General features: G+C 68.3%; 49 protein-coding genes and 1 pseudogene (2 of these 50 only partly in view). 20 read left to right on the forward strand and 30 right to left on the reverse strand.

The window, feature by feature from the left end; translation table 11 throughout:
• The 3 genes in view from ABD210_RS22960 to ABD210_RS22970 are tightly spaced (each overlapping or abutting the next) and all read right to left on the reverse strand, a layout consistent with a single transcriptional unit that may run on beyond the window.
• Window positions 1–818, reverse strand: partial view of a carbohydrate ABC transporter permease gene (locus ABD210_RS22960; protein WP_344114030.1) — the 5' portion only. 61 nt of this gene lie to the left of the window's left edge; 818 of the gene's 879 nt are visible here — the first part of the coding sequence; its start codon is at window positions 816–818; its stop codon lies beyond the left edge, outside the window.
• Window positions 815–1783, reverse strand: a complete 969-nt coding sequence (locus ABD210_RS22965) for a carbohydrate ABC transporter permease (RefSeq protein ID WP_344114031.1) — start codon at window positions 1781–1783, stop codon at window positions 815–817. The genes ABD210_RS22960 and ABD210_RS22965 overlap by 4 nt, the downstream gene beginning before the upstream one ends.
• Window positions 1780–2655: an NAD(P)-dependent oxidoreductase gene (locus ABD210_RS22970; protein ID WP_344114033.1), complete on the reverse strand. Its 876-nt coding sequence runs from the start codon at window positions 2653–2655 to the stop codon at window positions 1780–1782. Before ABD210_RS22970 ends, ABD210_RS22965 begins: the two co-directional genes overlap by 4 nt.
• 115 nt (window positions 2656–2770) lie before the next feature.
• On the opposite strand from ABD210_RS22970, the gene ABD210_RS22975 reads away from it, so the two are divergent.
• Window positions 2771–3538, forward strand: a complete 768-nt coding sequence (locus ABD210_RS22975) for a GntR family transcriptional regulator (RefSeq protein ID WP_344114035.1) — start codon at window positions 2771–2773, stop codon at window positions 3536–3538.
• On the opposite strand, the gene ABD210_RS22980 is transcribed toward ABD210_RS22975, so the two are convergent.
• Window positions 3499–4641 carry an aminotransferase class V-fold PLP-dependent enzyme gene (locus tag ABD210_RS22980; protein ID WP_344114036.1) on the reverse strand — a complete coding sequence of 381 codons (1143 nt, stop codon included), beginning with the start codon at window positions 4639–4641 and terminating at the stop codon, window positions 3499–3501. The two genes, ABD210_RS22975 and ABD210_RS22980, sit on opposite strands and share 40 nt — an antisense overlap.
• 300 nt (window positions 4642–4941) lie before the next feature.
• On the opposite strand from ABD210_RS22980, the gene ABD210_RS22985 reads away from it, so the two are divergent.
• Window positions 4942–5694, forward strand: coding sequence for a glycerophosphodiester phosphodiesterase family protein (locus ABD210_RS22985; protein WP_344114038.1), 753 nt, complete (start codon window positions 4942–4944; stop codon window positions 5692–5694).
• A 101-nt stretch (window positions 5695–5795) separates the two neighbouring features.
• Window positions 5796–7169, forward strand: coding sequence for an MFS transporter (locus tag ABD210_RS22990; protein ID WP_344114039.1), 1374 nt, complete (start codon window positions 5796–5798; stop codon window positions 7167–7169).
• Between the two features lie 179 nt (window positions 7170–7348).
• Here the strand turns inward: ABD210_RS22990 and ABD210_RS22995 are convergent, their stop codons facing one another.
• Genes ABD210_RS22995 through ABD210_RS23010 form a run of 4 tightly spaced genes read right to left on the reverse strand, consistent with a single transcriptional unit; the run spans window position 7349 to window position 11189 of the window.
• On the reverse strand, window positions 7349–7915 hold the full coding sequence (locus ABD210_RS22995) for a hypothetical protein (RefSeq protein ID WP_344114040.1): 567 nt from the start codon (window positions 7913–7915) through the stop codon (window positions 7349–7351).
• A 13-nt stretch (window positions 7916–7928) separates the two neighbouring features.
• Window positions 7929–9158, reverse strand: a complete 1230-nt coding sequence (locus ABD210_RS23000; RefSeq protein ID WP_344114041.1) for an ABC transporter permease — start codon at window positions 9156–9158, stop codon at window positions 7929–7931.
• Window positions 9158–9850, reverse strand: a complete 693-nt coding sequence (locus ABD210_RS23005) for an ABC transporter ATP-binding protein (RefSeq protein WP_344114042.1) — start codon at window positions 9848–9850, stop codon at window positions 9158–9160. The genes ABD210_RS23000 and ABD210_RS23005 overlap by 1 nt, the downstream gene beginning before the upstream one ends.
• Window positions 9840–11189, reverse strand: a complete 1350-nt coding sequence (locus ABD210_RS23010; protein WP_344114043.1) for an efflux RND transporter periplasmic adaptor subunit — start codon at window positions 11187–11189, stop codon at window positions 9840–9842. Before ABD210_RS23010 ends, ABD210_RS23005 begins: the two co-directional genes overlap by 11 nt.
• Before the next feature lie 236 nt (window positions 11190–11425).
• Between ABD210_RS23010 and ABD210_RS23015 the strand changes: the two genes are divergently transcribed.
• Window positions 11426–11812 (forward strand): RNA polymerase-binding protein RbpA, encoded by a 387-nt coding sequence (locus tag ABD210_RS23015; protein ID WP_344114044.1) that lies wholly within the window; start codon window positions 11426–11428, stop codon window positions 11810–11812.
• A 91-nt stretch (window positions 11813–11903) separates the two neighbouring features.
• Here ABD210_RS23015 and ABD210_RS23020 read toward each other — a convergent pair whose 3' ends face one another.
• The 8 genes from ABD210_RS23020 to kdd all read right to left on the reverse strand — a co-directional run bounded on the left by ABD210_RS23020 (window position 11904) and on the right by kdd (window position 21719).
• Window positions 11904–12419, reverse strand: a complete 516-nt coding sequence (locus tag ABD210_RS23020; protein WP_344114045.1) for an FxsA family protein — start codon at window positions 12417–12419, stop codon at window positions 11904–11906.
• A gap of 5 nt (window positions 12420–12424) precedes the next feature.
• Complete coding sequence (locus tag ABD210_RS23025) at window positions 12425–13195, reverse strand: polyprenol monophosphomannose synthase (RefSeq protein ID WP_425552710.1); 771 nt, start codon at window positions 13193–13195, stop codon at window positions 12425–12427.
• Window positions 13196–13220: 25 nt separating this feature from the next.
• Window positions 13221–14786 carry an apolipoprotein N-acyltransferase gene (lnt, locus tag ABD210_RS23030; RefSeq protein ID WP_344114046.1) on the reverse strand — a complete coding sequence of 522 codons (1566 nt, stop codon included), beginning with the start codon at window positions 14784–14786 and terminating at the stop codon, window positions 13221–13223.
• A gap of 1539 nt (window positions 14787–16325) precedes the next feature.
• Window positions 16326–16715 carry a 3-aminobutyryl-CoA ammonia lyase gene (kal, locus tag ABD210_RS23035; RefSeq protein ID WP_344114047.1) on the reverse strand — a complete coding sequence of 130 codons (390 nt, stop codon included), beginning with the start codon at window positions 16713–16715 and terminating at the stop codon, window positions 16326–16328.
• Window positions 16712–17470: a lysine 5,6-aminomutase subunit beta gene (gene kamE / locus ABD210_RS23040; protein ID WP_344114049.1), complete on the reverse strand. Its 759-nt coding sequence runs from the start codon at window positions 17468–17470 to the stop codon at window positions 16712–16714. Before kamE ends, kal begins: the two co-directional genes overlap by 4 nt.
• A complete protein-coding gene (gene kamD / locus ABD210_RS23045; RefSeq protein WP_344114050.1) occupies window positions 17467–19095 on the reverse strand; it encodes a lysine 5,6-aminomutase subunit alpha in 1629 nt (542 codons plus the stop codon). The genes kamE and kamD overlap by 4 nt, the downstream gene beginning before the upstream one ends.
• Window positions 19092–20693, reverse strand: coding sequence for an amidohydrolase (locus ABD210_RS23050; protein WP_344114051.1), 1602 nt, complete (start codon window positions 20691–20693; stop codon window positions 19092–19094). Before ABD210_RS23050 ends, kamD begins: the two co-directional genes overlap by 4 nt.
• A 3-nt stretch (window positions 20694–20696) precedes the next feature.
• On the reverse strand, window positions 20697–21719 hold the full coding sequence (gene kdd, locus ABD210_RS23055; protein ID WP_344114052.1) for an L-erythro-3,5-diaminohexanoate dehydrogenase: 1023 nt from the start codon (window positions 21717–21719) through the stop codon (window positions 20697–20699).
• A gap of 216 nt (window positions 21720–21935) precedes the next feature.
• Here kdd and ABD210_RS23060 point away from each other — a divergent pair, with 216 nt between their 5' ends.
• Window positions 21936–23402 (forward strand): KamA family radical SAM protein, encoded by a 1467-nt coding sequence (locus ABD210_RS23060; RefSeq protein WP_344114053.1) that lies wholly within the window; start codon window positions 21936–21938, stop codon window positions 23400–23402.
• A 65-nt stretch (window positions 23403–23467) separates the two neighbouring features.
• On the opposite strand, the gene ABD210_RS23065 is transcribed toward ABD210_RS23060, so the two are convergent.
• Window positions 23468–23623 (reverse strand): hypothetical protein, encoded by a 156-nt coding sequence (locus tag ABD210_RS23065; RefSeq protein ID WP_344114055.1) that lies wholly within the window; start codon window positions 23621–23623, stop codon window positions 23468–23470.
• A gap of 62 nt (window positions 23624–23685) precedes the next feature.
• Between ABD210_RS23065 and ABD210_RS23070 the strand changes: the two genes are divergently transcribed.
• Entirely contained in the window at window positions 23686–24018 is a 333-nt protein-coding gene (locus tag ABD210_RS23070) for a DUF4288 domain-containing protein (RefSeq protein ID WP_344114056.1), read from the forward strand.
• A gap of 107 nt (window positions 24019–24125) precedes the next feature.
• Here the strand turns inward: ABD210_RS23070 and ABD210_RS23075 are convergent, their stop codons facing one another.
• On the reverse strand, window positions 24126–24566 hold the full coding sequence (locus ABD210_RS23075) for an Lrp/AsnC family transcriptional regulator (RefSeq protein ID WP_344114058.1): 441 nt from the start codon (window positions 24564–24566) through the stop codon (window positions 24126–24128).
• A gap of 827 nt (window positions 24567–25393) precedes the next feature.
• On the opposite strand from ABD210_RS23075, the gene ABD210_RS23080 reads away from it, so the two are divergent.
• Genes ABD210_RS23080 through ABD210_RS23090 form a run of 3 tightly spaced genes read left to right on the forward strand, consistent with a single transcriptional unit; the run spans window position 25394 to window position 28004 of the window.
• Complete coding sequence (locus ABD210_RS23080; protein ID WP_425552719.1) at window positions 25394–26314, forward strand: 5'-3' exonuclease; 921 nt, start codon at window positions 25394–25396, stop codon at window positions 26312–26314.
• Complete coding sequence (locus ABD210_RS23085; protein ID WP_344114061.1) at window positions 26311–26805, forward strand: ankyrin repeat domain-containing protein; 495 nt, start codon at window positions 26311–26313, stop codon at window positions 26803–26805. The genes ABD210_RS23080 and ABD210_RS23085 overlap by 4 nt, the downstream gene beginning before the upstream one ends.
• On the forward strand, window positions 26802–28004 hold the full coding sequence (locus ABD210_RS23090) for a M20 metallopeptidase family protein (protein WP_344114062.1): 1203 nt from the start codon (window positions 26802–26804) through the stop codon (window positions 28002–28004). The genes ABD210_RS23085 and ABD210_RS23090 overlap by 4 nt, the downstream gene beginning before the upstream one ends.
• 154 nt (window positions 28005–28158) lie before the next feature.
• On the opposite strand, the gene ABD210_RS23095 is transcribed toward ABD210_RS23090, so the two are convergent.
• From ABD210_RS23095 to ABD210_RS23110, 4 genes are read right to left on the reverse strand one after another with little or no spacing between them, the layout of a single operon-like run.
• On the reverse strand, window positions 28159–30243 hold the full coding sequence (locus tag ABD210_RS23095) for an ABC transporter ATP-binding protein (protein ID WP_425552711.1): 2085 nt from the start codon (window positions 30241–30243) through the stop codon (window positions 28159–28161).
• Entirely contained in the window at window positions 30240–31973 is a 1734-nt protein-coding gene (locus ABD210_RS23100; protein ID WP_344114063.1) for an ABC transporter ATP-binding protein, read from the reverse strand. Before ABD210_RS23100 ends, ABD210_RS23095 begins: the two co-directional genes overlap by 4 nt.
• Window positions 31973–32575, reverse strand: a complete 603-nt coding sequence (locus ABD210_RS23105) for a TetR/AcrR family transcriptional regulator (protein ID WP_344114065.1) — start codon at window positions 32573–32575, stop codon at window positions 31973–31975. Before ABD210_RS23105 ends, ABD210_RS23100 begins: the two co-directional genes overlap by 1 nt.
• 42 nt (window positions 32576–32617) lie before the next feature.
• On the reverse strand, window positions 32618–33373 hold the full coding sequence (locus ABD210_RS23110; RefSeq protein ID WP_344114067.1) for a TetR/AcrR family transcriptional regulator: 756 nt from the start codon (window positions 33371–33373) through the stop codon (window positions 32618–32620).
• Between the two features lie 185 nt (window positions 33374–33558).
• On the opposite strand from ABD210_RS23110, the gene ABD210_RS23115 reads away from it, so the two are divergent.
• From ABD210_RS23115 to ABD210_RS23155, 9 genes are all read left to right on the forward strand, one after another.
• Entirely contained in the window at window positions 33559–35436 is a 1878-nt protein-coding gene (locus tag ABD210_RS23115) for an ABC transporter ATP-binding protein (protein ID WP_344114145.1), read from the forward strand.
• A gap of 62 nt (window positions 35437–35498) precedes the next feature.
• Window positions 35499–38375 carry a DEAD/DEAH box helicase gene (locus tag ABD210_RS23120; protein WP_344114068.1) on the forward strand — a complete coding sequence of 959 codons (2877 nt, stop codon included), beginning with the start codon at window positions 35499–35501 and terminating at the stop codon, window positions 38373–38375.
• Window positions 38372–39628 (forward strand): SWIM zinc finger family protein, encoded by a 1257-nt coding sequence (locus ABD210_RS23125; protein WP_344114069.1) that lies wholly within the window; start codon window positions 38372–38374, stop codon window positions 39626–39628. The genes ABD210_RS23120 and ABD210_RS23125 overlap by 4 nt, the downstream gene beginning before the upstream one ends.
• A 605-nt stretch (window positions 39629–40233) precedes the next feature.
• Window positions 40234–41982, forward strand: a complete 1749-nt coding sequence (locus ABD210_RS23130) for an ABC transporter substrate-binding protein (RefSeq protein ID WP_344114070.1) — start codon at window positions 40234–40236, stop codon at window positions 41980–41982.
• Between the two features lie 8 nt (window positions 41983–41990).
• Window positions 41991–42944: an ABC transporter permease gene (locus ABD210_RS23135; protein ID WP_344114072.1), complete on the forward strand. Its 954-nt coding sequence runs from the start codon at window positions 41991–41993 to the stop codon at window positions 42942–42944.
• Window positions 42944–43828 (forward strand): ABC transporter permease, encoded by an 885-nt coding sequence (locus ABD210_RS23140; RefSeq protein ID WP_344114073.1) that lies wholly within the window; start codon window positions 42944–42946, stop codon window positions 43826–43828. Before ABD210_RS23135 ends, ABD210_RS23140 begins: the two co-directional genes overlap by 1 nt.
• Entirely contained in the window at window positions 43825–44850 is a 1026-nt protein-coding gene (locus ABD210_RS23145) for an ABC transporter ATP-binding protein (protein ID WP_344114074.1), read from the forward strand. Before ABD210_RS23140 ends, ABD210_RS23145 begins: the two co-directional genes overlap by 4 nt.
• Window positions 44850–45845 carry an ABC transporter ATP-binding protein gene (locus tag ABD210_RS23150; protein WP_344114075.1) on the forward strand — a complete coding sequence of 332 codons (996 nt, stop codon included), beginning with the start codon at window positions 44850–44852 and terminating at the stop codon, window positions 45843–45845. The genes ABD210_RS23145 and ABD210_RS23150 overlap by 1 nt, the downstream gene beginning before the upstream one ends.
• The gene (locus ABD210_RS23155) at window positions 45842–47614 is read left to right on the forward strand and encodes a gamma-glutamyltransferase family protein (RefSeq protein ID WP_344114076.1); all 1773 of its coding nucleotides are present in this window, start codon (window positions 45842–45844) and stop codon (window positions 47612–47614) included. Before ABD210_RS23150 ends, ABD210_RS23155 begins: the two co-directional genes overlap by 4 nt.
• A 3-nt stretch (window positions 47615–47617) precedes the next feature.
• Here the strand turns inward: ABD210_RS23155 and ABD210_RS23160 are convergent, their stop codons facing one another.
• From ABD210_RS23160 to ABD210_RS23180, 5 genes are all read right to left on the reverse strand, one after another.
• Window positions 47618–48283: a GntR family transcriptional regulator gene (locus tag ABD210_RS23160; protein WP_344114077.1), complete on the reverse strand. Its 666-nt coding sequence runs from the start codon at window positions 48281–48283 to the stop codon at window positions 47618–47620.
• Window positions 48284–48455: 172 nt separating this feature from the next.
• Window positions 48456–50246 carry a M1 family metallopeptidase gene (locus ABD210_RS23165; RefSeq protein ID WP_344114079.1) on the reverse strand — a complete coding sequence of 597 codons (1791 nt, stop codon included), beginning with the start codon at window positions 50244–50246 and terminating at the stop codon, window positions 48456–48458.
• Window positions 50247–50491: 245 nt separating this feature from the next.
• Entirely contained in the window at window positions 50492–51244 is a 753-nt protein-coding gene (locus ABD210_RS23170) for an SDR family oxidoreductase (RefSeq protein WP_344114080.1), read from the reverse strand.
• Window positions 51245–51352: 108 nt separating this feature from the next.
• On the reverse strand, window positions 51353–52333 hold the full coding sequence (locus ABD210_RS23175) for an aminoglycoside phosphotransferase family protein (protein ID WP_344114081.1): 981 nt from the start codon (window positions 52331–52333) through the stop codon (window positions 51353–51355).
• Complete coding sequence (locus ABD210_RS23180; RefSeq protein WP_344114151.1) at window positions 52330–52455, reverse strand: hypothetical protein; 126 nt, start codon at window positions 52453–52455, stop codon at window positions 52330–52332. Before ABD210_RS23180 ends, ABD210_RS23175 begins: the two co-directional genes overlap by 4 nt.
• Before the next feature lie 9 nt (window positions 52456–52464).
• Here ABD210_RS23180 and ABD210_RS23185 point away from each other — a divergent pair.
• Window positions 52465–52647, forward strand: a pseudogene (locus ABD210_RS23185) (recombinase family protein); the annotation flags it as partial.
• Between the two features lie 98 nt (window positions 52648–52745).
• On the opposite strand, the gene ABD210_RS23190 reads toward ABD210_RS23185, so the two are convergent.
• Window positions 52746–54284 (reverse strand): SDR family oxidoreductase, encoded by a 1539-nt coding sequence (locus ABD210_RS23190; RefSeq protein WP_344114082.1) that lies wholly within the window; start codon window positions 54282–54284, stop codon window positions 52746–52748.
• Between the two features lie 101 nt (window positions 54285–54385).
• Here ABD210_RS23190 and ABD210_RS23195 point away from each other — a divergent pair, with 101 nt between their 5' ends.
• A complete protein-coding gene (locus ABD210_RS23195) occupies window positions 54386–55234 on the forward strand; it encodes an ArsR/SmtB family transcription factor (RefSeq protein ID WP_344114085.1) in 849 nt (282 codons plus the stop codon).
• A 36-nt stretch (window positions 55235–55270) separates the two neighbouring features.
• On the opposite strand, the gene ABD210_RS23200 is transcribed toward ABD210_RS23195, so the two are convergent.
• Window positions 55271–57394 carry a RecQ family ATP-dependent DNA helicase gene (locus ABD210_RS23200; RefSeq protein ID WP_344114087.1) on the reverse strand — a complete coding sequence of 708 codons (2124 nt, stop codon included), beginning with the start codon at window positions 57392–57394 and terminating at the stop codon, window positions 55271–55273.
• A gap of 68 nt (window positions 57395–57462) precedes the next feature.
• Window positions 57463–57671 carry the 3' end of a redox-sensitive transcriptional activator SoxR gene (gene soxR, locus ABD210_RS23205; RefSeq protein WP_344114088.1) on the reverse strand. 289 nt of this gene lie beyond the right edge of the window, so only the last 209 of its 498 coding nucleotides appear in the window; its start codon lies off the right edge, out of view; it ends in the stop codon at window positions 57463–57465.

Raw genomic sequence — 57671 nt, forward strand, 5'->3', positions numbered from 1 at the left:
CCCACGATCGGCGCGAGGGCGAGGGTGGACATGGCGAACAGCGAGCCGTAGGCCGACTCCCCGGTCACGTCCAGGAACGAGTTCAGGCCAAGTGAGACGGTCCACAGCTCCGGCCGGTTCAGATAAAGCAGCGGTCCGAGGAAGTCGTTCCAGCTGGCGATGAAGGTGAACAACGCGGTGGTGCCGATGGCCGGCAGCGCCAGCGGCATGATGATCCGGCTGAACGTCCGCCAGTGACCGCAGCCGTCGATCCGGGCCGCGTCGTCGAGCTCTCGCGGCAGCGTCCGGATGAACTGCACCATCAAGAAGATGAAGAAGGCCTCGACGCCCAGCCACTTCGGCACCACCAGCGGCAAATAGGTGTTCATCCAGGCCAGCTGGTTGAACAGGATGTACTGCGGGACCAGGGTGACGTGGTACGGCAGCAGCATCGTTGCCAGCAGCAACCCGAACAGCACCCGCTTGAACGGGAACTCCAGCCGCGCGAACGCGTAGGCGGTCAGCGAGCAGGAGAACAGGTTGCCCGCGATCGAAAGCGCGGTGATCGCTATCGAGTTGAGGAAGTAGCGGGAGAAGTTCAGCTGCCCCGCACTCCAGCCGTGCTTGTAGTTGTCCAGCGTGTAGTTCTTCGAGAACAGGCCGAGACTGTTCATCACCTCGGCCGACGGCCGAAACGAAGCCGCCACCATCCACACGACCGGATAGAGCATCACGATCAGTACTGCGATCAGCACGGCGTGCCGGAGCAGTCCGATGACGAAGGGGTTGCGGGTCCGGCGCCGGCCGAACAGCGGGCGGGTGATCGACACGGTCGTCATCGTTCGTCTCCGTAGTAGACCCAGCGCCGGGCAGTCAGGAAGAGGAAGCCGGTGAAGGCGGCCAGGACGATCACGAGCGCCCAGGCCATCGCCGACGCGTAGCCCATCCGTAGCTCGGCGAAGCCCTGCTGATACAGGTAGAGCGTGTAGAACAAGGTCGAGTCGGCGGGTCCACCCGAGCCGCGGCTGACCACGAAGGCACCGGTGAACGCCTGGAACGCGTGGATCGTGTCGAGCAGCAGGTTGAAGAAGATCAGTGGTGTCATCAACGGCAGCGTGACGCTGAAGAACCTCCTGATCGGCCCGGCTCCGTCGACCGCTGCCGCTTCGTGAAGCTCCGCAGGGACCTGCCGGAGTCCGGCCAGGAAGATGATCATGGTCGCGCCGAACGCCCAGAGGTTCAGCGTGACGATCGTCCACAGCGCGGTGCCTGGACTCCCGACCCAGCTGCCGTGGGAGATCCCGAACAAGCTGAGCACCTGATTCACCAGGCCGGTGCTGCCGAAGATCTGCCGCCAGAGCACCGCGATCGCGACGCTCGCCCCCATCAGCGAGGGCAGGTAGAACAGCGCCCGATAGCCGGAGAGGAACTTGATTCCCTTGTTCAGCAGCAGCGCCAGCACCATCGAGACGATCAACAGCAACGGCACGGACACCGCGACGTACACGAGGGTGACCTTGACGGACGAGATGTACCGCGGGTCCGCGGTGAACATCCGCTTGAAGTTGTCCAGGCCGATCCACCGCGGCGCGCTGAGCAGGTCATAGTTGGTGAACGCGAGATAGGCGGAGTACAGCATCGGGCCGATGGTCAGCAGCACCATCCCGGCCAGCCACGGGCTCAGGAACAGATAGGCCGTCAGGCCCTCGCGGCCGGTGCGGGAACTCTTCCCCGCAAGGCCCGTCCGGCCGGTCCGGGAGATCTTTTCCGCCAGCCCCACTCGCCGGGTGCGGGAGCTCTTCATGAGCCTGCTCCCTTGTGCGCGTGGTCCTCGACCTTGCCGGCCAGATGCTGCGCGAGCAGACCCGCGACCGGTAACGGGAGAGCGCGATCTCGTGCCGCTGCGACGATGTCCCAGAGGTCCTTGCTCCACGGGCGGTCCCGGACCGGTGTGCCGGCGCTGTCATAGGCGGCCGCGACGTCGTCGAAGAATCCCCAGTTCCGGGTGATCCACGACTCGCCCGTGCTCGTCGACACCGCGTCGAGCACCATCCGCTCAGGCACGTCGTACGCCCCGGCCAACTCCAGCGCTTCCTGTACTCCGGCCAGCGCGGCGAACATCATCAACTGGTTCGCGAGCTTCACCGCCGCGCCGGCGCCGGCCGGTCCGGCATGGATCACCTCGCCGGCGACGGAGTCGAGCACAGGCCTGACCCGTTCCAGCACGTCCGCCCGACCACCGGCCATCACGGTCAGAGAACCAGTGAGCGCTCTCTCCGCTCCCCCGCTGACGGGTACGTCGAGCAACCCGAGCCCGGCTCGTTCCGCCTGCTGGGCAAGGCGTTTCGCCGTGCCCGGCAGGATCGTGCTGTGGATCAGGACGACTGATCCCGCCGCCAGGAGCGGGACCAGTTCACCGAGAATCTCGCTGACTGCGTCGTCGTCGGGCACCGCCAGCGCGATGACACCGCAGTCCGCCAGCTGAGCCGGACCATCGACGACTCGGATCCCTTCGAGCTCCGACGCCCGGGCGGGATCCCGGTCGTGAACCGCGATCGACCAGCCGTCGCGCTGCAGAGCCCGCACCATCGGCTTGCCGAGATTGCCCAGCCCGACGAAGCCCAGGCGGGTCGTTTCTGACGTGATTTCTTGGGCCACGGAACGCCTCCAGTTCACCCGGCCGCTGTCTATGAACTATTGTCTACAATAGATAGTCGACGCTGACAAGATCGGCGGCGACAATTGGTCGGGTCGGGTCGGGCTAGCTGGGAGTCGGGTGGGTCGGGTGGGTATGAGCGAGCCGCAGGGTGCACTGGAGTCGCTGAGTCTGGTTCAGCTGGCGGCCAACGCGATCCGCCGGATGATTCTGGCGGGCGAGCTGGCCGAGGGTGAGCGGCTAATCGAGGAACGCCTCACCGAGCAGCTCGGCATCAGCCGTCCGCCGCTGCGCGAGGCACTCCGGGTGCTCGAACAGGAAGGGCTGATCGTGACCCGGCCGCGCCGCGGCTCGATGGTCGCCACCCTGACCGATCAGGACGTGTTCGAGATCCTCACCCTGCGCTCGGCGCTGGAGCGGCTGGCCATCGAGCTCGGCGTCCCGGTCCGGTACCCGGACCGCCTGGAGGTCGCGCAGGAGGCGATCGTGGAGATGGAACGCTGCGCGGCGGCCAAGGATCGGGGCAGCCTGGTCCAGGCCGGCTACCGGTTCCACTCGTCCCTTGTCGCGCTCGCCGGGCACAGGCGGCTCGAGGAGGCCTACGCCTCGGTGCAGCAGCAACTCCTGCTCTGCATGGCGCGCAACCTGTATGCGCGCGAGCACTACCACGAGGACCTGAACGAGCACGTGGCTCGGCACCGCTTCCTGCTCGAGCTGGTCGAGGCCGGCGATCCCGCCGCCGTCCTTGCCGAGCTGGCGGTCCACGGAGAGCGCTCTTTCAGCGATCCCCAGAGCACCGATCCCCAGAGCACCGATCGTCAGCGCACCGATCGTCAGCGCACCGATCGTCAGGGCAACGACCTTCAGAGCAACGTCGGGAGGCGCTCCGCGAGGAGTTCGTAGTCCTTGGGGCTGTTGTAGGCGTGGGCCGACAGACGGATGAAGACCCGGGTGTCGAATCCCGTCAGGGTGATCTCGGCCTTGAGCTCGCGGGAGGCGCGGACCTTGAACGCCTCCCCGTCAGCCGGCTTCCGGTCGCCCTTGAACGGGAGTTCCACCAGCCGCATCGTGGCGGCCGGACTGGACACGTCCGGAATGCCTGAGCCGAGCGCCTTCGCGATCACCCTGGCGCCTTCGTCGATCATGCTGGCCAGCTGCATCCGCCGACGCGGCCAGTCGAGCTCCGCCAGCACTCGCAACGACTCCGGCGCCGCGATCCAGGGCGCGTAGTCGTACGTGCCCTGCATGTCGAACCGCTCAGGCAACCGCTCGTCGTACTCGGACCAGGACACGATCAGCGGCAGAGTCCGGGAACGCCACTTCTCGGCGACCACGAGGCCGGCGGTCGCCCGCGGCGCGGCAGGCCATTTGTGGAAGTTGCCGGTCCAGAAATCGGCGCCATCCCCCGCAGGCGCATCGATCAGCGCGGGCGCGTGGGCCCCGTCGACGATGGTCGGGATGTCGTACGCCTTGCACGCCTCGACCAGGCGCCGGATCGGGAACACCATCGCTGTCGCCGAGCTGATGTGATCGACGATGAGCGCCGCGGTCCGCTCATCCAGGGCGGCGCCGATCGCCGCGACCACCGTGTCGTCGTCGGACTCCAGTGGTACGTCGACGACCACGACCTCGGCCTGGTTCTGCCGGGCGAAGCGCTCGGCGGCGAACCGCACGGCGCCGTACGCGTGGTTGGTCAGCACGATGCGGCTGCCGGGGCGAATCGGAATGGTTGCCAGTGCGGCAGTGACACCAGCGCTCGCGTTCGGGACCAAGGCGAAGCCGGCGGGATCGGTCTGGAGGTACGCGGCCAGCTCTAGTCGGCTGGCGGCGAGTCTGTCGGCGACCGAGCGGAACCACAGCATCGGGTTCGTCTCGGTCTCCGCGCGCAGCCGGGCCAGGAGTTCCTGGGTCCGTCGCGGCACAGCGCCGTACGAGCCGTGGTTCAGGTGCAGGACACCGGGATCGAGTGACCAGAGATCGGGGCGGGGCGGGTTGAGGTCAGTCACCGCGCCAACGGTACCGACCCGTCGGCCCGCGCCGGCCACACGGTCCACGGCTCGGGCAGGTGCGAGCGCGTTCGGCTGGTCCGGGTCCTGGGCGGGCACGCGGTCCCCGGCTCGGGAGGTCGGGGACCGCATAGTGCCCCACCGCTCGCGGTACACGTCGGGCGCAGGGGGCACGTCGGACTCGGGCACCCTGCGTTGCCCGGATAAGTGCCGTCGAAGCGCGCGGGTTGCGGTGACCGTAACTCTGACAACGAGAGGCCTACAAGGGGTCGGCACCGCCGCTCGACCATACTTCCGGATGTGTATCCCTACCTCGATCACGAGGGGCCGATCGCGATGGCCCACCGCGGCGGCGCGCTGCACCCGGCCAATCTCGGCTACGAGAACTCGATGCACGCGTTCGAGCACGCGGTCGGCCTCGGGTACCGGTATCTGGAGACCGATCTGCACGCGACCTCCGACGGCGTCGTGATCGCCTTCCACGACCATCGGCTGGACCGGGTCACCGACCGGGCCGGGGTGATCTCGCAACTCCCCTGGTCCGAGGTGAAGAAGGCCCGGATCAACGGACATGAGCCGATCCCGTTGCTGTCCGAGGTGCTGGAGCGCTTCCCCGCGATCCGGCTGAACCTCGACATCAAGGCCGACAACGGCGTACTGCCGACGGCCGAGGTGCTGCGGAAGATGGACGCGATCGACCAGGTCTGCGTGTCGTCGTTCTCCCAGGCCCGGGTCTGGCGGATCCGGCGCGAGCTCGGCGAACGGCTGGCGACCGGCTTCGGCCAGCAGGAGATCGCCCGGCTGAGATTCGCGCCGTTCCGGCTGAACTCGCCGGGCGCGTGCCTGCAGATCCCCGAGGTCTTCGGCAGGATCAGAGTGCTCACACCCGGCCTGCTCCGACGCGCGCATGCCCTCGGCAAGCAGGTCCACGTCTGGACCATCGACGACCCAGCCGCGATGCACCGCCTCCTCGACGCCGGCGTCGACGGCCTGATCACCGACCGCACAGACCTCCTCCGCGACGTCCTGATCGAGCGCGGCCAGTGGAAGTAGACGTCGCCGCCTCGATCATCGGGTGACGTTCACGAACCAGTCAGCCGAAGTGTTATCGAAGAACGCACCGCGTCATCCCGACACCTGCCAAACTCCTCCGCATGGGATTTCTGTCGGCCCCGGCCGCCGTCGACAAGCGGGAGTACTGGGGTTTCAGCCTCTACGACTGGGCCAACTCCGGCTACGTCACCACCGTCGGCACCGTTCTCTTCGCGCCCTACCTGACCTCGGTCGCCGAGACCGCCGCCTGCGGACGAGTCGGTACGACGGACAACCCGTGCCACACCAATCTCCAGGTGCTCGGGCTGGGCATCTCCCCCGGTTCGCTCGCCTTCTACGTCGTCACCGTGGCGACCCTGATCTCCGCGCTGTTCCTGCCGGTGGTCGGCGCGATCGCGGACCGGTCGCCGCGCAAGAAGCTGCTGATGTGCGGGTTCGCCTGGGCCGGCGCGCTGGCGGCCTGCTGCATGGTGTTCGTCGGGGACGGCCGCTGGCAGCTCGGAGCCCTGCTGCTGTTCATCGGCAACCTGTGCCTCGGCTCCTCGCTCGTGGTCTACGACTCGATCCTGATCGACATCGCGGGACCCGACGACCGCGACGACGTCTCCTCCCGCGCCTGGGCCTTCGGTTACCTCGGCGGCTTCATCCTGCTGACCCTGAACCTCGGCGTCGTCACCGCGCACGACGCGCTCGGGATGAGCCAGGGCACGGCCGTGCGGCTCAGCCTGCTCAGCGCCGGACTGTGGTGGGGCCTGTTCACGTTCATCCCGTACGCGAGGCTGAAGAACCGGCCGCCGGTGAGCGTCGTCCCGGTCGGCGGCGGCAACCTGATCAAGCAGAGCTTCGGGCAGCTGTTCTCGACGCTGCGGCACGTGCGGACCTACCCGATGACGCTGTTGTTCCTGGTCGCCTACCTGTTCTTCAACGACGGCATCCAGACCGTCATCTCGGTCTCCTCGACGTACGGCGAGAAGCAGCTCGGGTTCGAGACCCAGGTGCTGATCATGACGATCCTGCTGGTCCAGTTCATCGCGTTCTTCGGCGCGCTGGCGTTCGGCCGGTTCGCCCGTCGGTACGGCACCCAGCGCACGATCATGGGCGGTCTGGTGGTCTGGATGGTGATCGTGGTGGCCGGCTTCCTGCTGCCCGCCCGCCAGATCGTGCCGTTCCTGGCGATGGGCGCCGCGATCGGCATCGTGCTCGGCGGCACCCAGGCGCTGTCCCGGTCAGCCTTCAGCCAGCTGATCCCGCGGGGTCGCGAGGCGGAGTACTTCAGCCTCTACCAGGCCGGCGAGCGCGGCACGTCCTGGCTCGGCACCCTCGTCTTCGGGCTGGTGCACCAGCTCACCGGCTCCTACCGTCCGGCCATCGTTGCTCTCGGCATCTTCTTCGTGGTCGGCCTGGTGCTGCTCTCCCGCGTCGACATGCGCCGCGGCATCACCGAGGCCGGCAACGCCCAGCCCGCCCTGGTCTAGCCGCCGGACGACGATCGCCGCCGCCTGTCCGTCGCGCGCCTGGGAGGGCAGGTGCGCTCGTGACAGGGGACGGCGATCAGCTTGCCGGTCGGACGGTGTGCCGCTGGTTCAGCTGGACGGTGCGCCCTGGTTCAGTTGGAGGGCGTGCCGCTGGTTCAGTTGGAGGGCGTGCCGCTGGTTCAGTTGGAGGGCGTGCCGCCCGGGCGGCCACCTCCGCCGGGCGCGACCCCGCCCTGGCGAACCGTGCTGGCGGTGAGGGTGCCGTTGGACGTCTGACCGTTGACAACCACCTGTTCGCCTGCCTTGAGGTCGGAGGCGGACCCCTTGCTGGTGATGTCGATGGTGGTGTCCCCGGTGAGCTTGATCGTGACGTCGCCGCTCTGGGTCTTCACGACCAGCTGCGAGCTGCTCGCCGAGACCACCGTGCCGATCGCGGCGCTACCGGGTGCGCCGCCCTGGCCGCCGCCTCCTTGCCCCTGACCGCGGAACCCGCCGGCATACCCGCCACCTGCTGCTCCGGCTCCGGCGCCACGGCCGGCCTGCGGCGTCGTCGTAGTACTGCTCGAGGCAAAGGCGGCATGCAGGCCGGCACCACCGGCGAGACCGACGGCCAGTACCACGACACCGGCCAGTACTGCGGTGGCGGCCGGCAGGTTGAGCGTCTTCTTGGGTGTCAGTGCGGCATTGACCTCCTCGTCGCTGCCGATCTGCGCGAAGTCATCGGGATTCTGGTTGGGCGTGCTCATGAGTGAGCCTCTCTCATTCGTGACGTAGTGCATCGATGGGACGGAGACCGGCAGCCCGGTGGGCCGGCATGCTGCCGAAGAACAGGCCGACGGCCGCGGAGACGCCGAAGGCGAGCACGATCGACGAAGGCACCAGCGCGGGCTGGACGCCCGCCAACTGGAACCGGCTGACGATCAGTGCGGCGAGGATCCCGACCGTGCCGCCGAGCAGGCTCAGCAGCGTCGCCTCGATCAGGAACTGCCCGAGGATCGCGCGCCGCTTGGCCCCGAGCGCCTTGCGGATGCCGATCTCCCGGGTCCGCTCGGTGACGGTGACGAGCATGATGTTGGTGACACCGATCCCGCCGACGATCAGGCTGATCGCGGCCACGGTGGCCAGCAGCGCGGTGAAGGTCGCCGCGGTGTCCTGGCTGGTCTGCAGGATCTGCGCGGAGTTGGTGATCCGGAACGGCGAGGTCGTTGTCGCCGGCACCTGATGCCGTGCCGTCAGCAACTGGGTCACCTCGGCCTGGGCGGTGTCGACGGTGTTCTTGTCAGCCGCCTGGACCACGATCTGGCTCAGCGCGCCGTAGCCGGCCTGCGTCGCCCGGAGCGTGCTGATCGGCACGATCGCCAACGCGTTCGGATCGGTGAACCCGGTGCTGTCCTTGCTGGCCAGCACCCCGACCACGGTGAAGTCCACCGCGCCGAGCTTGATCGTCTGGCCGACGGCGCTGTTGGGCCGGCCGAACAGTTCGGTGGCTGCCGTCTGCCCGAGCAGGATCACCCGTTGCGAGGTGTCCACGTCCTGCTGGGTGAACGAACTGCCGGTGCCGACCGGGGTGTTCGTGGCCGGCATGTACTCCGGCGTGGTACCGATCACCTGGCTGATGGTGTAGCTGACGTCGCCGTTGGTCGCAGTACCGGTGCTTGTCATCACCGGGGCGACGGCGGCCACGTCAGGGGCGAGGCGGTCGTCGGCAAGGGCGGTCGCGTCCGCCATGGTCAGGCTGTACTGCTGCGAGGACGGACCCGCCTGGCCGCGCTGGAAACCACCGCCACCGCCGGTCGTCGAGACGGTGAGCAGGTTCGTGCCCATCGCCTCGAGGCGCTGCTGCACCGCCTTCCCCGAGCCGTTGCCGACAGCAACCAGAACGATCACGGCACCGACGCCGATGGCGACGCCGAGGACGGTGAGCAGCGAGCGCATCTTGTTCGCACCGAGGCCGCGCAGGGCTGCGCCGAACAGGTCGCGAGGCGACATCAGCGAGTCACCTCGTCGGCCACGATCCGCCCGTCGGCGACCATGATCAGCCGCCGGGCCCGCGCGGCCACCTCGGTCTCGTGGGTGATCACCACGACAGTGCGACCTTCGGCGTTCAGCTCGTCGAACATGCCGAGCACCTCGTCGGTCGAGTGCGCGTCCAGGTTTCCCGTCGGCTCGTCGGCGAGCAGGATCCGCGGTCCGGTCGCGAGCGCCCGGGCGATCGCGACGCGTTGCTGCTGGCCGCCGGACAGCTGGTTCGGCCGGTGGTCCTCGCGGTCGGCCAGGCCGACCAGTTCGAGCGCCCGGCGAGCCCGCTGACGACGCTCGGAGCGGCGCAGATGCGCGTAGGTGAGCGGAAGTTCGACGTTGGCGATCGCCGAGGTCCGCGGGATCAGGTTGAACGACTGGAAGATGAACCCGATCTTGCGGCCGCGGACCAGCGCCTGCTGATCCTCGGACAGCCGGGCCACCTCCGTGCCGTCCAGCCAGTACTGCCCCTTGGTCGGCACGTCGAGGCAGCCGAGGATGTTCATCAGGGTCGACTTGCCGGACCCCGACGAGCCCATCACCGCGACGTAGTCGCCGGCCTCCACGAGCAGCGACACGCCCCTCAGTGCATGCACCGTGGTCTCACCGGCGCCGTAGGTCTTGGTGACATTGCGGATGTCGATGACGGCGTCAGTTGCCACGGTTGGCGCCCCCGCCCGCGCCGCCGGGGAACTGTCCGCCGCCGCCGGCGCCACCGCCTGGGAACTGCCCCGTCCGGCCCTGGCCGCCTTGTCCGGCGCCTCCCGCGCCGCCGGTGCCGCCCGCAGCGCCGATGGCGCCCTGGATGAGCTCGACGCGGTCACCTTCGTTCAAGCCCGAGGTGACCTGGGTGAAACTGTTGCCCTGGACGCCGACCTGGACCGTCTTGGTGCCGGCGCCGTCGGCCATCGTCACCGTGTGGGTCGTGCCGCTGGTGACGATCGCGGTGCTCGGCACGTACAGGACGTTGGTCGCCTTGGCGGTCTGGACCGAGACGTTCGCGGTCTGACCGATCCGTGCTGCCGCCGGCAGCTTCGAGAGGCTGAAGGTGGCCGAGTACGAGACCACCCCGTTGGTGGTGGTCGGGGTCGGGGAGACAGCGATCAGCCTCGCCGTGATGTTGGTGCCGGGCTCGGCGTTCAGCGTGACCGTGGCGGACTGATTGGCCTTGATCTTGATCGCGTCGGCCTCGGGGAAGGCGGCGACCACCTGCAGGGACTTCAGGTCCGAGATGTCTATGAAGCCGCCGCTGGTGGCGGTGCTCGTGCTGCCCGAGGTAGCGGTGCTGCCTTGACCTGTACTGGAGCCTGAGCCCGTGCTGCCTGAACTGCTACCGGAGCTTGACCCTCCGGCGACCGAGCCGACGGTGCCGTTGATCGCCGTGACCGTGCCCGCGATCGGCGCCTTCAAAGTGGTCGCGCCCAGGTCGGCCTGGGCGGCCTCGAGGTTCTGGTCGGCCTGTTCCTTGTCGGCCGTCGCCTTCGCGAGACCCGCCTTGGCGTTGCTGAGAACCACCTCGGGGCTCTGGCTCTGCCCCTGGGACTGCCCGGTGGCCGGAGTCGGCGTCGGCGTGGCCGCCGCCGCGTCGGCGGCGTCCTGGGCATCCGAGAGCGTCTGCTCCGCGGCGTTGACGGAGTCGGCCGCCGCGGTCTGGTTCTGCTCAGCGATCCGTACTGCGCGCTCGGCCGCGGACGGGTCGATCTTCGCGATCGCCGCGCCCTTGGCCACCACCTGCCCCACCTTCACCAGGATCGAGGTGACCGTGCCGGACGTAGCGAACTGCGGGGACGCTGTCTGCGGGCTGGCCAGCGTTCCGCTCGAGCTCACGCTCGCCGTCACGTCGCCGCGGGCCACGGCCACCGCCGGGCGCGCCGTCGCAGCGGCTGGTGAGTCGCTCTTGAAGAAGAGCAGGTAGGCGGAGACCGCGATGGCCAGGACGACGGCCACCAGGGCCACATTGAGCATGCTGAGGCCACGGAGTTTGTGGCGTGGGAGGACCATGGACGCAGACGCTAGGGACAGTTGCTGAGGAATGAGTCGGTGATTCCTGGCAACGCGCTGTGAATCTCAGCCTTCGAATTGCCTGTGGGCTGCGACACACAGTGATTTGTGAACAGCTGATGACAGGGCGTGACGACGGTGCTGTCAGGTGCGTACCTGGGGCTCAGGCATGCCAAAATGGGAATGATCCGGGCCGGCCGACCGTTGGCTCGGATGACGAATCTCGGAGGTTTGACATGTCTAATCGCGTTCTGCGTGGTTCGGGGCTGGGTGGGGTCAGCTTCGAGGATGACCGTGGCGTGGAGTTCGCGCCACGCCAGATGATCACTTACGACTGCCCGCGCGGCCATGTGGTCGAGGTCACGATGGCGCACGACGCCGAGGTGCCCGCGATCTGGGAGTGCCCGCACTGCGGCAGCGAGGCCGCCCGTTCGACCGGTGAGAAGCCGGAGCCGAAGCAGGAGAAGCCCGCCCGGACGCACTGGGACATGCTGCGCGAGCGTCGCAGCATCTCGGAGCTGGAGGAGCTGCTCGCCGAGCGGGTCCAGCTGCTCCGGGCCGGCGAGATCGGTCCGGCGCACCTGCACCGCGCCCGGTCGACCGGCAGCAAGCGCAGCGCCTGATCAACCCCTGGAGGGGCCGTCACCGTACCCGCGGTGACGGCCCCTCCTCATGTTCTCGGGGTACTTCGCGCCCGGCCCCAGGGCGGGTGGGCTAGCTGTCCTTCGGGCGGTCGGGGTCGATGACCTCGCCCTCGACCACGTCGTCAGGCGGCTGCTGACCCGGCTGCTTGGGGTACGGGCGGCCGAAGGGTGGTTGGCCGACGCCGGGGATGAATCCGGTCAGCGGGTTCCCACCGAGTTGGGCGACGATCCGGCGGCTCAGGAACCCGGCCAGCAACTTGCGGGCCAGCGGCCGGGTGAACGGCAGCACGAAGAAGAAGCCAAAGATGTCGGTCACGAACCCCGGCGTCAGCAGCAGGGTGCCACCGACGAGGACCAGGGCCGCATCGGAGAGCTCCCGGCCGGGCATCCGCCCGGTCTGCAAAGCCGTCTGCAGCGCATTCCAGGCGCGCCGGCCCTCCCGCTTGATCAACCAGGCCCCGAGCGCGCTCTCGACCAGCAACAGCGCGACCGTAGGCCAGCCGCCGATCACCTGACCGACCTGGATGATCACGAAGATCTCGATGATCGGAACCAACAACAACGCAGCAGCGATGAACCACGGCATGGTCTTCAGCCTCTCCTACCCCTGAGCAGGCCGCGCAGCTGGGCGGCCCGGTGGGCCACTCCCCAGCGCCCGACCCTGGCCATCGCCTCGAGCACGATCGCCTGCGACATCTTCGACTGACCACGCTCGCGCTCGACGAAGGTGATCGGCACCTCGACGACGCGGAACCCGGACTTGATCGCGCGCCAGGCCAGATCGACCTGGAAGCAGTACCCGGCCGAGGCGACCTGGTCGAGGCCGATGCCCTCGAGGGTCTCCCGCCGGAAGGCCCGATAGCCGCCGGTCGCGTCCTGCAACGGGACGCCCAGCGCGAGCCGGGTGTAGATGTTGCCGCCGCGGCTGAGGATCTCGCGCGTCCTCGGCCAGTTCTGGACTTCGCCGCCCTTGACGTAGCGCGATCCCAGCACCAGGTCGGCGTCGCGGAGCGCCTCCAGCAGCCGGTGGAGCTGCTCGGGCTGGTGTGATCCGTCCGCGTCATGCTCGACCAGTACGCCGTACCCGTTGGTCAGGCCCCAGCGGAAACCGGCGATGTAGGCGGTGCCGAGACCTTCCTTGCCGAGGCGGTGCAGCACGTGGACGTGGTCGTCGTGCGCGGCCAACTTGTCGGCCAGCTCGCCGGTGCCGTCGGGCGAGTTGTCGTCGGCGACCAGCACGTGCGCCTCGGGCACAGACGCGCGGACCCGGGCCACGATGGGCTCGACGTTCTCGGCCTCGTCGTACGTCGGGATGATGACCAGGATCCGGCCCAGATCGGCGAATCCCTCCGGCATACTCACGCTGCTGCCTCTCCTAGCTCCGGTGCTACACCGGCACGGTTTCGCGGCTGGGCGTCGCGGCCGGCGGGGTGCCGGGATCGGGGTCCTTGCGGTTGCGTCGCGCCAGTAACGCCAGCACTGCTCCGATGATGCCCAGGCCGGTCAAGATCCACTGCGGCCAGCCACCCAACATGGTGGCCAGCGTCTTACCGTCGCGGACCGGGACCGAGGCGACATACACGTCCGGCACGAACTGGCTCGACTTGTGCTCGACCGTGCCGTCCGGCCGGATCACGCCCGAGATGCCGCTGGTCGAGGCGATCAGCACGGTCCGGCCGGTCTCGATCGCGCGCATCCGGGTGATCGCGAACTGCTGCTCGGGCTGACCGGTGTCGCCGTACGTCGCGTTGTTGGTCTGCACCACCAGGACCTGGGCGCCACCCTTCATCACGTCGGCCACCACGCCGTCGTAGGCGACCTCGAAGCAGATCACGTCGCCGTACGTGACTCCCCCGATCGGCAGGACGCCCGGCACCTTGCCCGGTGCGGTCTGCCGGCCGACCATCTCCAGGCGCTTGATGTAGGGCAGCAACTGGTCGCGGAAGGGGATGTACTCGCCGAACGGCACCGGGTGCCGCTTGGCATAGATCTGGCCCGGACCGGTCACGGGATCCCAGACGATGCCGGTGGTCTGGCGCTCGTTCGGGCCCGGACCTTCCAGCACCGCACCGACCAGGATCGGTACGTCGACCGCCTTGACGGCCTGCTCGATGTCCTGCCGGGTCTCGAGGTCCAGGAACGGATCGATGTCGGTCGAGTTCTCCGGCCAGATCACCACGTCGGGCTTGATCTGCGTGCCGGCCTCGACCTGCTTCTGCAGATCGAGGGTCGCGGACAGGTGGTTGCGGGTCACCGTCCGGGCCCGGCCGAGGAACTCCAGCCCCTTGCCCGGCACGTTGCCCTGCACCATCGCCGCGGTCACGGTCTTGCCGTTGCCGGCGGTCGACAGCGGGATCAGGGCGCTCAGTCCGACCACCGCGATCCCGGCGACCAGGGCGACCGCCCGGACGCTGAGTGCGCTCCTGCGCCGCAGTACCGCATAGACCAGTACGCCGAGCAGCGCGACGGCGAAGCTGAGGCCCGGGATTCCCACGAGCGAGGCGAGCTTGCCCAGCGGGGAATCGGCGAAGGCCCAGGCCAGCCGGCCCCACGGGAAGCCCCCGAACGGGACGGAGGCGGTCGCATACTCGGTCGCCACCCACAGGCACGGCACCCAGAGGATCCAGAGGCGGTGCTTCAGGGTCTGGCTCGCGAAGGCACCGAAGACGCCGTAGAAGAGGCCCTCCAGGACCGCCAGTGCGATCGCGGCGTCGCCACCGATGACGCTCAGCCAGGGCACCAGCACCGCGTAGTACGTGATGCCGAAGCCGGCGCCGATCAGGAGGCCGCCCTTCATCGAGACACCGTTCAGCGCGGCCAGGAAGAGTGGGATCGCGACGACCGCGAGCCAAGGATGGTCATGGGGCTCGAAGGCCAGCCCGAGCACGGCGCCGGCGGCGACCGCGACGACCAGCCTGGGCAGCAGCCGCCCCAACGCCTTCAGCCGCTCCACTCCAAGTACCCCCTACTAGCCTCACCGGCCCGGCGGTCGCCGGTCGCACGACGGTACAACGTTCAGGGGACCTAGATGTATCCGGTCAGTAGCCGGAAGCTGGCCGGACCGCATCGCGACCCCAACCGTCCTCAGGAAATGACCAGCGGCCCGGCGGGGCCGACCCGGGCCGGCAGCGGGCCGGCAGCGGGCCGACCGGCTTTGGGCCGTCCCGCTGCCGGGTTGTTCGCCGGATAGCGGCTTGCAAGGCGCCAGTCGGCGAGAACCCTGCCAGCCGACCCCGCCGACCCGACCCGACCCGGGCCGACCGGCTTTGGGCCGTCCCGCTACCGGGTTGCTCGACGGATAGCGGCTTGCAAGGCGCCAGTCGGCGAGAACCCTGCCAGCCGACCCCGCCGACCCGACCCGACCCGGGCTGACCGGCTCTGGGCCGTCCCGCTACCGGGTTGCTCGACCGATAGCGGCTTGCAAGGCGCCAGTCGGCGAGAACCCTGCCAGCCGACCCCGCCGACCCGACCCGACCCGGGCCGACCGGCTCTGGGCCGTCCCGCCGCCGGGTTGCTCGACCGATAGCGGCTTGCAAGGCGCCAGTCGGCGAGAACCCTGCCAGCCGACCCCGCCGGCCCGACCCGACCCGACCCGGGCCGACCGGCTTTGGGCCGTCCCGCTGCCGGGTTGTTCGCCGGATAGCGGCTTGCGCGAGTGCGAGGATTTGCCGTCGAGTGTGCGGAATGTGTCGTCGACTGTGAGCACCTTGCTGCCGGTAAGCGGTTTCCAACGACACGGTGGTTCCACTCGATGAGCCGAGCAGCGACGGCCGGGACTGGTTCCACCCAAGCAGCGATGGCGGGACTGGTTCCACTCGAGCAGCCGAGGAGCGGCGGGCGGGAATGGCCCAGCTCGTCGGGGCGGCGGGTCAGCGCGGCGCCGGAGGTGAGGTCAGCTGAGGGCGGAGGTGAGGGTCAGCTGAGGGCCGAGGTGAGGTCAACTGAGGCCGAGGTGAGATCAGCTGAGGGCCGAGGTGAGGGTCAGCTGAGGGCCGAGCACGGGCGCTGGAAGCAGCCGCGCGAGGGGCGGGGCGGTGCGGGGCGGTCCGGCGCGCGTGTGACGAGCCGCCGTCGGGTGTGAGCGGGGATGGGCGAGGAAAGAGGCTCGGCGCTCCTTCGGACCAACCGGCGACCCGCTGGATGCGAGCCGCCCGGCTGTTGTCTACTGGGCGCCGAGCCTCTTCCACCTCTGCCCCGCGGGGGGCGAACCACCGGCGATCTCAGCCCCCGTCGACTCAAGCCTGGCACTGGCCTGGTCAGCGTCGCGGGATCATCCGGTGGCCGAACTTCTTTGATCCGTTGGACAAACGGGATATGACGACTCCCAAAACGATGCTCGCTCAGGGCGATGGTGTCAACCTCTCCGACGGCTCCTTCAAGCCGTTGTAACACTTTCGCCTGCTGCATTTGGGAAAACGACGGTCAGTGACCCGAGTCACGTTACAGAGCCGTCTCAGCACTCCACGTAACCGTTACCCAGGGCAACTAATCGTCACGGAGCTGGTATGACGACCGTTCCGGTGGCGCGGGTGATCTGGAGCGGTTCGGCCAGTACCTCGGCGGCCGACCCGGACTTGTCCGGGCGTCCGCGACAGACGACGGTGGCCGCGAACTCGATCTCGCGGCTCCGGTTGCCGACCCGGGAGATCGTTGCCTTCACCTCCACAACGTCACCGGCGCGCAACGGCTGCAGGAACTGCACATCGGAGTACGAGGCGAACAGGCCCTCGTCGCCGTCGGCCTGGATGCACACCTCGGTTGCTACGTCACCGAACAGCCCGAGCACATAGGCACCGTCGACCAGGTTGCCGGCGTAGTGCGCGTGGCTGTACGGGATGTACCTGCGGTGGGTCACGGTCAGACCGATAGTTGCCTTTGTCATGCAGTTCTCCGGGATGGTGCGTGCTTGCGACGGGTGACGAGGGCATCGACGAGATAGCTGGCCACCTCGCCGGGGGTGGTACCGCGGCCGAACACCCGGTCGACGCCGAGCTCGTCGGCCATCTGCTCGGTGAAACGGGGGCCACCGGCAACTAATACGGGTCGGGTCTGTTCGGAGTACGCCTCGCGGAAGGCGGCCGACATCTCCTTGGTGTTCAGTAGGTGCGCCTCGCGCTGGGTGACCACCTGCGAGACCAGGATCGCGTCCGCCTTCTCGGCCTTGGCCCGCCGGACCAGTTCCGGTACGGCGACCTGGGCGCCGAGGTTGACCACCTTCAGCTCCCGGTAGTACTCCAGGCCCTTCTCCCCCGCGAACCCCTTGATGTTCATGATCGCGTCGATCCCCACGGTGTGCGCGTCGGTGCCGATGCAGGCACCGACCACGGTCAGCCGGCGACGCAACCCCTTGCGGATGGCGAGATTCGCGTCCTTGGGCGACAGCAGCGGGTAGTCCCGCTCGATCACCTCGACCTTGCTCGTGTCGACCAGGTGGTTCACCGGCCCGTACACCACGAAGAAGGTGAAATCCGGTCCCACCGGCTTGGCGTGCACGACCAGCGCCGGGTCCATCCCCATCTTGTTCGCGAGCTGGATCGCCGCGCCCTCGGCCCGCTTGTCGTGCGGAACCGGCAGCGTGAACGACATCTGCACCATCCCGTCGCCAGTGGTGTCCCCATACGGCCTGACGATGCTCACCGCCGCCTCCCCTTCCTTGCGTCCGAAGAGGCGCGGGGCAGGGCCCCCGGTTCTTCGGACGCAACTTCTTCGAGCAGTTCGATGGCGGGGTTGTAGTACTCCGAGGAGCGGCGGGCGACGCCGTCGAGGCCGCGGCCGGCGTCCTGAGGACGCTTCATCAGACCGAAGGTGCCGTCGCCGATGGCGTTCAGCAGGCCGTCGTCGACGATCTTCTCCAGCAGTTCGACCGACTCCCCGAGCACCTGCCGGGCACGGGTAGCGATGAAGCCGTCCGGTGCCGGGTGAAAGTCCTCGTGAAGGTTGCCTGCGGCCCCTAGTACGTAGCGGACGTTCTGCAGCGCGAGGTCGCGGTCGGAGATCCACGGCGTGACGACTGCCTCGGTCATCATGCCGACCAGCAGGATGCCCTGGCCCGTCATCGCCCCGACCAGGTTGAAGAAGCCGTCGAGCAAGTAGCCGCGGAACACATCCCCGGTCATGTGCCGGGTCGGTGGCATCCACTTCAGCGGCGCATCCGGGAACAGTTGCCGCGCCAGCATCGCGTGCGCAAGCTCGAGCCGGAAAGAATCCGGGATCTCCGGCGTGATCTCGAAGGCGTGCCCGAGGCCGAGCTGCCAGTCCTCCAGCCCCGCCTCCTTGGCGAAGTACTCGTTCAGCAACTGCGAGACCGTCACCGTGTGCGCGGCCTCGACGGCGTCAGCGGTGGTGAGGTAGTTGTCCTCGCCGGTGTTGATGATGATCCCGGCGCGCGCGTGGATCTGCCGGCTGAACCGCTGGTCCACGAAGGTCCGGATCGGGTTGATGTCGCGGAAGAGGATCCCGTACATCGAATCGTTCAGCATCATGTCGAGCCGCTCGAGCCCGGCCAGCGTCGCGATCTCCGGCATGCACAGGCCCGACGCGTAGTTGGTCAGCCGGACATACCGCCCGAGTTCCTTCGACGACTCGTCCAGGGCCGCCCGCATCAGGCGGAAGTTCTCCTGCGTGGCATACGTCCCCGCGAATCCCTCACGAGTCGCGCCCTCGGGCACGTAGTCCAGCAGCGACTGCCCGGTCGACCGGATCACGGCGATGATGTCGGCACCTTCGCGAGCGGCCGCCTGGGCCTGCGGGATGTCCTCGTAGATGTCGCCGGTGGCAACGATCAGGTAGATCCACGGCCGTTGCTCGGGATCACCGTGCCGCTTGATCAACCGATCCCGTTCCCGCCGCCGCCCGTCCACCCGCTTGAGCCCGGCCGCCGCAGCCCTCCGAGCCGCCGCCCGAGCCCGTACTGCGTCGCGCCCCTCCGGCAGGCGGAACCTCACCGATCCCGACGCCGCCTTCTGCGCCAGCACGGACAGGTCCTCCGCCTCGCCCCTGACGAGCGCGTCCCACACGGGCAGAGCGAGGCCGTGCTCCAGGCCGATATCGGCGCGCACCGTGTCCGCCAGCCGATTGACCCACGGGATGCCCTCGGAATCGGCACCCGCGAGCCCGGCCAGGCGCAGTACGGCGCGTTCGACGGAAACCGTCGTGTGTTGCTTGGCGATGTTCACGATCGGCCGGCCGGCCTTGCGCGCGAGGCTGCGGGCCTTACGCACGGTGACCGGATCGAGGTCGAGCTTCTTCACTGCGCGGGTCATCGAGTCCATCCCTCTAGGTCTGCAGCGTCGTACGCGAGGCGGCCGCCGACTACGGTCCGCAAGCAAGTCGGGACAGGCGCTTGGTGGCTCAGGTCGGGCAGCACCGGAACGCCCGCGCGCGGATCGGTCGACCAGGCCGCGACCCGCTGGTCGGGCGTCTGCACGACCAGGTCGGCGTCGCTCTGCCAGACCGCGTACGTCGCTGCCGTCCCGGGCGCGAGTACTCCGGCGTCGTCGATCCCGGCCGCTCGCCAGCCACCGCGCGTGTGCGCCGCGAAGGCAGCCCGCACGGTGATCCGCTGCGACGGCTCGTGGTGGAAGGCGGCCGCGCGGACGGCTTCCCAACCACCGAGCTCGGTGACCGGCGAGTCGGAGCCGAAGGCGAGCACGACCCCCGCCCGAGCGAGCGACCCAAACGGGTTCATGCCGTGCCAGCGGTCCCCCACCCGCTCGGCGTACATGCCGTCCGGGCCGCCCCAGAGAGCGTCGAACGTCGGCTGGACGCTCCCGACGACCCCGCACCGGGCCAACGTCGCGATCGCCTCGTCGTCGACCATCTCGACGTGTTCGAGGCGGTGCCGTGCCGCGACGAGGGCCTGGACTCCGACCTTCTCGGCGGCGAGCTCGAAGCCGCGGGCGACGTTGTCGAGTGCCGCGTCGCCGATGCAGTGGAATCCCGCCTGCACGTTGTGTTCGGTGCACGCGATCACGTGCTCTGCGATCTCGTCGGCCGTGAGGTAGGCGTGACCGCGGTGATCCGGCCGGTCGGCGTACGGGGATCTCAGGGCGGCGGTGCGCGAGCCGAGGGCGCCATCGGCGTTGAGGTCGCCGGCCAGGCCTGCGAGTCCGTACTTGGTGACGTTGTCGAAGACGCCGCGCTCACCCCAGTAGAAGGTCGCGGCGAGGCCTGCCTCCTCGGCGGCCTGACGGACGAGCGGGAGCTCCCAAAGTGGGCCGATGTGCGGCGCGGCCATCTCGTGGAAGGCGCCGATGCCGCGCTGTGCCATGGCCTTCACCGCTGCGCGTGCGTCCGCCAGGCGCTGCTCCGGACCAACCAGCTCGCTCAACGCGTCCCGTACTGCGTGGTGGGCGTCCCGCTCGACCCGACCACTCTCGTCAAAGCCATCGTGACCTTGTACGGCGGCGGCCAGGGCGGTGGAAATGACGCCGGAGTGACCGTCGACCCGGGATAGATAGACGCGACGGCCTTCGGCGGCTCGATCCAGTTCTGCGCTAGTCGGCGGCCTGCCCTCGGGCCACTTGGTCTCGTCCCACCCGGAGCCGTCGATGACCGCATCCGGTCCGAGCGTGCTGGCGAAGGCCGCGAGGCGGTCGAGGCATTCGGTCAGGCTCGCAGTGCCGGCCAGGTCGAGGCCGGTCAGGAGTGCGCCGGTCTGCGCTGTGTGCACGTGGGCATCGACGAACGCCGGCGTGACGAGCTTGCCCCGCAGGTCGATCACCTCGTCCGCGCCGTTCGCGTACGACGCCGCGCTGGTGTCGTCGCCGAGCCAGGTGACCACGCCGTCGTCGAAGGCGATCGCGGTCGCGTGGGGATCGGCGGGTGAGTAGACAGAACCGTTCGTCAGAAGTGTGCGCACAGGCTAATCCTGCCCCTCAGCCTTCAGCCTGCCCTCGAAGAGCTCCCGGACACCCTGCTCCGACCGCAGCAGCTCGGTCGCGTAGTCGGCGTGACCGGGCACATAGCCGTTGCCCACCAGCATCGTCACGTCCGCGGCCAGGCCCTCTGCACCCAGCGCTGCCGCAGAGAACGACGTGGCCATCGAGAAGAAAATCACCGTGCCGCCGGCGGCGGTTGACAGTACTGCGCCGTGCTCGCACCCGGGCACATCTACGCAGACCACGGTGATGTCGGCCGGTCCCCCGGCCTGCTCGACAGCAGCCGCGAGTGCCACCGGATCGCGAGCATCGGCGAGGGCCACGACCTCAGCCAGTCCAGCGCTTTCGAGCCGATCCTTCTCGGCCTGAACCGGCACGATGCCGATGGTCCTCGCAGCACCGGCCCGACGGGCAGCGGCCAGGGACAGCGAGCCGGACTTACCTGCGCCGCCAATTACTGACACGACAGGCTTTATGCCTTTGTCGACATACTGGGCGACCACTCGGGCGGTCAGAGCAGGCGCACCACAGACGTCCATGACGGCCAGCGACAGCTCGGGCGCCAGGTCGTCCGGGAGCTTGGCGACGATCGACCGCGCGAACAGAATCGCGTGCCCCGCGGCCGGAACCTGCTCGCTCCGCCCATCCCACTTCCGCAGTTCGTCCGTGATCCTCAGTGGCGTCAGCGTTAGCGACACGAGCGTCGCGACGCGATCACCCTTCTGTACGCCGAGCGGCGAGTCCGGCCCGACCTCGTCGACCACGCCGACGAGCATCCCACCCGAGCCCGTCACCGGGTTCTGCATCTTGCCCCGTTCGGCCAGGATTCCCAGCACCGACCGCTTCACCGCTTCGCCATCCCCGCCGTGGGCTTCGGCCAGTTGGCGGAAGGAGGCCGCGTCGAGGTTGAGCCGCTCGACCGAGATCCGGACCTCGTCGGGCCACAGCTCAGGGCTCGCGTCGAGACGCCGGGCGGCCTGCGGCAACACGCCGGCGGGCTCGAGCACGCGGTGGAGTCCGACGGGTGAGCCAGCACTGCGTGGCGCTGATCCGGGGCTGCTCGGCACGGGGCCTCCTACGGTCGCGGCTCGGGGGTGAGCCGGGCAATATACTAGTAAATGACGATTTGAGAGGAAATCTTGCGGCATACTGTTGCATCTGAGGGAAGTTCTATCGCTATCCTCACATGAGACCACCACCCGTGGAGCCCCTGGAGGACTCGCGTGACCGATTTGATCAGCCCGGAGCTGACCGCCGAAGCATTGGCAGGCCAGCCGTACGCGTATCACCGGGCCGAGCTCGTCGAACCCGACTGGACCCGGCTGCCTGGGTGGAAGGACGTCACCGCCGAGGAGTGGCGGTCAGTGCAATGGCAGCGCTCGCACTGCGTGAAGAACGTCAAGCAGTTGCGCGACGTGATGGGAGCCCTGCTCGAGGACCGCGTCTACGCCGACCTCGAGCGCGACCAGGCCGAGCGCGCGACCATGTCGATGCTCCTGCCGCCGCAGATGCTGAACACGATCGTGCCGAACGCCGACTACGCAGGGACTTTCTCAGAGGCCTTCTACGCCGACCCGGTCCGGCGCTACATGCTGCCGATGTTCACCGACCGCCGCAGCGACTGGCCGTCCCATCCGCACGCGACCCGGGACTCCCTGCACGAGCACGAGATGTGGGCCACGGAGGGGCTGACCCACCGATACCCGACCAAGGTTCTGGCCGAGATCCTGCCGACCTGCCCGCAGTACTGCGGTCACTGCACCCGGATGGACCTGGTCGGCAACTCCACGCCGGTGATCGACAAGCTGAAGTTCACGATCAAGCCGCAGCAGCGTCTGGACGACATGCTCGACTACCTCCGCCGTACGCCGGGCGTCCGCGACGTGGTGGTCTCCGGCGGTGACGTGGCCAACATGCCTTGGCCGCGGTTGGAGACCTTCCTCACCAGCCTGCTGGAGATCGAGAACATCCGCGACATCCGGCTGGCCACGAAGGCCCTGATGGGGATGCCGCAGCACTGGCTGTCGGACGACGTACGAGCTGGTGTGGAGCGGGTCGCTTCGATTGCCCGTCGGCGCGGCGTGATGGTTGCCATGCACACCCACGTGAACGCTGCGCAGTCGGTGACCCCGCTGGTGGCCGAGGCGACGAAGGCGATGTTCGAGGCCGGCCTGCGGGACGTGCGCAACCAGGGCGTCCTGATGCGCGGCGTGAACGACTCGGTCCCGCAACTACTCGACCTGTGCTTCGCGCTGCTCGACGGAGCCACCATCACGCCGTACTACTTCTACATGTGCGACATGATCCCGTTCTCCGAGCATTGGCGGGTCTCGGTTCGCGAGGCTCAGCAGCTGCAGCACGGGATTCTCGGCTACCTGCCCGGCTTCGCCACCCCCCGCATCGTTTGCGACGTGCCGTACGTCGGGAAGCGCTGGGTCCACCAGCTGTCCGACTACGACGAGGTGCGCGGCATCTCGTACTGGAAGAAGAACTACCGGACCGGAATCGAGCAGCAGGACCCGGAGGCGCTCAACCGGACCTACGAGTACTACGACCCGATCGACACGTTGCCGGCCGACGGCCAGGGCTGGTGGAAGCAGCATGCGGGCGACTCGATCGCCAAGGCCGCCGCCCAAGCAGCCGCCTCCCGCGACGCGGCTGAGTCCCAGAAACTCCTGCAGATCAGCTGACACCAGGTCTCCCGCTAGTGTCATTGCACAGGGGTCAGGGCACTAGCGGGGATGCGCTGGGGTGTTCAGCCGTCCGGCCTCGATGAAGCGCTGGGTTCGGTCGGCCTGTCCAGCAAGACGTTGCGGAGCAAGGGCGGCGACTCCGGTGTCGTTGCGATGGCCAGCACGCGCTGGATGAAGACGTCGTCGATTCCCACCGTGGGAAAGGCGAACAGCGCCAAGCGGAGGAGGACGCTAGCGTCGTGGTGGCAGCACGTGCTGCCGAGGGATCCAGGGGGCTGCGATGGGCTGGTACAGCGTCAGGTGTGTCTTCCAGCATCTGGAGGGCCGGGCCGACGACTCACCGTATGAGGAGCGGATCCTGCTCTGGGAGGCGCCGAGCTTCGACGCCGCCATCGAGCTCGCCGAGGAGGAGGCGGCCGAGTATGCCGCGGACATCGACGCCGTCTACCTCGGCCTCGCGCAGTCCTTCTTCCTGGGCGCTGACATGACGGCTGTCGGCTCCGGAACAGAGGTCTACTCATTGATCCGAGGCAGCGACCTCGCTCCCGACGCTTACCTCGACGCCTTCTTCGACACGGGTGCCGAGTACCAGCGCGAGGTCGGCCAGACCTGAGCCCAAGCCTGTCCGCATGGCCGGCTGGTCTAAGCCACGGGTGATTTGTCTTGGCCGACGTGCTCGAATCGGCGCCGCAGGTGACAGGTCCTACCCGGATCGTGGGGTCAGAACGCCGGGGGACGCCGTTCGTACGGGGTGCTGAGGACGATCGTGGTCGTGGTGGAGACGTTGGCGCGGGCGCGGATCACGGCCAGCAGGTTCTCCAGCGCAGCCGGCGTCGCGACCCGCACGATGAGGACGTAGCTGGAGTCACCGGCCACCGAGTAGCAGGACTCGATCTCGCGAACCTCGCGGAGCCGCTCCGGCGAGTCGTCCGGCTGGGACGGGTCGATCGGACGGATCGAGATCAGCGCAGTCAGCGGCAGATCCAGCGCCGCGTGGTCGATAGTTGCCGCGTAACCCTGAATGATCCCGCGCTGCTCCAACCGCTTCACCCGCTGGTGCACCGCCGAGGTCGACAGCCCGGTCGCCTTCCCCAGGTCGGTAAAACTCATCCGCCCATCAGACGCCAGCAACGCGACGATCTTGCGGTCCAGTTCCTCCATTCCGCAGACCCTACTGCCACAACACGCCCCGCGACAGCATCCTGCACCGCCCCTGAGACGGCCCCCGAAGCTGCCGCGAGCTCCCCGGTCTCCGGGGTCTGCGCCGGGGGTTACCCACCGAGATCGTGGGTTGGCCCCCGATATTCCGATGGGTCAACCCACAAGCTCGGTGGGTAACCCCTGATGTGGAGCCGGACAACGCGGACCGCCAGCACTCGCCAAGCCCGGTCCTAGCTCCAGGTCCAGCCGGGCTTGAGCGTGTGCAGGCTCGGCAACCGGAGCATGGTGAGTGCCGGCGGTCCGCCGGCACCGGCAACTCGCCGCGGATCCGCGATCGCGAGCGGCGACGGTCGAGCCGCAGGCAGTGCGGCGGACCGCCAACACTCACTAACCCCGGCCCGAACTCCTCGGCTAGCCGGACTTGAGCGTGTGCCGGCTCGCCAACCCGAGCATGGTGAGTGCCGGCGGTCCGCCGCGACCGGCAACTCGCCGCCGATCCGCGATCGCGAGCGGCGACGGTCGAGCCGCAGGCAGTGCGGCGGACCGCCAACACTCACTAACCCCGGCCCGAACTCCTCGCCTAGCCGGACTTGAGCGTGTGCCGGCTCGCCAACCCGAGCATGGTGAGTGCCGGCGGTCCGCCGCAGCTCGCCGCGGATCCGCGATCGCGAGCGGCGACGGAGGAGCCGCGCCCGGGTGGGTCGGGGCGAGGCCGCGGGACGCGCCCGGGTGGGTCGGGGCGGGGCCGCGGGTCGGGGGCGTACCACTCCTGCTCTGTCGGTGACCTGTGAAAGCATCGGCTCATGGCTGAGACTCCGCAGCGGCTGATGCTGCTGGATACCGCGTCGCTGTACTTCCGTGCGTTCTTCGGCGTGCCTGACACGATGAAGGCGGCCGACGGTACGCCGACCAACGCGATCCGCGGGCTGCTCGACTTCATCGCGCGGCTGGCGGAGAACCACCGGCCGACGCACCTGGTCGCCTGCTGGGACGACAACTGGCGGCCGTCCTGGCGGGTTGCGCTGATCCCGTCGTACAAGGCGCAGCGGGTCGAGTTCGTCACCGCCGCCGGCGACCAGGTCGAGGATGTGCCGGATCGGCTTGAGGTCCAGGTGCCGTACATCCGGGCGACCCTGGAGGCGCTCGGCATCGCGATCGTGGGGGCGGCTGATCACGAAGCGGACGACGTGATCGGCACGCTGACGCATCGCGCCGCGATGCCGGTCGACGTCGTCACCGGGGATCGCGATCTGTTCCAGCTGATCGACGACTCGCGCGGTATCCGGATCATCTACACGGCCGCGAAGGGCGTCGGGCGGGCGGACGTGCTCGACGAGAAGGCGCTGCTCGCCAAGTACGAGATCCCAGCCAGCCGGTACGCCGACTTCGCCACGCTGCGCGGGGATGCGTCGGACGGGCTGCCCGGGGTGAAGGGCATCGGCGAGAAGACCGCGGCCTCGCTGATCCTCGCGTACGGCGACCTCGACGCGATCAGGAAGGCGGCGGCCGATCCGGGTACGCCGATGTCGGCGTCGGTGAAGCGGAAGATCCTCGACGCGAGCGACTACCTCGATGTGGCGCCGAAGGTGGTCGCGGTGGCCACGGATGCGCCGGTCGGGTCGTTCGACGCGACACTGCCGACCGAGGTGAAGGACCCGGAGCGGTGGCTCGACCTCGTCGAACTACTCGAGCTGGGCGGTAGCGCGCAGCGGGTGATGACCGCGCTGAACCTGGGGCCCAAGACATGAGCGACGAAGGCGGGAGCGAACAGAACATGAGCGACCACGGCAAAGGCAACCAGGACGCAGGCGACCAAGGCACGGGCGACCAGGGCACCGGCGACCAGGGCAAGAGCGACGACGAGAAGCTGACAGAGATCGCGCACTTCGTGTTCGATCTTGCCCGCAACGGCGATGCCGAGCGACTGGCCGCCTACCTGGACGGCGGCACACCGGTCGACATGACCGATGCCGCAGGCAACACTTTGGTGATGCTTGCCGCATACAACGGTCAGCCGAGCACCGTGCAACTGCTGGCCGATCGCGGCGCCGATGTGAACCGGCTGAACGACCGGGGTCAGTCGCCGATCGCCGGCGCGGTGTTCAAAGCTGAGCCGGAGATCGTCCGGATCCTGCTCTCCGCCGGGGCCGACCCGCGCGCCGGTGCGCCGAACGCGATCGACACCGCGCGGATGTTCCAGCAAACCGAACTGATCACCCTCCTGGAGGGGAACGCGTGACGACGACTCTGGAACTGGCGCAGCGCTATGCGGCCGAGATCATCTCGCTCCGGAGAGCGCTCCACCAGGTTCCCGAGTACGATCTCGACCTCCCCAAGACCCAGGCGCTGATCCTCGAGGCCCTCGAAGACCTGGACCTCGAGATCACGCTGGGCAAAGAACTCTCCTCGATCACCGCCGTACTGCGGGGCCGTGGTGGCCCTGGTCCGGTCGTGTTACTGCGCGGCGACATGGACGCGCTACCTGTGACCGAGCGGGTCGACGTACCGTTCAAGTCGACCCATCCGGGGCTGATGCATGCCTGCGGCCACGACCTGCACGTCGCGGGACTCGTCGGCGCGGTGAAGATCCTCCACGAACTGCGGGACCAGCTCACCGGCGACGTGGTGTTCATGTTCCAGCCGGGTGAGGAGACCACCGGTGGGGCGCCGATCATGATCCACGAAGGCCTCCTGGAGGTCGCCGGGCGCCGCGTCGACTCGGCGTACTGCCTGCACGTTCAGTCCGCGGGTGATCCGCTGGGGATGTGGAACAGCAAGCCAGGTCCGGTGATGGCGGCGGCGGATCAGCTCAGCGTCCGGGTGGTCGGTGCCGGCGCGCACGGCTCAGAGCCGTTCCATGGCAAGGATCCGATCCCGGTCGCGTGCGAGATGGTGATCGCGCTGCAGACGATGGTGACGCGGCAGTTCGACGTGTTCGACCCGGTGGTGCTGACGGTGGGACGGATCGCCGGCGGCACCAAGGAGAACATCATTCCCGACGACGCGTTCTTCGACGCGACCGTGCGGACGTTCTCCCCCGAGACCGGCGCCAAGGTGCGGGAGGCGAGCGTCCGGCTGGTCGAGAACCTCGCGGCCGCCCATGGGCTCACCGCGGAGGTGGATTACCGGGTCGGCTATCCCGTGACGGTCAACGACGAGGCCGAGTTCGTCTTCGCCCGGCAGGCCATCGTCGACCTGTTCGGCGCCGAGCGGTTCCGCGAACGCGCGCACGCCGAGTGCGGCGCCGAGGACATGTCGTTCGTGCTCAACGAAGTCCCCGGCGCCTACGTCAACCTCAGCGCCTGTGGTGCCGACGACTGGCACCACGCCGCGGACAACCACTCCCCGCTCGCCGACTTCGACGACTCGGTCCTCGCCGACGGAGCCGCGCTCCTCGCCGAACTAGCAGTACGCCGCCTCTCCCGCGGCATCAGCTGACTCCGTCGTCCCGGCGGTATGCCGCCTTGCGCGTGCCGCTGGCGCTCCGCCCGGACCTGGTGTCACCACAGAAGTAGCCCGCGGCTTGGCGTACGCAGTACGGGGAAAGCAGAGGGGTGCCACCGGAGATGGGTGGCACCCCTCTGCCCGTGCGTCACGCCGGAGCGGTAACGCCTTCCTCCTCGTCGACGCCCGTCAGAGCGCCACTGAACTGGGCGTTGTAGAGGCGTGCGTAGGCGCCGTCCACGGCCAGCAGTTCGTTGTGCGTGCCCTGTTCGACGATCGAACCGTTCTCCATCACGAGGATCAGGTCCGCGTCGCGGATCGTGGACAGCCGGTGGGCGATCACGAAACTCGTTCGGTCGGACCGGAGCGCGGCCATCGCCCGCTGCACGAGCACCTCCGTGCGGGTGTCGACCGAGCTGGTCGCCTCGTCCAGGATCAGCAACTGCGGATCGGCCAGGAATGCCCGGGCGATGGTGAGCAGCTGCTTCTCACCTGCACTGACGTTGTTGCCCTCCTCGTCGATCACCGTGTCGTAGCCGTTCGGCAGGCTGTGCACGAAGCGATCCACGTACGTCGCCTTGGCCGCCTCGAGCATGTCCTCCTCGGTGGCGTCGAGGTTTCCGTACCGGATGTTGTCCCGGATGGTTCCACCGAACAGCCAGGTGTCCTGCAGCACCATGCCGATCCGCGACCGCAGATCGTGCCGGCTCAGCTCGGTGATGTCGACGCCGTCCAGCGTGATCCGGCCGCCGTTCAGCTCGTAGAACCGCATGATCAGGTTGACCAGGGTCGTCTTGCCGGCCCCGGTCGGTCCCACGATCGCGACCGTCTGCCCTGGTTCGGCAACCAGGCTCAGGTCCGTGATCAGCGGCTTGCCGGGGTCGTACGAGAACGAAACGTGCTCGAACTCCACCCGCCCGTGCGAATCCACCACCTTCGCCGGCCTGGCATCGTCCGGTACCTGCTCGGTGGCGTCCAGTACTTCGAACACTCGCTCGGCCGAGGCGACCCCGGACTGCAGCAGGTTCGCCATCGACGCCACCTGGGTCAGCGGCTGGGTGAACTGCCGCGAGTACTGGATGAAGGCCTGCACGTCACCCAGCGACATCGTGCCGGAGGCCACCCGCAGGCCGCCGATCACCGCGATCACCACATAGTTGAGGTTCCCGATGAACATCATCGACGGCATGATCAGACCGGAGATGAACTGCGCGCCGAACGAGGCCTGGTAGAGCTCCTCGTTCTTCTGCGCGAAGCTCTCCTCGATCTCCTTCTGCCGGCCGAACACCTTGACCAGCTCGTGCCCGGTGAAGGCCTCCTCGATCTGGCCGTTCAGCGCGCCGGTGTGCCGCCACTGAGCGACGAACCGGGCCTGCGAACGCTTCGCGATCGCCGCGGTCAGCACCATCGAGATCGGGATGGTGACCAGTGCGATCAAGGCGAGCAACGGTGACACCACGAACATCATGGTGACGACACCGACCACCGTCAGCAGCGAGGTGAGCAGCTGGCTCAGCGTCTGCTGCAGGCTGGTGGAGATGTTGTCGATGTCGTTGGTGACCCGGCTCAGCAGCTCACCGCGCGGCGCGCCGTCGAAGTAGCTCAACGGCAGCCGGTTCAGCTTGTCCTCGACCTCGGACCGCAGCTCGTAGACCGTCCGCTGCACCACACCGTTCAGGATGTAGCCCTGCATCCAGGAGAGCAGGAACGCGCCCAGGTAGAGCCCCAGCACCAGCATCAGAACGTTGCGCAGGGCATCGAAGTCGATGCCGACGCCCGGGATCAGGTCGATCCCCTGCAGCAGGTCCGCGAGCCGGCCGTTGCCGGCGGCCCGGGTCTGCTCGATCACCTGCTCCTTGCTCACCCCGGACGGCAGTGTCTTGCCGATCGCGCCGGCGAAGATGATGTCGGTGGCCCGGCCGAGGATCTTCGGACCGAGCACGGACAGCCCGACGCTCGCGATCGCGAGCAGGATCACCCCGCCGACGTGCACCCGGTGCGGGCGCAGCCGCCTCAGCAGCCGCTTCGCCGACGGGCCGAAGTTCATCGACTTGTCCCCCGGGATGCCGCCCGGCGGACCGAACGCACGTCCGGTGGTCGGGCGCTCGGTGGACTTGATGGTGGCCGGCTGGCCCTCCGCCCCGGCCTCCTCGATCGGCGTCCGGTCGATCGGCGTCCGGTCGACCGGCCTGCCGTCGACCGGCCTGCTCTGGACCGGTTTCTGGTCGCTCATGCCGCCTCCTCCGCGGACCGCTGGGACTCGACGATCTCGACGTACGTCGGGCAACTCCGCAGCAGCTCGTCATGGCTGCCGTTGCCGACGATGGCACCGTCCTCGATCACGATGATCTGGTCCGCGTCGATGATGGTGGACACCCGCTGGGCGACGATCACCACGCAGGCGTCGGCCGTGACCGGCTTCAGCGCCGCCCGCAGCCTGGCATCGGTGGACAGGTCGAGCGCCGAGAACGAGTCGTCGAACAGGTAGATCTCGGGCTTGCGAACCAGCGCCCGGGCAATCGCGAGCCGCTGCCGCTGACCGCCGGAGACATTCGTGCCGCCCTGCGCGATCGGCGAGTTCAGCCCCGCGGGCATCGCCTCGACGAAGTCGCGGCCCTGCGCGATCCGCAGCGCCTCCCACAGCTCATCGTCGGTCGCATCCGGATTGCCGTAGCGAAGGTTGCTCGCCACGGTCCCGGAGAACAGGTACGGCCGCTGCGGAACCAGGCCGATCCGCTTCCAGAGCGCCTCCGGCTCCATCTCCCGGACGTCGACACCGTCCACGGCGACCTTCCCACCCGTGGTGTCGAACAGCCGCGGGACCAGCGACAGCAGGGTGGTCTTGCCCGCGCCCGTGCTACCGATGATCGCGGTGGTCTTGCCAGGGGACGCGGTGAAGGTGATGTCCCGCAGTACCGGCTCGGCCGCCCCGGGGTACTGGAACTCGGCGTGGTCGAAGACGAGCTCGCCCCGGCCGACGAACTCCCTGATCGGGGTGACCGGCGGACGGACCGAGGACTCGGTGTCGAGTACCTCGCTGATCCGGTCCGCGCAGACCGAGGCCCGCGGCACCATGATCATCACGAAAGTCGCCATCATCACCGAGAACAGGATCTGGATCAGGTAGCTGATGAACGCGGTCAGCGCGCCGACCTGCATCGCGCCGTCCTGCACTCGGGAGGCGCCGAACCAGAGCACGGCGACACTGGACGCGTTCAGGATCAGCATGACGACCGGGAACACCAGCGCCATCAGCCGACCGGCCCGTACCGCGGTGCCGGTGAGGTTCTCGTTGGACTCCGCGAACCGCTCCACTTCATGCGGTTCGCGGACGAACGCACGAACCACCCGGATGCCGGTGATCTGCTCGCGCAGTACCCGGTTCACCGAGTCGACGTTGACCTGCATCTTGCGGAACTGCGGCACCATCTGCCTGGCGATCAGGCCGATGGAAACCGCCAGCAACGGTACGGCGACCGCGACCAGCCAGGACAGGCCGACATCCTCGCGGACCGCCATGATGATGCCGCCGACCATCGTGATCGGGGCGGCCACCAGCATCGTGCAGGTGGTGACCACCAGCATCTGCACCTGGGTGACGTCGTTCGTGCTGCGCGAGATCAGCGTCGGCGCGCCGAACTTGCCGACCTCACGGGCGGAGAACTCGCCGACCCGGTGGAACACCGCGGCCCGGACGTCGCGCCCGAACAACGCCGCCGTCTTGGCCCCGAAGTACACGGCCGCGATCGTGCACACGATCTGTACGAGGCTGATGCCGAGCATCCACCCCCCGGTCCCCATGATGTAGCCGGTGTCGCCCTTGGCCACACCGTTGTCGATGATGTCGGCGTTCAGGCTGGGCAGGTAGAGAGAGGCGATCGTCCCGATCAGTTGCAGGACGACCACCATGGACAGGTTGCCGGCGTACGGACGCAGGTGCGTACGCAACAGGCGAAGAAGCATCAGAGATCCCCAGTTTTCTTCATGCGGACACCGTCGAGGGCGAAGTCGACGATCTCCTCGGCGGTCAACGGCTGACCGTCCGAAATCATTGGGTGGGTCGCGGAGAAAGTGACCAAGCGGAGCAGCCGGGCTGCTTCGGTGGGCGGATAACGCAGGTCCTCCGCATCGGGGGCGAGGACGGCGACGAAGGCGCGGTTGGCCAGGTCGGCGTTGGATTTGCGGCGGGCCTCCTCGGCGAGCGACCGCGCCAGCTCCGGCGGCCGCTGCATCCGCAGCGCCAGCAGCAGTCCGAAGACGTCCCGCAACCTGGCCTGCATGATCTCCACGGCCTGGATGGCACGCTCCCGCAACGGGAGTCCCCGATCGACCATGTCGAGCTCGCGGACCAACGGGACCGGATCGAACGCGGTCACCACGGCCGCTTCGATCAGCGCGTCCTTGCTGCCGAAGGCCCGGAAGATCGTGCCCTCAGCGACGCCGGCCGCCTCGGCGATCTGCCGGGTGCTCACGTCCTGGCCGAACTCCCGGAGCAACGGCAGGGTCGCCTCGACCAGGGCGGCGCGGCGCTCGTCGGGCGGTAGTGGGGTTGCACGTGGGCTCACCCGATCGAGAGTAACTGAGTGAGTACTCACTCACAAATGAATTCAGCGCGAGCGCAGCAGCGCCGCGATTCCGTCGAGCAGGCGGGCCAGGCCGAACTCGAAACTGTGCTCCGAGTCGTACGGCGCGCCGAACTCGTGCCCGAAGGTGGTCCCGACCCGCGAAGCGAGCGGGAACTTCTTCGTGTCGCCGATCTTGTCGAGCAGCGGTTCGTGGGCGAGCCACCATTCTTTGTCCGTGATACCAGAGCGCAGGATCACCTGCCGGGCTTCCACCGCACTCCGCACCGCGGCCTGCACGAATCCGTTCACGAGGGCGACCGCGGCGTCCATCTCCACGTCAGTGAGGCCGATACCCTCGACCGCGGACAGCTCCCACTCGTACTTGGCCATCACGTGCGGTCCTAGCGGTGGCCGGCTCACACCGACCTGGAGCAGCCAGGGGTGATCGAGGTAGAGGCGTCGATTCTCCCTGGCGACCTCGTCGAGTCTGGTCCGCCAGTCCCCTCGCACCTCTCGGCGCGGCAGCTCGCCGTACACGGTGTCGAGCATGACGTCGATCAGCTCGCCCTTGCCGGGGAAATAGCGGTACAGCGTCATCGCGCCGACGCCGAGCTCGTCGGCGACCCGACGGATCGACATCGCGGACAGCCCTTCCGCGTCGGCGATCCTGACAGCGGCCTCGACGATCTGCCCCACGGTCAGCGCAGGCTTCGGCCCCCGGGTGGGCGTGGGCTGCAGTCCCCAGAGCAGCTCCAGGCTCTTCCTTGGGTCGCCACTGCCGCTGTACTCCTGGTTCATGTGCGCGATTCTCCCGGACTGGCTACACTCCTCGAGCTACCCCGTACAGCGTACTCAGTAAGCTTGACCCTTGACCTACAGCAAAGTTGAGGTTCTACGTTCGACGGAAACTGTCGGTGCCCTGCGGGACCATCGGCACACCAATCTCGCAGACGAGTGGCCGGAGTAGCGCCGTGAGCATGGAAATGACCGCGTGGACGTCGATGTACCACGCGATGCAACGACCGGACGAGAAGCGACCCTTCTCCCGCGCGACGCTGAAACGGATCCTGGCGTTCGCGCGCCCACATCGGCGGAAGCTGACGCTGTTCCTGATCCTGAGCATCGGCGCGGCGGTGCTGGCCGTTGCCACGCCGGTGCTCGCCGGCCGCGTCGTGGATGCGATCGTCGGCCACAAGGACTTCAGCACCGTACTGCGCCTCGCGATCCTGATCGCGGTGATCGCCATCGGCGAAGCGGGAATCGGCTTGCTCACCCGCTGGTTGTCGGCCAGCATCGGCGAGGGCCTGATCCTGGATCTGCGCACGGCCGTGTTCGACCACATCCAGCGGATGCCGATCGCGTTCTTCACCCGGACCCGGACGGGAGCGCTGGTGTCCCGGCTGAACAACGACGTGATCGGTGCGCAGCGCGCCTTCAGCGACACCTTGTCCGGCGTGGTCAGCAACCTGGTGATGCTGGTCCTGACCCTGGTCGTGATGCTGGGGGTTTCGTGGCAGATCACCCTGCTCGCACTCGTCATCCTGCCGATCTTCGTCATCCCGGCCCGGCGGATCGGCAACCGGCTGGCCGCGCTGGGCCTGGAGGCGGCGAACTACAACGCCACCATGAGCACGCAGATGACGGAGCGGTTCTCCGCACCGGGCGCGACGCTGGTGAAGCTGTTCGGCCGCCCGTCGCGTGAGTCGCTCGAGTTCGCGGTCCGGGCTCGGCGTGTCCGGGATATCGGCGTACGGACGGCGATGGTGCAGTGGGTGTTCGTCACCTCCCTCACCCTCGTGTCTGCGCTCGCGCTGGCCGTCGTCTACGGCCTCGGTGGCTTCTACGCGCTGCGAGGTGAGCTCGACGCGGGTTCCGTCGTCGCGATGGCTTTGCTGCTGACCCGCCTCTACTCCCCCTTGACCGCGCTCGCGAGCGCTCGGCTCGAGGTGATGACCGCGCTGGTCAGCTTCGAGCGGGTCTTCGAGGTTCTCGACCTCGAACCGCTGATCAAGGACAAGCCGGATGCGGGTACGGTGCCCGCCGGTCCGGTCGCGGTCGAGTTCACGGACGTGAGCTTCGCGTATCCGTCGGCCGACAAGGTGTCGCTGGCGTCTTTGGAAGAGGTCGCCAAGCTCGACAGCCGCGGCGGGGTGCAGGTGCTGCACGACATCTCGTTCCGGGCGGAACCGGGGCAGATGGTCGCGCTGGTCGGTTCGTCCGGCGCCGGCAAGTCGACCATCGCGCAACTCATCCCCCGCCTGTACGACGTGGACGCGGGCGCGGTGCGGCTCGCCGGCGTGGACGTCCGGGACCTCACCGCCGAATCTTTGCGGGACACGCTCGGCATGGTCACGCAGGATGGGCACCTGTTCCACGACAGCATCCGGGAGAACCTCCTGCTGGCCGCTCCGGATGCGACCGAGGACGAGCTCTGGCATGCGCTGACCCGCGCTCGGCTGGGCGACCTGATTCGTTCGCTGCCCGATCAGCTGGAGACTGTGGTCGGTGAGCGTGGCTATCGCTTGTCCGGTGGTGAGCGGCAGCGCCTGACCATCGCTCGGTTGCTGCTCGCTCAGCCGCGAGTGGTGATCCTCGACGAGGCGACTGCGGCGCTCGACTCCACCTCGGAGGCAGCTGTCCAGGCTGCGCTCCGGGAGGCGCTCGAAGGACGGACAGCCGTAGTCATCGCGCACCGCCTGTCCACGATCCGGGCGGCAGACCAGATCCTGGTCGTCGAGGACGGTCGCATCATCGAACGCGGAACCCACACTGAACTCCTCGCCGTAGGCGGTCGCTACGAGGAGCTCCACCGCACCCAGTTCGACCAGCCCGCCGAGGAGGTCCCACTGGGCGCGCACTGACACCTGGCGGCACGGTTTAGGGCAGGGCTGGTTCGACGAGCTGGGGGTTTGGGTTGACAGGGATGTCGCAGACGGGGGCGTTGGCTGGGTTGGCGGCGGTGTTCCGGCCGGCTGATCCACCTCGCGAAGGACGGATCGCATTCTGGGATCCGGCCGGAAACGATCTCCCGCTCGGGATCGGTGAGCAGGCGTGGCTGGAGCTAGTCGTCAACGGGCCGAAGGGTGTCGGCACCCGCTCGACTCCCGTGATCGAACTGCCGGTCGCCGAGGCGGTGCCGCTGCTCGGCCGAGCACGAACATCAGGCGAGGCTCATCCCTCCGCCGCCTTCTGGGGCGCAGCGGCGTTGATCGCGTTGCAACTGGTCGCCCGCGGTCGGCTCTTGCCGGGCGTGTCCCCCGGCGGCTTCGACGCCTGGCGAGTCGGGCCACTCGACGCCGCCGATATCGACCGGGTCCTCCACCTCGCCGAGTCCATGCCACCACAGGCCCGCGCGATCCCGCTCGAGTCCGCCGGCGCGGCTCGGAAGGCCGGCGCCGCCGAGGCGCCTGGCACTGGCGACGCAGCTGGTGATGCCGAGGCGGCCGGCACTGGCGATGCCGGGGCGGCTGGTTTGCGGGTGCCTGTGGCCGAGGAGCTGGTGCGGGCGTTTCTGGATGCGGTGGCGGATGGGATGCCTCGATCGCCGGCTGCCGCCAAGGCGCATGGGACTCCGCTGTTCGCGGGGCAGGCGCCGCAGCAGGCTGGGCGGTTGCGGTCCTGGGCTGACGAGGTCTCGGCCGGGCTCGACACCGGCGTGCGGATCTCGTTGCGGATCGAGTTGCCGGAGTCGCTGGGGTTCCGTGCGGTCGTGCAGCTGCACAGTTTGAAGGATCCGACGCTGGTTCGGGATGCGGCCGAGGTGTGGGCAGAGGACGTCGCGGGGTTCGGACCGCGGGCGCGGATCGACGCAACTTTGGCGATCCGGCGGGCCGCCCGAGTCTGGGCGCCGTTGAACCGCCTCCTCGACTCCGTCGTACCGGATCGGATGGAGCTGGCGGACGAAGAGGTCGGCGACCTGCTGGCGGGTGGAGCGCAACGATTGTCCGCAGCGGGCGTCGACCTGCATTGGCCGCGCAGCTTGGGCCGCGCGCTGACGGCGCGCGCCGCGATCACCTCAGCTGACGGGCCTCCGTCGGACATGCCGAAGTTCTTCAGCGGCGGCGCGACCCTGGACTTCAGCTGGCAAGTTGCGCTCGGCAACGATCCGCTCACCGACGAGGAGATGGACCGGCTCGCCGAGGCGACCCGGCCGGTGGTTCGGCTGCGCGACCAATGGATGCTGGTCGATCCCGAGCTCGCCCGCAAGGCACGCGAGCGAATCCTCAAACCCGTCACCCCCATCGACGCGTTGAGCGCTGCCCTCACCGGCAGCACGGAGATCGACGGTCGGCAGATCACCGTCACTCCGACTCGCTGGCTCGATGACCTCCGGGAGAAGATCGCGGATCCGGATCGCGTCGACGGCGTGGTGGAGGCACCAGCGGCTTTGCAGGCGACCCTGCGCGACTACCAACTACGCGGCCTGCGATGGCTGGTCCGGATGACCTCGCTCGGGCTCGGCGGCTGTCTGGCCGACGACATGGGCCTCGGCAAGACCATCATGCTGATCTCGCTCCACCTGCACCGACAGGAATCCGCCGATACCCGCGGGCCGACGCTCGTGGTGTGCCCGGCCTCGCTGCTGGGGAACTGGGAGCGCGAGGTGCAGCGGTTCGCTCCGGGTACGCCGGTACGCCGATTCCACGGGTCCGGCCGATCCCTCGACGGCGCCGACGAGGGGTTCGTGCTCACGACGTACGGGACATTGCGTCGGGATGCGGCCAGGCTGGCTGCGCATCGTTGGGCGCTCCTGGTCGCCGATGAGGCCCAGCACGTCAAGAATCCGTCCTCCGGGACGGCGAAGGCGCTCCGTACGGTGCCTGCCTCGGCGCGGGTCGCGCTGACCGGAACGCCGGTGGAGAACAACCTTTCGGAGCTCTGGGCGATTCTCGACTGGACGACGCCGGGGTTGCTCGGCCGGCTCGGGACGTTCCGGAGCCGGTGGGCGACGCCGATCGAGGCCGACAAGGACGAGGCGGTCGCCGAGCGGTTGGCCAAGCTGGTCCGGCCGTTCCTGCTGCGCCGCCGCAAGGCCGATCCCGGGATCGCGCCGGAGCTACCGCCCAAGACCGAGACCGATCAGCCGGTGTCCCTGACCCGCGAGCAGGCGGTGCTCTACGAGGCGACGGTCCGCGAGTTGCTCGACGCAGTGCAGGCGAGTGACCAGATGGCCCGGCGCGGCTTGATCGTGAAGCTGCTGACGGGGTTGAAGCAGATCTGCAACCACCCGGTGCAGTACCTGAAGGAACCGGAAGGTGCCCGGCTGGCTGGGCGATCGGGCAAGCTCGAACTGCTGGATGAGTTGCTCGCCACGATCATTGCCGAAGACGGCGCGGTGCTGGTGTTCACGCAGTACGTCGCGATGGCGAGGCTGCTGGAGAGACACCTCGCCGATCGCGGCATCCCGAGCCAGTTGCTGCACGGCGGTACTCCGGTCCGGCGGCGCGAGGAGCTGGTCGAGCGGTTCCAGGCCGGCGAGGTGCCGGTGTTCCTGCTCTCGTTGAAGGCGGCGGGCACGGGACTGAACCTCACCCGGGCGGATCACGTCGTGCACTACGACCGCTGGTGGAATCCCGCGGTCGAGGATCAGGCCACGGACCGCGCGTACCGGATCGGGCAGACGCGGCCGGTCCAGGTCCACCGGTTGATTGCCGAGGGCACCATCGAGGACCGGATCGCGGCGATGCTGAGCAGCAAACGCGAACTGGCCGATGCCGTCCTGACCGCCGGAGAAGCTGCATTGACCGAGCTGTCCGATGCCGAGCTGGCCGATTTGGTCGAACTGCGAGGTGCGCGGTGAGCGGCGAGGCGGCGCGGGGCTTCCCGGCGTTCGCGGCGGCGGGGCGCCGCAGTACGACGGGGCGGTCGTGGTGGGGACGGTCGTGGGTGCAGGCGTTGGAGGACACCTCGCTCGACTCCGACCAGTTGCGGAAGGGGCGGCGGTACGCGAACTCGGGGCAGGTCGGCACGATCACCATCAGCCCGGGGCGAATCGCGGCGACAGTTCATGCCCCGGAGGACACCTATGAATCGGTGGTGCTCGTCGATCGGCTGAGCGAGGACGAGTGGCGCCGGTTCCTCGACCAGGTGGGCGCGCGAGCCGGGCACATCGCGGCGCTGCTGGACGGCGAGATGCCGCACGAGCTGGTGGACGCGGCCGCCGATGCCGGGGTGCCGTTGCTCCCTGGGATCGGTGATCTGGATCCATCGTGTACCTGCGATGGCTGGGAACTGCCCTGCCAGCACGCGGCCGCGCTCTGCTACCAGGTCGGCTGGTTGCTCGACGACGATCCGTTCGTACTGCTACTGATGCGCGGACGGTCCAGCGAGGACCTACTGGACGAGCTACAGCAACGAATGACGAGCTCGGCTGTCGAGCCGGAAGCTCAGGGCGACCCCCGACCAGGGGTCCTGGCTGCGGAGGTCTTCGGCGCTGTTGATCCTGGGGCGGCCCGTCTCGGGGTGACGGGTTCGGAATTGCCGGAGTTGCCGGAGTTGCCGGGCAAGGTTCAGGTGGAGGATCTGGCCGTCAACGAAGCGCAACCGTTGGCGGATCTTGCACCTGCGACGCTGCCGCTGCTCGCGCTCGATGCAGCACGGCGGGCGCGGGCTCAGCTCAGTGCGTTGTTGAGCAACTCGCCTGATCCGTGGGTGCTGGATGAGTGGCAGGACGCGGTTCGGCTCGCGGCCGACTATCCGTCGCTCGCTGAACGGCTCGGCGCTGCTTTCGACCGTCCTGCAGAGCTTTCCGTGGGAGTGCAGGCTTGGTCGTACGGCGGCGCGCCCGGGCTGGAGGTGCTCGAACATCTCTGGGATCCGGATCCGTCCGAGTTGGCCCGGGCACGGACCGAACTCCTCTCGGCCTGGGACGACCCCGAGTTGGAGGCGAGCTTCGCGGTCGAGGCGAACCGGCTGACGACGGCCGAACGGCAACTGCGGCTGGACCGGGTCGGGCGCTGGCATCCTTACGATCTAGAAGCCGGCGCGTGGGTCCCAGCCGGACCCGCTGATCGAGACCCGGCCGCGGCGTTCGCAGTACAGGACAACTGGTAGGCCGCTGGTAGCGGTGGAGATCGGCTGCGGGGCACTCTGCCGGCGGTTCAGGGGGCCGCCGCAGTTTGATCAGGGGTGGGAGCCGAGTCGATCACCGCACTCCCAGATTTCGTGACACTCCGTGTCCGAGGGCGCTTTCCGTATACAACTCGCCTCCGTCGCACTTCCTCGCTACCTGCCATCCAGCAGGTAGCGAGGAGCTCGGGCCGTCGTCATGTCGTCCCCCACACCGCCTCGGGCGCCGCGATCAGGCAACCAACCAAACCATGCCTGACCGAGCGGCCGGGACTGCCCGGATCTAACCCGCGCATCGCGGCTCTCGGGGTGGCGAAAGCCCACTGGGGAAGGCGCAACCAGCCCATCCTCGTCCGATTTGCGGACGATCGTTCCACTTTCCGGGACGCCAGGTCGTCGCCGATCACGGCGCCCGCAAGGGCAGCAACCCGACGATCAGCGGCCTCGAAGTCGGCACCCACACCCGACAGCCGCAGGCCCCTCCAGGCGTGCTGTCACGAAAAGGTTCAGACAAACTCGCCGAATCACTTGCGCACGTGCCTTGTATACATGAAACAGTCTGGGGAACCGCTCATTCAGGAGACCGAAAAATGCCCCGTCGAACTCCCCTGTCGCTGAACCGCTCCAGCTGGACCTCCCGCCTGCGCACCGGCAAACGCGCCCATGAAGGACGCACCGGCACGTTCCGCCTCGCCCCCCGGGGCACTGCCTCACTCGGCGCCGCGGTCGCGGTGGTCGTGCTGGCACTGGTCAGCGCGGCCTGTTCGCCGGTCGAGTCGACCGGGAATCAGGCGGGCGGCGAGCAGTCGACCGCGAACCAGGACGTCTTCGGCGATGCCGCGGATCCGGCACAGGTGAAGGCGGGCGGCACCCTCACGGTCGCGTTGTCGGCCGACCCCGACAAGCTCGACCCGACGCTCTCGCGCAGCCTGTACTCGCGGTACATCTTCCACACCATGTGCGAGAAGCTCTACGACCTCAGCTCCGACGCCAAGATCGTCCCGCAGCTCGCCACCGCGCTGCCGACCATCTCCTCGGACGGGCTGAGCCTGACGATCCCACTGCGCGAGGGCGTGAAGTTCGCCGATGGCGGGACCATGGACTCGGCCGCGGTGAAGCTCTCGATAGAGCGCGGTCTCACCCTCGCCGGCTCGGGCCGCAAGAGCGAGCTCGGACCGATCAGCTCGGTCGAGACACCTGACCCGAAGACCGTGGTGATCAAGCTGTCCAAGCCGTTCGCCCCGCTGACCGCCGCACTGGCCGACCGCGCAGGCATGGTGCTCAGCCCGGCCGCGGTGAACAAGCTCGGCGCGAACTTCTCCACCGCGCCGGTCTGCGTCGGCCCGTTCAAGTTCGCCAGCCGGGTCGCGCAGAACTCGATCAAGGTGGTCAAGGATCCCCTGTACTACGACGCCGCCAAGGTGCACCTGGATGCCATCGAGTACAGGATCATCACCGACTCCAGCATCCGCTCGGCCAACCTCCGGTCCGGCGACGCGCAGGTCGCCGACTCCCTGGCGACCCAGGACGCACCCACCCTGCAGAAGGACAGCAGCATGACCGTGCTGCAGTCGGAGTCGCTCGGCTACCAGGGCCTGATGATCAACATCGGCAACGCGAACGGCATCGACAAGCCGTCCAAGCAGCTCGACACCCCGCTCGCCAAGGACCCCCGGGTCCGGCAGGCGCTGGCGCTGTCGATCGACCGCGAGGCGCTGGTCAAGTCGATCTTCAACGGGCTGAACACGGTGGCCTGCTCGCCGGTCTCGCCGAAGAGCCAGTTCACCTCGGACGCCGCGCAGGTGTGTCCCGCGCACGACCCGGCCAAGGCGAAGGAACTCCTCAGCCAGGCAGGCGTCAGCACGCCGTACAAGGTCAACATGATCACGTCGAACAACCCGGACAGCCTCCGGCTGGCGCAGGCGCTGCAGGCGATGGTCAAGGAGGGTGGCTTCGATCTGGTGATCAAGCCGGTCGAGTACACCTCTTTGCTGGACCAGCAGGACCGTGGTGACTTCGAACTGTTGCAGCTCGGCTGGTCCGGCCGGGTCGACCCGGACGCGAACATCAACAGCTTCGTCGGCACGGGCGGCAGCCAGAATGTGGCCGGCTACAGCAATCCTGAGATGGACAAGCTGCTCAGCGACGCCCGGCAGGCTCAGGACAAGGCCCAGCGGGTCCAGCTCTACGGCCAGGTGGTGACCAAGCTGGAGCAGGACTACCCGCTGATCTACATGTACCGGCAGCGCAACCTGACCGGTGTCTCGAAGAAGGTCCTCGGCGTTCAGACCTACCCGGACGGCGTGATCCGGACCGCTTTCGCCGGCTTCGCCAAGTAGGGCTGCTGATGAGGCGTTACCTCTTCAACAGGCTCTGGCAGTCGCTCGTCACGTTGCTGCTGGCAACCATTGTGGTCTTCCTCGGGGTCCGCGCACTTCCGGGTGATCCGGCGCTCGCGTTGGCCGGAGAGGACCGCGACCCCGAGTCGCTGCGAGCGATCCGGCAGCAGTACGGACTGGACGACTCGATGCTCGTGCAGTTCTGGAAGTTCGTCAGCCATGCGGCCCACGGCGATCTCGGCACATCGATCAGATCCGGCGAGAGCGTGAACACGATGCTCCGCAACGCTCTGCCGGTGACGATCGAGCTGTCCATGCTCGCGATCCTGGTGGCCAGCGTGATCGGCGTCGGCGCCGGTGTGGTGGCAGCCGTGCGGCGTGGTCGGCCGGCGGAGTGGGCGGCCAACGCGCTCGCGCTGCTGGGGTTGTCGGTGCCGAACTTCTGGCTCGGGCTGATGGCGATCCTCTACCTGTCGGTGGCTCTGCGGCTGTTCCCGGCGTCCGGTTTCGTACCGTTCTTCACCGACCCGATCGCCAATCTCCATCATCTGGTGTTGCCCGCCTGCATCCTCGGCACCGGGTTGTCGGCGGTGATCATGCGCCAGACCCGGTCGTCGATGCTGGACGCGTTGTCGGCCGACTACATCCGCACGGCCGAGGCGAAGGGCCTGCCACCGCGGTCGGTGGTCGGTCGGCATGCCCTCCGGAACAGCCTGATCGTGGTCGTGACGATCGTCGGCCTCCAATTGGGCGCGCTGATCTCCGGTGCGGTGGTGACAGAGCGGATCTTCGCCCTGCCTGGCTTCGGGAAACTCACCGTGGACGCCGTGTTCCAGCGGGACTACCCGGTGATCCAGGCGGTCGTGCTGGTCACCGCCACGGCGTACATCGTGATCAATCTGCTGGTCGACCTGTTGTACTCCGTCATCGATCCGCGAATCCGGGTCAGGGGTGAGGCGTGATGGCTGTCGCCGATGTCACCGTCACGGCCGGACTGCCGCTGACCTCTCGGCGCAGGAAGGTGGTTCGCCGCCTGCTGCGCAACCCGCTCGCCATCACGGGACTCGTCGTCCTGGTGATCGCAGTACTGGCGGCGGTCTTCGCGCCGTGGTTGGCGCCGCATGAGCCGACGCAGACCCAGCTGAACAGTGCGTTCCAGCCACCGGGGACGGTCGGATATGTGCTCGGCACGGACGATCTCGGCCGTGACGTGTTGTCCAGGATCATGTTCGGCCTCCGTGCTTCGTTGCATGTCGGGTTGCTGGCCGTCGCGACCTCACTCGTGATCGGTGTGCCGCTCGGACTGATGGCCGGCTACTTCCGGGCGATCGACGCGTTGATCTCACGGCTCACCGACCTGGTGCTCGCGTTCCCGTTCCTGATCCTCGCGGTCGGGCTGGCAGCCATTCGTGGCGCGAGCCTCGGCAATGCGGCGATCGCGATCGGCATCGCGCAGATCCCGGGGGTGATCCGGATCGTCCGATCGGAGACGCTGCGGCTGAAGTCGCTCGACTTCGTCGCGGCCGCGATCGTCGAAGGTGCGAGCGACGTCTGGGTGCTCGGGCGGCACATCCTGCCGAACGCGGCCTCGGTGATCATCGTGCAGGCGACGGTCGCGATCCCGGCGGCGATCCTCGGTGAGGCGGTCCTGTCGTTCCTCGGCCTCGGCATCCAGCCACCCGCTCCGAGCCTCGGCACGATGCTGTCCGATGCACAGCAGTTCGCCTCGCGCGCGCCCTGGGCGGCGGTGATGCCCGGCGTCGCGATCATGCTGCTCGCACTGGCGTTCAACGTCGTCGGCGACAGCCTGCGCGATGCCCTCGACCCGAAGGCGAGCCGCCGATGACGAGCACACCGATCAAGGACCAAGCAGTGGTAGAACCGGCGACGACCACCCCGATCTTGAAGGTCACGGGGCTGTCGGTCTCGTTCCGGACCGAGGATGGTCGACTCTCAGCCGTCGACCAGGTGGATCTCCAGGTCGCCGACGGCGAGGTGCTTGCCGTGGTCGGCGAGTCCGGCTGCGGCAAGAGCGTGACGGCGATGAGCCTGGCCGGACTGTTGCCCCGCAGCGCGACCGTCGAGGGATCGGTCCAGCTGGATGGCGTCGAGTTGATCGGCGCGGACAAGCGCACGCTGCGCTCGATCCGCGGCCGCGAGATCGCGTACATCTTCCAGGAGCCGATGACGTCGCTGAACCCGGTCTTCACCGTCGGCTATCAGATCGGCGAAGTACTTCGGGTCCACAACGGCTTGTCCCGTTCCGCTGCCCGCAAACGATCCGTGGAACTGCTCAAGCTGGTCGGTATCCCTTCCGCGGAACGCCGGGTCGACGATTACCCGCACCAACTGTCCGGCGGGATGCGTCAGCGGGTGATGATCGCGATGGCCGTCGCCTGCGACCCGAAGGTGCTCATCGCGGACGAGCCGACCACCGCACTCGACGTGACGATCCAGGCCGGCATTCTCGACGTACTGCGGAGTCTGCGCGAGCGGCTCGGCACCAGCATCGTGCTGATCACGCACGACCTCGGCGTGGTCGCGGATATCGCCGACCGGGTAGCAGTGATGTACGCCGGACGTGTCGTGGAGACGGCTGGTGTCGACGAACTGTTCGCCCGACCGCAACACCCTTACACAGCGGGCCTACTGGGTGCTTCTCCCGCAGCCGGTAGACATGCAGGCACCCACAGGCTCAACGAGATCCCGGGCCTGGTTCCGGTCCTGGCCACGCAGCCTGACGCCTGTACGTTCGCCGACCGCTGCCCACGCGCCCTGGACACCTGTACTACGAAGCAACCGCAGCTGACCCCCGGAAGCCACCGAGTGGCGTGCTGGAACCCAGTCAGTGAGCAGGTGGAGGTCTGATGTACGCACTGGAGCTGGACGACCTCGTCATGCACTTCGGCCCGGTCCGCGCGGTCGACGGCGTATCCCTTCAGATCCGCAAGGGCACAGTTGTCGCACTGGTTGGTGAGAGCGGCTCCGGCAAGTCCACGGTCGGCCGGTGCATCGTCCGCCTGCTCGAACCGACGGGCGGCACCGTCCGCCTGGCCGACTCCGACATCACCCACCTGAGCCGGCGGCAGCTGCGCCCGCACCGCCGTGACGTGTCGATCGTCTTCCAGGACCCCGCGGGTTCGCTGGACCCCCGACTGTCCGTCGGGGACATCGTCGGCGAGCCACTGCGGCTCATGCGCAGAGGCAACAACTCCACTGCCGTGGCCGAGTCGCTCCGCCGGGTAGGCCTGCGCCCCGAGGTCGCCCAGCGTTCACCGCACGAGCTGTCCGGTGGCCAGCGGCAAAGAGTCAGCATCGCGCGCGCTCTGATCTCGGAGCCGAGCCTGCTCGTGGCCGACGAGCCGACCAGCGCGCTTGACGTATCCGTGCAGGCTTCCGTGCTCAACCTGCTGGCCGACCTGCAGCGCGATCTCGGCTTCGCCTGCTTGTTCATCACGCACGACTTGTCCGCAGTGGAGTACCTGGCTGACGAGGTGGCGGTGATGTACCTGGGTCAGCTGGTGGAACAAGGCCCGCGCGAGCGCATCTTCGGCGTACCGGCTCATCCCTACACGCAGGCGTTGCTGTCGGCGGCACCCGTGCCCGATCCCGTAGCGCAGCGCAGCCGGCAGCCGGTGTTGCTCGGTGACGACCTGCCGTCGGCCATAGACCCGCCGTCCGGATGTCGGTTCCACACGCGCTGTCCGGTCGCTGTGGACAAATGCCGGACGGTCGTGCCGGAGTCCCGCCTCATCGGCGAGGGTGGACACCGAGTCGCCTGTCACCTGGTGAACGACGACGGCACCGGCCCCGACGTACGAGAACAACCCGTCGCAGACCTCAGTACAGGAGTTGCTCAATGACCTTCACCACCCGGCCCACGCTGCGCGGCACGTTCGGGATGGTCTCGTCCACGCACTGGCTCGCCTCGCAGTCAGCCATGCGCATCCTCGAGCTCGGCGGCAATGCCTTCGACGCTGCTGCTGCCGCCGGCTTCGTGCTGCATGTGGTCGAGCCGCATCTGAACGGCCCGGGCGGTGAGGTGCCGGCGATCATCGCGACCGCCTCGGACCCGACGCCGCGGGTGCTGTGCGGCCAGGGAGTCGCGCCTGCCGGCGCCACCATCGAGCACTTCCGCTCCCTCGGGCTGTCGTTGATCCCGGGCTCCGGGCCGCTTGCGGCCGCAGTACCGGGGGCTGTCGACGCGTGGCTGCTGTTGCTGCGCGACCACGGCAGCATGCCGCTACGCACAGTGCTCGAACCAGCGATCGGCTACGCCCGCAACGGCCACCCATTGATCGGCAGGGTCGCCGACACGGTCGGGACAGTGCAAGAGCTGTTCACCTCGTACTGGCCGACGTCGGCGGCGCTCTGGTTGCAGGGCGGCCAGCCGCCGCGTGCACACGCGCTCTTCCGCAACACCGCCTACGCGGACACGCTGGAGCGGCTACTGACCACCGCAGAGGGCGCCGGAGCTGATCGGGTTGCGCAGGTCGAGCGTGCACGCCTCACCTGGCGGGAAGGGTTCATTGCCGAGGCGATCGACCAGTTCTCCCGCCTACCGCACCGCGACTCCAGCGGCGAGGCCCACCCCGGACTGATCACGGGCTCGGACCTCGCTGCTTACCAAGCGAGCTGGGAAGAGCCGGCCACGCTCGAGTGGCACGGTCACACGGTCGCCAAGACAGGCCCGTGGGGACAGGGACCGGCGCTGCTGCAGTCGCTGGCGGTACTGGCCGAGCTAGGCGACCCCGCCGACTTGGACCTGACCAGTGCGGCTGCTGTGCACACCACCACCGAGGTGATGAAGCTGTCGTACGCCGACCGCGAGGCCTGGTACGGCGACGGCGCGGACGTCCCGCTGAAGACACTGCTCTCCCCCGCCTATGCCTCCGAGCGTGCTCGGCTCGTAGGTGCTTCCGCTTCCACTGAGCTCCGCCCGGGTAGTCCTGACGGCCGCATCCCGGTGCTGCCGTCTGGCGGGGTTGCGAGTGTTTCAGTGGACGCTACGACCGGTGAGCCGACGGTCCAGTCCGACGGGGTCACGCAGGGCGACACGTGCCACGTCGACGTGATCGACCAGTGGGGCAACGCCATCTCGGCGACTCCTAGCGGCGGCTGGCTGCAGTCGTCGCCGACGATCCCCGAGCTCGGGTTCTGCCTCGGCAGCCGGTTGCAGATGTTCTGGCTGGAGGAAGGCCTGGCGTCGTCGCTCGCGCCAGGTCTGCGGCCGCGCACTACGCTCACGCCGACGCTCGTACTGCGCGACGGGGCGCCGGTGCTCGCCTGCGGTTCGCCGGGTGGTGACCAGCAGGACCAGTGGCAGCTGCTGTTCCTGCTGCGGACCCTTGCCGGTGGTCAGGACCTGCAGGAAGCGATCGATGCGCCCGCGTGGCACACCACGAGCTTCCCGTCGTCGTTCTACCCACGCTCCTCGGAGCCGGGCGGACTAGTCATGGAGAACCGGCTCGGGTCCGCAGTACGCGACGAACTGGTACGCCGCGGACATGTCGTGACCGAGACGGATGCGTGGAGCCTCGGCCGGTTGTGTGCCGTCAGCCGTGAGCAGGACGGCGTACTGGCGGCGGGCGCCAACCCAAGAGGGATGCAGGGTTACGCGACTGGCCGCTGACGGTTAGTCCTTGGGTGTTTCCGGGTCCAGCGCGGCCGCCGCGGCTGCCTCGACGTGCTCGCGCGCGGCCTTGGCAGCCGCCGCGCGATCACCGGCGGCGATCGCGTCCACCACGCGGATGTGCTCCTCCCAGGAATGCGGGGCACGCTGCGCGGCACCGACCCGGAACACCCAGTGCACGTGGTGATACATCGCCGACGACAGCGACGCGAGCCAGCGGTTGCCGCTGATCTCGATCACGGCCAGGTGGAGCGCGCTGTTCAGCTCCGCCACCCGGTCGAAGTCCTTCGCCTCGGTCGCGGCGCTCGCATCCTCCAGCAGGGCGCGCAACCGGGCGATGTCGTCCGGGGTCGCGCGCTCGGCAGCCAGTCCGGCCGCGAGCGTCTCGAGCTGCTCGCGAACCGCGAAGAGGTCCCGGACCGTCGTCTCGTCGAGCGTCGCGACCACGGCTCCACGCCGCGGCAGGATCTGGACGAACCCCTCGGTCTCCACCACCCGCAGTGCCTCGCGCACCGGGTTGCGGGATACGCCGAAGTCCTCTGCCAGCCGGTTCTCCGTCAGCCGTTCACCTTGTGCGTAGTCGCCGTCGACGATCCGGCGCCGCAACTCGGCCAGCACCTGATCCCGCAGCGCGAGGTGATCCCCACCGATCGTCCGGAGCTGCTCCACCCCGTGCCTCCTCATCCCCAACCCGTCTCGCAGCACCGTATCCGAAACCACATCCTCACCGCCCCGCTTCCGCAAAGGTGTTTGCCAGGTGACACGGGGCACTGGATCAGTTCGGCGAGGCCATAAAAGGCCAGGGTTCCGTCCCGGTTGGGAGGTTCGAAGGTCAGCCAGGTTAAGCCACAGCGGCCTGAGTCGGTAGGAGGATCTTCTGGACGGCGGCTGTCGTGATCGGGTGGTAGCCGGGTCGCGCGGCCTCGAATACCTCGGCAGCGAACTCCCTGCCGGCAGCTGAGTCGACCAGTGCCTTGTAGACGGGCAGCACGAGCTTCATCCGTCCTACCCGGCTCAGGAAGCCCGCCAACTCGTCGTACGCCGGGGTGTAGGAACTGGCGGCAACGATCGAGTACCAGCGGCGGGCGATCTCGCCGTTCGCAGTACCAGTCAGGCCGAACTCACGGTCCAGCTGCTGCACCTGCTCTGTCGTCCATACATCCGGAGCAGCGTCCAGGAAGCGCAGCCACTCCTGTGTCGTCCAGCTGCCCGCACCCGACGGCAGGTCGCCCGTGATCAACCACTTGTCCCGCAGTTGGTCGACGATGGCGAAGCGGGCGGACCTGGCCCGCTCCGCGAACGCAGGAATCCCCGGCTCGTCCAGCCAGGCCGCGACCTCGTCGGCCGACACCACACCCGGATGGCGGTCCAGCAGGTGCTCCCGCAGGTGTGCGGCGAAGTCCTCGGAGTTGATGCTGCGGAAGGCGAACCTGTCGAAGTACCCGCGCAGGAACGGGTCGAACACCTCGCGCGAGAACCGCTCCTCGAGCCACGCGAGGAACCAGCAGCCCTTCAGCGGACCGAGAGCGGTCGTGCCGTTGTATTCCGACTTGTGGTTCAGCCCGGGTAGCTCCACGGCCTGCTCCGCCGGGGTCAGCGGGTCCAGCTTCCCTACGGTCGAGTGCTGCTTGATCGCGGTCTCCATGACCGCCAGCTCAGTGCCGTAGACGGCCTCGACGATGCGGTTCTCGACGTAGGAGGTGAAGCCCTCGTTCAGCCAGATATCGTCCCAGCTGTCCTGCGTGACCAGGTTGCCGGACCAGCTGTGCGCGAGCTCGTGCGCGACCACGCTCACCAGTGACTTGTCGCCGATGACCACAGTCGGGGTGGCGAACGTCATCCGCGGGTTCTCCATCCCGCCGTACGGGAAGGACGGCGGCAGCACCAGGATGTCGTAGCGTCCCCAGCGGTACGGGCCGAACAGCGCCTCGGTGACCCGCATCATCTCCTCGGTGTCGGAGAACTCGGCCGCGGCCCGCTTGGCCAGCTCCGGTTCCGCCCAGACGCCGGAGCGCTCCCCGATCGGCTGGAACACCAGATCGCCTGCCGCGATGGCCAGCAGGTAGGACGGGATGGGCTCGGGCATCACCACGTCATACGAGCCGGTACGCCGTGAGGTGGTGCCGTTGTCGGCGCTCATCAGCACCATCAGCTCGGGGGGAGCGGTCACGTGCGCGGCGTAGCTGAACCGCACGCTCGGCGTGTCCTGCACCGGGACCCAGCTGCGCGCGTGGATCGCCTGGGACTGGCTGAACATGAACGGCAACACGCCACCTGCCGTCATCGAAGGCTCCAGCCACTGCAGGCCGGTGGCGGTGGGAGCAGTTCGGTAGCTGACGCGGACCTGCTCGTGCCGCTCCGTCCGGATGGTCAGGGCAGAGCCGAGCTCGGCATCCGGCACCGCCACGCTGTACTCCAGCGGCTCCCAGCCGTCGGTGGTCGATCCCTCCACTGCCAGGACGGTCAGGTCCCGGGTGTCGAGCACGAGACGGTCGCCGGTCCCAGTCCAGGCGAGGGTGTGCGTGGCAGCACCCGTCAGCACCTTGGCACCGAAATCCAGCGCGAGCTCAAGCTCGAGGTGCGTGGTACGAACCAGCGCCGGTTCGGCGTAGGAGTGGCGATCGTGGGTCACAGGGGCTCCCGAGGCAGACGTCGTTCGGACGACATTACCTATGCCGGTGCTCGATGACGCGGCCGTTTAGAGCCACGGGCAGCACCGTGCCAAAACCGGTTAAGACAGAAATCCGCCGAGACGTCGGACTCCTCCTTGAGCCGAGCGACGACGTCGACGGCGTCGCCGACGACGTCCTCGCTCGCTGGCAAGGCCACGCCATCAGCGATATATGTAGCCGGCTCGACGCGATCTCGAGTGAAGCGTCAGCGGCCGCCGGCGACGTCGATCGTGGAGCCGGTCATGTAGGAAGCGCGATCCGAGGCCAGGAACGCGATCGACGCCGCCACCTCCTCGGCCTTGCCCGGACGGCCCAGCGGCGGCGTCGTACCGATCCGCTCCAACCGCCCCTCCTCGTGGATGTCCGTCTCGATCAGCCCCGGCCGGATCCCGAGCACCCGGATCCCCTCGCTCGCGACCTCGTTCGCCAGTCCGACCGTGAGGGTGTCCACCGCCGCCTTGCTACTCGCGTAGTCGACGTATTCGTTCGCGGACCCCAGCACGGCACCTCGCGACGATACGTTCACGATCACCCCACCGTTCCCGCCGCGCGCGGTGGACATCCGTCGTACAGCGGCACCGGCAACGAGGAACGCGCCGATCGTGTTGATCCGGAACACCCGCTCGAGCCGCTCCACGTCGTAGTCGGCCACCCGCCCCGACGGCGACACGATCCCCGCATTGTTGATCACGGCACCGATCTCACCGAGCTCAGCGGTTACCGCGTCGAACATCCGCTCGATCTCAGCCGCCTCGGCCACATCGGCCTGCACTGCAACCGCCCGCCGCCCGACCTTCTCGCACGCCGCGACAACCGCCGCCGCTTCCTCCGAACGGGTGCGATAGCTGAGCCCCACGTCCCACCCATCCTCAGCCAACGCCACAGCGGTTGCCGCCCCGATCCCCCGGCTGCCACCAGTGATCAACGCCGTTCCCCGCCGAGCTTCAATCCGAGTCATGCCCCAACCCTGCCACGCCACCAACCCCAGCCCGCCTACCGCCCAGCTTGACCCCCGTAGCACCTTCTCCCCGCCGGCGAGCTGGTTGCTGTCGGGCGGCGGGACTATCTAGCCAGCCGGTGGCTGCGCCCGGGTGCGGTGGTGCGTGGGCGTGTGTTGATCCGGCACGGGCAGTGGCAGCCCGAGGGCCGCTGCCAGCCACTTCAGGTTGATCGACGCGAGGTCGATGAACACGCGACGGAGCCAATCTGGCTGCTCGCTCACGCAGGCGCGCTGCAGCGACGGTCCTGCAAGCCTCGCGATTAGGGGTGCGGGTTCGGTGCACACCTGCCACGGCGGCGGACCACCCTCCAGGTGAAGCGTGGGGAGCAGTTGCACGAGGTCGTGCAACTCGTGGCCGGCGCCGGCGTGCGACCAGTCGACAAGGCGACCTTCGCACTCGCCGGCGTTGCTGAGGATGCACACGTTGTCGCTGCGGACGTCGCCGTGCACCAGATATGCACCGAGCTCGAGAGCGGTGTCCGCCTCCGCGTCGACGGCGGTTAGGGTCTCGGCATTCGCCTCGAGCCAGCCGGGGATGACGACACCGACATCGACAAGACGGTCGGCCAGCTCGATAACGCGCGGCCACTGTGGTCCCGGCCAGCTGGTCGTCCGCGGCAGCTCGGCAGGGAGCGGCGCTCGGCGCAAACGGTCGAGCGTGCAGCGGAGAAGGTCGATGTCGCCGGGTCGCCAGACCGTCGACGTGCCGCCGCCCGGATTCTCGGCGCCGGCCGCAGGCCAGTAGGCGGCGGACAGGTCCTCCGTCACCAGCAACGGCTGTCCGGTGCCGTCGTCCTGCCAGCCGAGAACCTCGGGGCAGAGGCTGGTGCCTCGCAGGTGATCGAGGATCCGGTGCTCGTTGCGCAGCCAGCCCGCAGTCTCTTCGGTGGTCGCCCCTTTGACAAACGCGGCGCTGCCATCGCTGAACGTGACGACGAGCCGGTCCGCGGCCGACAGCCCGAACTCAGGTGCACGCCAAGCCGCCGCAGTCTTGCCGAGCAGCGATCCGACCGTCCCGGCGATCACAGGCGTTTCGGCAGCTGTCACGCCCTAGATATAGCAGGCATCTTCGATGCGCCCGCACCAGCACCGGTCGCGCCGAGGGCGCCGCCCGCGTCACCGTCGAGGAACTCACCGAAGCCGAGGTCAAGCTCGGCGGACAGGTCCACGACCCGAACGACCCGATCGGCCGGCTGCTGTTCAACGTCCTAGCCATGATCGCCGAGTACGAATCAGATCTCATCAGGATGCGCACCCGCGAAGGCATGGAGGTCGCCAAGGCCAAAGGTCGTCGATCGGGGCTGGTGACAGCAGCGTTACCGGCATCCCGAGCCAACTGGTACCGCCGGGTGTTGGAGTGAGAGGAGTCCACTGCCGGGTGGCGACGTACCGGGCGTAGGTGGTGGCTGCTCCGCGGGCGTGGCGCTCGATGGTCTGGGTGTCGCAGCCGGCAAGCCCGTCAGGAGGACTTGTGCGACGGCTTCCCCACGGGTGGATCGCCGCGCTGAGCGGCTTCGGCGATGTTGTGTTGCATGCCGCCGAAGACGATTCCGTGGAATGGCTTGATCGCCCACCAATAGAGATGACCTGGTAGTCCGTGCGGGTGGAAGAGCGCTCTCTGGCGGAAGATCGTGCGTTTCTCGTCATCCGTGTCGACGATGAGCTCGAGCCAGGCCAGCCCGGGCAGCCGCAGCTCGGCGCGCAGCCGGAGCAGCTTCAGATCCTCGATCTCCTCGACCCGCCACCAGTCGAGCGGGTCGCCGATGGATAGGTCGTTCGGATCTCGCCGGCCGCGGCGCAGGCCCGGTCCGCCGAATACCCGGTCGAGCACTCCCCTGGCCCGCCAGCCCAGGCGCCACGAGTACCAGCCGTTCCCGCCGCCGATCCCTTCGATCACAGACCAGAGTTGCTCGGGAGTCGCCGAGACGGCGCTCTCTCGCTGATCCGTATACAGCGAACCGCCCGACCAATCCGGATCACTCGGAAGCGGATCACTCGGGGCGCCGAGTGTCGACGCAGATGCCCAGCTGGTGGTGACGTCGAGATCCTGGACCCGTTTCAGCGCGAGCTCCACCGCGCGATCGAACCCGATCAGCCCGTGCGCAGGGTCCGCGACGTACTGCTCGATGTCGTGTTCCTTGCAGATCACTTCGTGGATCAGGCTGTCCACCAGCGGTCGGGCGATGCTGCTCGGCACCGGCGTGACCAGACCGACCCAGTGGCTCGACAACGACGGGGTCAGCAGAGGCAAGGTGACGATCCGCCTCGGCTGCAGGCCCGCCACTGCGGCGTACCGCTGCATCATGTCGCGGTAGGTCAGCACATCAGGTCCGCCTATGTCGAACCCTCGGTTGACGTCCGCCGGCATCGCCGCACTCCCGACCAGGTAGTGCAGGACATCTCGTACTGCGATCGGCTGGATGCGCGTTCCGAGCCAGCGCGGGGTGAGCATCAACGGCAGGCGGTCAGTCAGGTGGCGCAACATCTCGAAGGACGCGGAGCCCGAACCGAGGATCACGGCAGCGCGCAGAACGGTGGTCGGCACACCGGACGAGAGCAGGATCTCGCCGACCTCCCGACGTGAGTCGAGGTGGGGAGACAGTTCTTCGCCCTGCGGATACAGCCCGCCGAGATAGACGATCCTGCTGACGCCGGCCTCGCGTGCGGCCGAGCCGAACGTCAGCGCAGTGTGGCGATCGCGCGACTCGAAGCGTCTCCCGGTGCCGAGCGCGTGGATCAGGTAGTAGGCGACATCTACACCTTCAAGCGCCGCGGCCACCTGATGCTTGTCCCCAGCGTCTGCCTCGACGATCTCGACGTCGTCGTACCAGTCGCGATCCTGCAAACGCCGCGGGTTCCGCGCCATCGCGTGAACGCGATACCCGGCCTTGAGCAACTCAGGCACCAGCCGACCACCGATGTAACCGGTGACCCCCGTGACAAGAACCAATGGCGACCTCATAGGCCTCGCCCGGTGCCCAGCTCGCGTCGAGATCATGCGAGAGCGTCCCCTCTCCGTCAGCGGGCCTTTGACATGCACCCCGGTGGCTGCCTATTGTATTTATGCAGCTAACCGGCTGCATGTTGGAGGCGCAGTTGATGGACGACGTATTCAGGGCCCTGGCCGATCCGAGCCGGCGACGGTTGCTCGACAGCCTGAATCAGCGGAACGGGCAGACGCTGCGAGAGCTCTGCGCCGGCCTGGAGATGGCTCGGCAGTCGGTCAGCAAACATCTCGCCTTGCTCGAAGAGGCGAACCTCGTGACGACCGTGTGGCGCGGCCGCGAGAAGTTGCACTACCTGAACGCGGAGCCGATCAACGCCATCGCCGACCGCTGGATCAACCAGTACGACCGTCGACGGGTGCACCTGTTCGCCGACCTCAAGACAGCATTGGAGCGGGAAACCATGAGCGACAACGACTTCGTCTACACCACCTACATCAAGACCACCCCGGAGAGGCTCTGGCAGGCGATCACCGATCCCACGTTCACCAAGCAGTACTGGGGCGTCTACCACGACACGGACTGGAAGGTCGGTTCGCCGATGGAGTGGCACCTCGGCGACGTGACGATGGCCGGTCCCGGCCAGGTCGTGCTGGAACATGATCCGTACCGCCGACTCGCCTTCACCTGGCACACCATCACGCCCGAGTTCGCCGCCGCCGTCGAGATGGACGACGATCTGCTGGCAAAGACGAGCAGCGAGCCACTGTCCAGGGTGAGCTTCGACATCGAGCCGGACGGCGACCAGGTCAAGCTGACGGTCATCCACAGCGGGTTCGAGCCCGGCAGCACGCTCCGAGCCATGATCAGCGACGGCTGGACCCGCCTGATCTCCGACCTCAAGTCCTTCGCCGAATCCATGCCGCGGAAGGAGCAGCCCAGCCCCGGGAGCGAGGCCGCCAAGGACTCCGCCGAAGCCAAGGACAACGCCCCGGTCGGTTGAGCCCCAGCAGCACCTGATCAGCCGGCGACGGTTGGCTCAGGGGCGACGGTGGAGGAGCAGGGGTAGGACCGCGTAGGCGCCGGCCTCTCGGAGTTTGGCGGCGGCGACGGTGATGGGCCATTGGGACGAGGACGCGTCGACCACCAGCAGGACCGACCGTGCGGTGATTGCCTGGGCCGTCGTGGGGTCGATGCTGACGCCGTCGCGCCACACCTTCGCCTCTTCCGCCGAGGACAGGTCGTCGGTGAACCCGGTCGGATCCACGGTCAGCTCGGCACGCTCGAGCCGACCGATCTCGGCCAGGTGATCCGCGATCTCGGTGGTGAGACGGCTGTACCCGGCCGCCGGCAGCGTCACCACGACCTCCGGACGCCTCGACCAGGCATCACGCCAGCGCGACAACGCGGCCACGCAGCCTGCCTTGAGCGCTTCCAGCCCGGCCGGATCCGCACCCACCTCCTGGCTGAAGGTCGATCGAATCACCTCCCGCCACTCGGGCGCATCGGCGTACACGATCGTTCGGCCTGGTTCGGCCATCAGGGCCGGTGGGATCCGGCCCTTGGCGCCGAAAGCGCCGCCCGGCCACATCTTGCGGGGCTCGAGCACGTGGGTCTCGCCGCGCAGCAACCGGATGATCGACCGCACCGTCTCGGGATCGGGCTTCGCGCTGAGCGGGTCCGGCAGCAGTCCGAGACAGACCGAGCAGCGCCCGCACGGCTCGGCCGACGGGTCGTCCAGGGACTCCTGGAGAAGTTGCATGAGGCAACGTTCGCCGCGGGTGTAGGCCCGCATGATGTCGGCCTCGCGCCGTCGTACCGAGACGATGCCGTCGTAGTGCTCGGCGTCGAAGGTCCAGTCGGCCGCGGTCCGCACCCAGCCGCGCTCGACTCGCTCGACCGCACCGTCGACCGCGAGCTGCTTCAGCATCAGCTCGACCCGCCCCCGGCGCAGCCCCGTCTCGGCTTCCAGAGCCGGGACTGTCGCCGGCTGGTCCGGTCCATAGGCCTCGAGACCGCGTAGCAGCCGGTTCACCTGATCCGGAACGGGGATCGTCGCGGTCGCGAAGTAGTCCCAGACACCCGCATCGGCGTCCGACGGCAGCAGCGCCACCACCGCATGATCGATCCCGCGCCCCGCGCGCCCGACCTGCTGGTAGTACGAGACCGGCGACGGCGGCGAGCCCACATGGACCACGAACCCGAGGTCAGGTTTGTCGTATCCCATCCCCAGCGCCGACGTGGCCACCAGAGCCTTCAGATCGTTGGCGCGCAGCGCATCTTCGAGGTTCTCCCGCTCAGCCGCCTCCAGACCACCCGTGTACGCCGCAACGGGAACCGCGGGGCCGTGAACCTCCTGGATGGCGGCAGCAAGTCGCTGTGCATCGGAGACGGTCAGCGTGTAGACGATGCCCGAGCCCGGCAACTTCGGCAGATGATCCACGACCCACGCGAACCGATCGAGTGGCGACAGCGCATCCACCACGCAGAGCTGCAGACTCGACCGGGCCAGCGGACCACGCAGCACGAGGGTCGACTCCCCCAGTTGGCGGGCCACGTCCTCCGTCACCCGGGCGTTCGCGGTCGCGGTGGTCGCGAGCACGGGCGTCTGCGGGTTCAGTTGCTGGAGCACGTCGGACACGCGGCGGTAGTCCGGCCGGAAGTCGTGCCCCCAGTCCGACACGGCATGCGCTTCGTCGATCACGAGGAGACCGATCTGGCCGGCGAGCCCATCGAGCACGCGCCGGCCGAAACCGGGATTGGCGAGTCGCTCAGGAGACACCAGTAGTACGTCGATCGCCCCCGAGCGGAGGTTGTGCTCGATCCCGGACCACTCGTCGACGTTGGACGAGTTCAGAGTGGCCGCACGGAGACCGGCACGGGCCGCGGCGGCCACCTGGTCGCGCATCAGGGAGAGCAGCGGCGAGACGACGAGCGTCGGACCGGCGCCTTCGGAGCGGCGGATCGCCGTGGCAGCCCAGTAGACAGCGGACTTGCCCCACCCGGTGGCCTGCACGACCAGCACCCGCGCGTTCGGCTCACAAAGCGCCGCAACAGCGGTCTCCTGATCGTCCCGCAGCCGCGCGGCATCACCGGCTATCGCGCGGATCACACCCGCTGCGGTTGCCGTCCGCTCGTCTGACAGTTTCAGCAGATCACCCATGCAGGAGACCCTAGACTCCCCCACCCCCAGTCCGCTGGCGCAGCCTCGTCGCCTGTGGATAAGGGGGTCTAGCAGCGATCGCCCGGTTGGCAGGAATCGCTCGGATGGCAGGGATTGCCCGCGGAGTCGACCAGCCGCTGCGGACCGGGGCCCTTCGTCGCGAGCACGTCGTACGGATTGGCCAGGCCGCATCGGTCGAGCGAGAGGCAGCCGCATCCGACGCAGTCCTTGAAGTCGTCGCGCAACTGCTCCAGATGCAGGATGCGTTTGTCGAGCT

The organism is Kribbella alba, assembly GCF_039529635.1.
Lineage (GTDB): Bacteria > Actinomycetota > Actinomycetes > Propionibacteriales > Kribbellaceae > Kribbella > Kribbella alba.

What these genes read in the sequence shown, in the direction of transcription:
- ABD210_RS23200 (WP_344114087.1), bottom strand. Translation starts at nt 57,394, where the DNA reads ATGGGTGATCTGCTGAAACTGTCAGACGAGCGGACGGCAACCGCAGCG.
- kal (WP_344114047.1), bottom strand. Translation starts at nt 16,715, where the DNA reads ATGACAAAGGCAACTATCGGTCTGACCGTGACCCACCGCAGGTACATC.
- ABD210_RS22975 (WP_344114035.1), top strand. Translation starts at nt 2,771, where the DNA reads ATGAGCGAGCCGCAGGGTGCACTGGAGTCGCTGAGTCTGGTTCAGCTG.
- ABD210_RS23135 (WP_344114072.1), top strand. Translation starts at nt 41,991, where the DNA reads ATGAGGCGTTACCTCTTCAACAGGCTCTGGCAGTCGCTCGTCACGTTG.
- ABD210_RS23130 (WP_344114070.1), top strand. Translation starts at nt 40,234, where the DNA reads ATGCCCCGTCGAACTCCCCTGTCGCTGAACCGCTCCAGCTGGACCTCC.
- ABD210_RS23095 (WP_425552711.1), bottom strand. Translation starts at nt 30,243, where the DNA reads ATGAGCGACCAGAAACCGGTCCAGAGCAGGCCGGTCGACGGCAGGCCG.
- ABD210_RS22990 (WP_344114039.1), top strand. Translation starts at nt 5,796, where the DNA reads ATGGGATTTCTGTCGGCCCCGGCCGCCGTCGACAAGCGGGAGTACTGG.
- ABD210_RS23110 (WP_344114067.1), bottom strand. Translation starts at nt 33,373, where the DNA reads ATGAACCAGGAGTACAGCGGCAGTGGCGACCCAAGGAAGAGCCTGGAG.
- ABD210_RS23155 (WP_344114076.1), top strand. Translation starts at nt 45,842, where the DNA reads ATGACCTTCACCACCCGGCCCACGCTGCGCGGCACGTTCGGGATGGTC.
- ABD210_RS23085 (WP_344114061.1), top strand. Translation starts at nt 26,311, where the DNA reads ATGAGCGACGAAGGCGGGAGCGAACAGAACATGAGCGACCACGGCAAA.
- ABD210_RS22965 (WP_344114031.1), bottom strand. Translation starts at nt 1,783, where the DNA reads ATGAAGAGCTCCCGCACCCGGCGAGTGGGGCTGGCGGAAAAGATCTCC.
- ABD210_RS23010 (WP_344114043.1), bottom strand. Translation starts at nt 11,189, where the DNA reads ATGGTCCTCCCACGCCACAAACTCCGTGGCCTCAGCATGCTCAATGTG.
- ABD210_RS23140 (WP_344114073.1), top strand. Translation starts at nt 42,944, where the DNA reads ATGGCTGTCGCCGATGTCACCGTCACGGCCGGACTGCCGCTGACCTCT.
- ABD210_RS23150 (WP_344114075.1), top strand. Translation starts at nt 44,850, where the DNA reads ATGTACGCACTGGAGCTGGACGACCTCGTCATGCACTTCGGCCCGGTC.
- ABD210_RS23195 (WP_344114085.1), top strand. Translation starts at nt 54,386, where the DNA reads ATGGACGACGTATTCAGGGCCCTGGCCGATCCGAGCCGGCGACGGTTG.
- ABD210_RS23015 (WP_344114044.1), top strand. Translation starts at nt 11,426, where the DNA reads ATGTCTAATCGCGTTCTGCGTGGTTCGGGGCTGGGTGGGGTCAGCTTC.
- ABD210_RS23020 (WP_344114045.1), bottom strand. Translation starts at nt 12,419, where the DNA reads ATGCCGTGGTTCATCGCTGCTGCGTTGTTGTTGGTTCCGATCATCGAG.
- ABD210_RS23080 (WP_425552719.1), top strand. Translation starts at nt 25,394, where the DNA reads ATGCTGCTGGATACCGCGTCGCTGTACTTCCGTGCGTTCTTCGGCGTG.
- ABD210_RS23115 (WP_344114145.1), top strand. Translation starts at nt 33,559, where the DNA reads ATGACCGCGTGGACGTCGATGTACCACGCGATGCAACGACCGGACGAG.
- ABD210_RS23170 (WP_344114080.1), bottom strand. Translation starts at nt 51,244, where the DNA reads ATGACTCGGATTGAAGCTCGGCGGGGAACGGCGTTGATCACTGGTGGC.
- ABD210_RS23190 (WP_344114082.1), bottom strand. Translation starts at nt 54,284, where the DNA reads ATGATCTCGACGCGAGCTGGGCACCGGGCGAGGCCTATGAGGTCGCCA.
- ABD210_RS23075 (WP_344114058.1), bottom strand. Translation starts at nt 24,566, where the DNA reads ATGGAGGAACTGGACCGCAAGATCGTCGCGTTGCTGGCGTCTGATGGG.
- ABD210_RS23100 (WP_344114063.1), bottom strand. Translation starts at nt 31,973, where the DNA reads ATGCTTCTTCGCCTGTTGCGTACGCACCTGCGTCCGTACGCCGGCAAC.
- kamD (WP_344114050.1), bottom strand. Translation starts at nt 19,095, where the DNA reads ATGACCCGCGCAGTGAAGAAGCTCGACCTCGATCCGGTCACCGTGCGT.
- ABD210_RS23070 (WP_344114056.1), top strand. Translation starts at nt 23,686, where the DNA reads ATGGGCTGGTACAGCGTCAGGTGTGTCTTCCAGCATCTGGAGGGCCGG.
- ABD210_RS22995 (WP_344114040.1), bottom strand. Translation starts at nt 7,915, where the DNA reads ATGAGCACGCCCAACCAGAATCCCGATGACTTCGCGCAGATCGGCAGC.
- ABD210_RS23120 (WP_344114068.1), top strand. Translation starts at nt 35,499, where the DNA reads ATGTCGCAGACGGGGGCGTTGGCTGGGTTGGCGGCGGTGTTCCGGCCG.
- ABD210_RS23000 (WP_344114041.1), bottom strand. Translation starts at nt 9,158, where the DNA reads ATGTCGCCTCGCGACCTGTTCGGCGCAGCCCTGCGCGGCCTCGGTGCG.
- ABD210_RS23145 (WP_344114074.1), top strand. Translation starts at nt 43,825, where the DNA reads ATGACGAGCACACCGATCAAGGACCAAGCAGTGGTAGAACCGGCGACG.